Source organism: Micromonospora globosa, from assembly GCF_000717585.1.
Classification (GTDB): Bacteria; Actinomycetota; Actinomycetes; order Mycobacteriales; family Micromonosporaceae; genus Micromonospora; species Micromonospora aurantiaca.
This window is the reverse complement of the sequence record NZ_JNZR01000002.1, coordinates 288357-342070: the sequence shown is the minus strand read 5'-3', so window position 1 is coordinate 342070 and position 53714 is coordinate 288357. Positions and strand designations below refer to the sequence as shown.

Sequence of the window (53714 nt, the reverse complement as noted above, 5' to 3'; positions counted from 1 at the left end):
CTACCGGGAGATCGTCGACGTGCTGACCGAGCGGCACGTCACGGCGGCGCCGGTGGTGGACGAGACCCGCCGGGTGCTGGGCGTGGTGTCCGAGGCGGACCTGATGTACAAGGTGGAGTTCCTGGGCCAGCCCCAGGAGCGGCGGATCCTGCCGGACCGGCACCGCCGCGAGGCGCGGGCGAAGGCCGGCGCGACGCTCGCCGCCGACCTGATGACCGCTCCCCCGGTCACCATCACGCCGGACGCGACGATCGTGGAGGCGGCCCGGCTGATGGACGCGCGCGGCGTGAAGCGGCTGCCGGTGGTGAACGACCTCGGCCGGCTGGTCGGCATCGTCACCCGCGGCGACCTGCTCAAGGTGCACCTGCGCCCGGACGCCGGCATCCGGCGGGACGTGGTCGAGGAGGTGCTGTGGCGCAGCCTCGGCGTCCGCGACGGGGTGGTGGACGTGACAGTCGACAGGGGCGTGGTGACGCTCACCGGCCAGGTGGAGTGCCGGTCCACCGCGCAGCTCGCGGTCCGGCTGACCCGGCAGGTCAGCGGCGTGGTCGAGGTGGTCGACGCGCTCGGCTACGCGATCGACGACGCGCCGATGTCGGCGCTGCGCATCGGCGGCGCCACCCCGGCCGGCATCGCCTGAGCCCTGGACGGCCCGGTGGGCGCCGGCGTGCCCGGCGCCCGCCGCTGTCACTCCTGGGCGAGCGCGTCCAGCACCAGCGCGGCGGTCCAGCTGAACGCCGGTGAGCCGAGACCGGCGCCGGTGTCCGGGTGGAAGTACTCGTGGCAGCCGGCCCGGTCGACCAGGTCGAGCAGCGACTCGCGCAGCCCGGCGGCCAGGTCGACGCGGCGGTGGGTGCGCAGTCCCTGCCAGAGCAGCCAGCCGGTGTTGATCCAGCTCGGGCCGCGCCAGTAGCGCAGCGGCTCGAAGTCCGGCGCGGTGCGGTCGTACGTGGGCAGCGGCCGGTCCATCCGGGCGGCCAGCCCGAAGCGCGGCGAGCACGCCTCGGCCAGCAGCGCCGACACCTGCGCGGCGGGCAGTTCGGGCAGCGCCAGCGGCATCAGCCCGAGCACGGTCCGGGCCGGCACGAGCCGGTCGGCGCGCACGTCGCGGGGACGGAACGTGCCGGCGACCGGATCCCAGAGGCGGGTGACGAGCGCCTCGGTGATCCGGGCGCCCCGGTCGCGGTGCGGCCCCGGGTCGGCGCCGATCACAGCGGCGATGCGCGCGAGGGCGTACTCGGAGACGCCGAGCGCGGCGTTCACCAGTGGGCACTCCACCAGGAACGGATGCCGTCCGAGCAGGCCCTCGTCCCGGTAGCGGCCGGCCCGGTAGCTCTCCACGAGCGCGACGTACCGCGCGTAGTCCAGGTCGGTGGGGCGCTGCGCCGCGTCGGCGTGCGCGGTGTCGTGCCGGCGGTACGCGCGCATCACCGCCTCGTCGGCGGGCACCCCTGCGAGCGGCACGTCCCAGGCGGGGCTGTTGTCCAGCCCGGACTCCCACGGGTGCACGATCGACGCCAGCCCGCCGCCCCCGGCGTCCCGCCGGCCGGTCAGGTAGCGCTGCTGCGCGACCAGCCTCGGGTAGAGCCGCCGCAGCGCGGCCACCGACGCCTCGCCGGGCGCGCGGCGGTGCACCAGCCAGGCGGCCGGGGCGTGCACCGGCGGCTGGACGATCCCGGAGGTGGCCCGGGCCGGTGAGCCGTCGGCGCGGGCCGAGTCCCAGAACTGCGGCCCGGGGAAGTACGGCCCGGCGCGCGAGGCCGGGTTGAACACGATGTGCGGCACCCGCCCGTCGACCCACTGCGCGGCGAACAACGTGCGCAGCTCCCGCCAGGCCCGGTCGGGGCGGACGTGGGCCAGGCCGATCGCGATGAACGCCGAGTCCCAGCTCCACTGGTGCGGGTAGAGCGTGCGCGAGGGGACCGTGTGGTCGTGTTCCCAGTTGGCGTCCAGGGTGGCCAGCGCGAGGCGGCGCAGCCGGGCGTGGCGGTCGGCGTCGGCGCGTACCCGGGTGGTCAGCGTCATGCGGCGGCCCGCCGGGGACGGGCCTGGGCCAGCGCGGTGGCGGCCTGGCGCAGCGCGGCGACCGGCTCGCCGCGCAGCCGGCACTCCAGCGCCAGCCAGCCGGTGTAGCCGATCGCGTCGAGCGTGGCCAGCAGCGCGCCCCAGTCCAGGTGCCCGGCGCCGGGCTGGTGCCGGTTGGAGTCGCTGACCTGGACGTGCCCGAGGTACGGCGCGGCGGCGCGCAGCGCGGCGTGCGGATCGTCCTCCTCGATGTTCATGTGGTACGTGTCGGCGGCCACCCGCAGCGCCGGTGACCCGACGGCGCGGCACAGCTCGACGGCCTGGTCGAGCCGGTTGACCATGTGGTCCTCGTACCGGTTGAGCGGTTCCAGGAACACGGTGACCCCCTCGGCGCGGGCGTGCCCGGCCAGCTCGCCCAGGGCGTCGACGAGCACCCGCCGGTCGCCGTCGGCCGAGCGTGGTGGTTCGAACGGCGGCAGCCGGTAGGAGAACATGCCCCACGCGGCCGGGGTCATCGCACCGACGCCGCCCAGCTCGGCGATCACCGACAGCTGGGAGCGCAGGTTGTCCACCGCGTCGCGGGAACGGGCCGGGTCGAAGTCGCCGATGAAGTGGTCCATCTCGACGCAGGAGGTCGGCATGACCACGCCGGCGGCGCGGGCACGGCGCAGCTCCGGCAGCCGCCGGGCCAGGGCCAGGTCGCCCCGCCCGCGCAGCTCGATGCCCTGGTAGCCGAGGGAGACGGCGAGGGCGTACTTCTGGATCAGGTCGGTGCCGGGAAGCAACTGCTCCTGGCACGAGAGCGGAATGTCCATCAGAACCTCAGCACCACTTGGAGGACGTCACCGTCACCGCGGTCGAGCAACGCCAGGGCGTCGGCCACCGCGCCCGCGTCGACGACGTGGCTCACCAGCGGCAGCGGGTCGACGCTGCCCTCGGCCACCAGGTCCATGAAGGTGTGTGCGATCCGCGTCCCGGACCACCGGCCGGCCGTGCCGGGTGCCGGGTCCGGCCCGGAGACCTGGGCGGCCACGAGCTGGATCCGGTTGTGGTGGAACTCCTCGCCGAGTTCCAGCCCGTGGGCGTACCCCTGGTAGAAGCCGGCCGCTACGACGCGCCCGGCGTGCGCGGTGGCGCGGATCGCCTCGTGCAGCGCCGGGTACGACCCGGACAGCTCCAGGCACACGTCGGCGCCCCGGCCGTCGGTGGCGGCCCGCAGCGCGACGGCGGGCGAGTCGGCGGCGGCGTCGACCACCCGGCGCGCGCCGAACCGGGTGGCGTGCGCGAGCCGGCCCGGCATCCGGTCGACGGCGACGACGCGGGCGCCGGAGAGCGCGGCCAGGCGCGTGCCGAGCAGCCCGATCACGCCCTGCCCGAACACGCCCACCCAGTCGCCCAGGTGCAGGTCACCGGCGAGCACCGCGGTCAGCGCGATGGCACCGGGCCGGGCGAACACGGCGGCGAGCGGGTCGAGGCCCGGTGGCAGCGGATGCGCGGCCGTCGCGGGGAGCACGGCCTCGGCGCGGTGCCCCCAGATCCCCCAGACGAGCTGGCCGGGCCGTCGCCCGGCCACGTCGGGGGCGACCTCGACGATCTCGCCGACCTCCTCGTAACCGAAACCCACCACCGGGTACGCGGGCGCGGCCTGGCGGGGCACGAACATGCGGGAGCCGGCGTCCCAGTCCTTGCGCAGTCGCGGGTTGCTGCCCCGGTAGAGCGTCAGTTCGGTGCCTGCGGAGATGCCCGAGTAGCGGGTGCGGACGCGGACCTGACCCGGACCGAGCCGGTCGGTGGGGCAGGGCTCCAGGCGTACGTGCCGGGGCCCGGCCAGAGAGACAACCCAGTTGCTCATGGCGTCGCTCCGAGTGAAGTGCCGACCCCGATTCTAACCCAAAAAATGGGCATATGTGATTCGATTGATGAATCGATGGGTATTAGCGGCAGGCCGTGCTCTTTCGAGAGGAGTGCCACCGATGTCATCACCCTCCACGCGGCGGCTCGCAATCAGCCTGATCCTGGCACTGGCCGGGACCGGCGTGGCCGCATGCAGCGACGACGGGCAGAAATCCGACAGTTCGCAGATCACCGTCTGGAGCCTGGAAGACGTGGCGGACCGCGTCGCCGCCACCAAGGCGATCATCGCCGACTACACCGCCAAGACCGGCGTCAAGGTCAACCTGGTCACCGTCAACGAGGACCAGTTCCCGTCCCTGATCGCCTCCAGCGCCGCCGCCGGCGACCTGCCCGACGTGGTCGGCTCGGTCTCACTGGCCGGGGTGCGCACGCTGTCCGCCAACGAACTCCTCGACGCCGACGCCAACGCCGCCGTCGTCGACCGGCTCGGCCGGGACACGTTCACGCCCCGCGCGCTGGAACTCACCAGCGACGGCGGCACGCAGCTCGCCGTACCGAGCGACGGGTGGGGCCAGCTGCTCGTCTACCGCAAGGACCTGTTCGCCGCCGCCGGCCTGCCGGCGCCCGACACGTACGAGAAGATCGCCGCCGCGGCGGCGAAGCTGAACACCGGTGGCGTCGCCGGCATCACCGCGGCCACCTCCCCCGGTGACGTGTTCACCCAGCAGACGTTCGAGCATCTGGCGCTGGCGAACAACTGCCGGCTCACCGACGACTCCGGCACTGTCACTCTGGACTCCCCCGAGTGCGTCGAGGCGTTCCGCTTCTACGGCGACCTGATGCGGAACAACTCCGTCAAGGGCGCCCAGGACGTCGACACCACCCGGGCCACCTACTTCGCCGGCAAGGCGGCCATGCTGATCTGGTCGCCGTTCATCCTCGACGAGCTGGCCGGGCTGCGCGCCGACGCCCGGCCGACCTGCCCGCAGTGCCAGTCCGACCCGGCCTGGCTGGCGAAGAACAGCGGGTTCGTCACCGCGATCAAGGGCCCCAACGGCACCGAGCCGGCCCAGTACGGCGAGGTCAGTTCCTGGGCGGTGCTCGACGGCGCCGCCGACCCGGCGAAGTCGTTCGTGGAGTACATGCTCTCCGACGGCTACCCGCGCTGGTTCGGCATGTCCCCCGAGGGGCGTTTCCCGGTGCGCACCGGCACCCCGGAGGACAAGCAGAAGTTCCGGACCGCCTGGAACACCAGCCCGGCCGGTGTGGACACCAAGAAGCCGCTGTCGGAGGTCTACGGCGAGGACGTGCTCGCCACGCTGCGGCGCAGCCCCGACACGTTCCAGCGCTGGGGCCTGACCGAGAACCAGGGCAAGCTCGTCGGCGCCATCCTCGGTGAGCTGCCCGTACCCAAGGCGCTGGCCGACGTCGTCGGCGGCAGGTCCGACGCCCGCGCCGCCGCCGAACGCGCCCGCAAGGACGTCGAAGCGATAGCCAAGGGCGTCAATTGACCACCACCGCGCCGGAGGCCGGCCGCTCCCCCGCGCCGGAGCGACCCCGCCGACCCGGCCGACGCCCGCTGACGCTGCGCCGCCGCGAGTCCCGCGCCGGGCTCGCGCTGGTCACCCCGACCCTGCTCGTCGTGGTCGCGGTGATCGGCATACCCATCGTCTGGACGGTGGTGCTGGCCTTCCAGCGGGTACGCCTGGCGACGCTGCGCAAGACCGGCCTGTTCGGCGAGCTGACCCTGGACAACATCGACCGGGTGCTGCACACGCCCGGGTTCGCCGACACGCTCTGGACCACTGTGCTCTACAGCGTCGGCGGCACCGCCGGCTCGATCGTGGTGGGCCTGGTGGCGGCGCTGGCCGTACGTGGGCCGTTCCGGGGCCGCACGCTGGTGCGCGCGTCGATGCTGCTGCCGTACGTGGCGCCGGTGGTCGCCATGACGTTCGTCTGGCAGGTGATGCTCGACCCGCAGCTCGGCATCGTCAACGACTGGGGGCGGCGCTTCCTCGGCTGGGACTCCCCGGTGCCGTTCCTGTCCCAGGAGTCCACCGCGCTGTGGACGGTGATCGCGTTCGAGGCGTGGCGCTACTTCCCGTTCGCGTTCCTGTTCCTGCTGGCCCGGCTCCAGGCGGTGCCCGTCGAGCTGGAGGAGGCCGCCCGGGTCGACGGGGCGACACCCACGCAGCGGTTCCGGCACATCCTGCTGCCGCAGCTCATGCCGGTGATCGCGCTGATCGGGGTGCTGCGGTTCATCATGACGTTCAACAAGTTCGACGACGTCTACCTGCTCACCGGCGGCGCCGCCGGCACCGAGGTGGTCAGCGTACGGGTCTACCAGTTCCTCACCGCCCGCACCGACATCGGCGCGGCCGCCGCCCAGGCGGTCGTGCTCGCCGTGGTGCTGCTCGTGTTCGTGGCGATCTACCTGCGCTTCTTCGGCGCGCGACGGGAGGCGTGATGGACCGGGACCGGATCGAGACGGTGAGCCTGCGCTGGCTGCGCCGGCTGGTGATCGCCGGGTTCCTGGTGGTCACGCTGCTGCCGTTCTGGTACATGCTGGTGCTGTCGGTACGCCCGATCGAACGCCTGCTGCTCGAACCCGGCTCGCTCTGGGTGCCGTTCGGCGAGCTGACCGTCGCCACGTACGCCGAGGTGCTGAAGTCCGTCTCCGACGGCGGCCAGGGCTTCCTCACGTTCATCCGCAACAGCGGCCTGGTGGCGCTGGCAGCCACCGCGCTCACCCTGGTGATCGCCATCCCCGGCGCGTACGCGGTGTCCCGTCTGCGGTTCTTCGGCCGCCGGCAGGTCAGCGCGCTGTTCCTGGCGGTCTACCTGTTCCCGTCCATAGTCATCGCGATCCCGCTGTTCGTGGTCTTCACCCGGGCCGGGCTGCGCGGGTCGCTGACCGGGCTGGTGCTGGTCTACATCTCGCAGACGCTGCCGGTGTCGGTCTACATGCTGAAGAACTACTTCGAGACCATCCCGGTCAGCCTGGAGGAGTCCGCGGCGATCGACGGCGCCGGCCGGCTCGGGATCATCCGCCGGGTCAGCCTGCCCCTCGCGGCCCCGTCGGTGATGGCGGTCGCGCTGTACGACTTCATGATCGCCTGGAACGAGTACCTGTTCGCGCTGCTGTTCCTGGTCGACCGGCCGGACCGGTGGACCGTGTCGCTGGGGCTGTCCCTGCTCGCCGACGGCGTGGAGGTGCCCAAGACCGTGCTGATGGCCGGCTCGGTCATCCTCACGCTGCCGATCGTGGTGCTGTTCTTCGCCGGGGAACGCCTGCTCACCGAGGGACTCACCAGCGGAGCCGAGAAGGGCTGAGCATCCGTGCCAGGATGATCGGGTGCGAGCATCACGGGAGCGCCGGGCCGGCGCGCGGGCGGCCCGGCTGCTCACCGAGGCGCTCGCCCCGACCGTCCTGGTCACCGCGCTGCCGCTGATCGCCGCCGCCCGGGTCAGCCGCTCGGCGGGCCAGTTCCTGCTCTGGGGCGGCATCGCGCTCACGTTCTGCGCCGTCATCCCGATCGGTGTGCTCGTGCACGGCGTACGCCGGGGACGCCTCACCGACCGGCACGTCGGCGACCGCACGCAACGGGCCCGGCCGCTGTCGATCGGGCTGGCCTCGGTCGCGGCCGGGTTGCTGCTGCTGGCGGCGGTCCGCGCGCCGGCCGAACTGTTCGCCGTGATCGTCGTGGTCTTCGTGGTCGGCGCGGCCTGCGCGCTGGTGAACCACTGGTGGAAGCTGAGCATCCACGCTGCGGTGGCCGCCGCCACCGTCGCCGTGCTGGTGCCGCTGGCCGGCCCGGCCGCGAGCCTCGGCTGGGTGCTCGTCGCGGCCGTCGGCTGGTCCCGGGTACGGCTGGGCGACCACACCTGGCCGCAGGTGCTGGCCGGCGTCGCGCTGGGCGGGCCGCTCGCCGCCGGCACGTTCCTGGCGCTCGCCTGACCCGTTGCCACAAGATCAGCTACGGTGGCCCCATGGCCAAGCCGACCCGCTGGGTGACCGACACGAAGCCCGGCCACTCGCAGTGGTACGTGGACCGGTTCCGTCAGCTCGCCGCCGAGGGCGCCGACCTGTCCGGTGAGGCGCGGCTGCTCGACGCGCTCGTACCGCCGGGCGCGCGTGTCCTGGACGCCGGCTGCGGCACCGGCCGGGTCGCCGCCGCGCTCGCCGCGCGCGGGCACGACGTCGTGGGCGTGGACGCCGACCCGACGCTGGTCGAGGCGGCCCGCGCCGACCATCCCGGCCCCCGTTTCCTGGTCGCCGACCTGGCCGAGCTGGACCTGGCCGCCCAGGGCGAGGCCGAGCCGTTCGACGCCGCGGTGCTGGCCGGCAACGTGATGGTCTTCGTCGCCCCCGGCACCGAGCGCGACGTGCTGGCCCGCGTCGCCGCGCACGTGCGCCCGGACGGCCTGGTCGTGGTCGGCTTCGGCACCGACCGCGGCTACCCGGTGGCCGACCTGGACGCCGACGCGGTCGCCGCCGGGTTGCGCCCCGAGCACCGCTTCGCCACCTGGGACCTGCGGCCGTGGCGGGACGACGCCGACTTCGCGGTGAGCGTGCTGCGCCGCCCCGCCGGCTGACCGCTGCTCTTTCTCCCCAGCGGATCGCGCGCTCGGCGCTCAGGCGGGCGCGGCGACCGTGCGGGCGGCCTCCGGGTCGAGCGGGCTACCGGCCGGCAGCAGGTCCACCAGGCCCGCCGGCAGCCGCGCCGGGCGCACGCCCGCGTACCCGAGCATGCCCGGCACGTCCGCGCCGGTCAGCGCGTACCGCCGGCCCAGGTCGGTGACCACGCAGATCGCGCCGCCGGTCGCGCCCGGCGCGGGCACCGCCTCCACGAGCGCGCCGCGTCCCGGCTCGACCACCACCGCGTCGGCGAGCCCGGCCCGGCCGCCGGCTGTCCGCGCGGCGGCGTTCGGGTCCGGCGCGGTGACGCCCAGGCGCAGCTCGCGGACGCCTGTGTCGTCGTCGGCCCGCGCGCAGAGCGCGCCCTCGTCGGTGGCCAGCCGGGGCGGTACGGTGGGCGGCGCGCTCGCCCCACCGGGCACCAGACCGGGAAGCTTCGGCAGCGCGGCGAACCGGCCGAGCGTGATCGGTTCCGGCTCGCCCTGGCCGGTGCGGGCCAGCAGCAGCGCCGCCTGCAACTCGGTGATGCCGGCCAGCCCACCGCGCTTGGCGACCGCGTACTGCCGTCCGCCGCCGGAGTTGCGCACCAGGTAGACGTCGCCCACCGTCGCACCGGTGACCCGCTCGGACGGCTCGCCGAGGTCGTCCACCGGCGGCGGGGCCAGGTCGGCGCCGGCCGGTAGCGTGTTCAGCAGCGCCGCCGCCACCGGCACCGCCCGCTCCCGGGTGGCGGCGAGCGCGGCGAGCACCCGGTCCGTGTCGCGCAGCAGGTAGCGCCGGTCGTGCCAGAGCAGGTGCAGGCCGCCGTCCGGGTGCAAGGCGAGCAGGCCCAGGTCGCCGAGCGCCCGGCCGCCGGCGGCCTCCCGCCCGATCAGCAGCACCGAGCGTGCCTCGCCGCGCCCCGCCGCCGGACGTCCGGTCTCCCCGCGCCCGGCCTCGTCGCCCGCCACCGAGCAGAGCGTCCAGGCGTCGCGGACGAGCCGGTTCGGCGCGGGCAGCGAGTCCGGCGCGTCGGCGATGCCGAGCGGCAGGCCGCGCGGCACCCCCTCGATGGCGCGGCGGCCGACCAGCACCGTCTTCGGCCGCTCCGCCCCGATGATCAGCAGCGCGGAGGCGTAGTTCGACACCGGGTGCAGCTTCTCGTCGCGGTAGACGAATCGCGCGCCCGACTCCTTCTCCACGATCACCGCGCCCGTCTCGCGCCACGAGTCACCGCCGCCGGTGAACAGGCCGTAGAGGGCGACGCCGCCGAGCGCGATCGCCGCGACCAGGACGCTGGCCAGACCGGCGCCGGCCAGCCGGCGGAACGGGGACTGCGGCGGGTCCGTCTCCCGCATGACGAGCGCGGCGACCGCCCGCTGGACGGTGAACTGGTACGAGTGCAGCTGGTCCTGCCGCGACGCCATCGTGTCCCTTCCGCCGGGATCGCCGGCGCACAGGATAAGCGCTCCGTCGATGTTCCGGCGACCCTGCGTGTCCCTCACTGACCCTTAGTTGCCGGCCCGCTCCGCCAGTACGCCGAGGTGGCTGGATCCCGCTCACCCGGACCCCGCCACCTCCCCGACCTGGAGTCGATCAAGCCAGCGGCCCGGCACCACCCCCCGGAATGGATACCCCCGGGGGTGTGTTACACATGCCGGAACCCGAAACCGACGGAGGTACCTGATGGCGAGCGTGGCGTTGACCACCACCGACTTCGCGGAGACCGTGAACCGGGACGGCATCGTCCTGGTCGACTTCTGGGCCGGCTGGTGCGGCCCCTGCCGCGCGTTCGCGCCGGTCTACGAGAAGGCCAGCGAGCAGCACCCGGACATCGTCTTCGGCAAGGTCGACACCGAGGCCGAGCAGGCCCTGGCGGCCGCCGCCCAGATCCGGTCGATCCCGACACTGATGGCGTTCCGGGACGGCGTGCTGGTGTTCGCCCAACCGGGCGCCCTGCCGACGGCCGGGCTGGAGGAGCTGATCCGGGCCGTGCGCGACCTCGACATGGACGAGGTCCGGGCCAAGACCGCCTGACGGGTGGCGGCACTGGTACCCCCTGGGGTATCTTCGAGCGCAGGAGGTACGACGTGAATCTTCGACCGGAGATGACAGGCGAGGCGCTGACCCGGCTCAAGCGGGCCCGGGGGCAGCTCAACGCCGTCATCGAGATGATGGAGAACGGCGAGGACTGCCGCGCCGCGCTGACCCAGCTCGCCGCGGTCTCCAAGGCCATCGACCGGGCCGGTTTCAAGATCATCGCCTCCGGCATGCGCTACTGCGACGCCGCCCGCCAGGCGGGCGAGGAGCCGGAGATGACCGAGGAGGAGCTGGAGAAGCTCTTCCTGTCCCTGGCCTGACGGCGCCCGCCTGACCGGCTGAGTCCCGCCCGCGCCGTGTGACAGCGACGCGGGCGGGTAAACACCTGCCTGGAGACCCAGGCCGCAGACTGTCCCACGCATACCCCCCGGGGTATATAGGCAATGAGAGGAAACGGCATGACTCTCGACGTGTCCGTCATCGCGACCTCCTCGCTCGGCGACCGCAGCTACCTCGCCTCCGACGGCCGGGTGGCGATCGTGGTCGACCCGCAGCGCGACATCGACCGCGTCCTGTACCTGGCCGGCGCCAAGGGCGTACGGATCACCCACGTGGTCGAGACGCACATCCACAACGACTACGTCTCCGGCGGCCTGGAACTGGCCCGGATCACCGGCGCGCAGTACCTGGTGGCCGCCGCCGACACGGTCGAGTTCGACCGGACCCCGGCCGCCGACGGCGACACCGTGCCGGTGTCCGACACGATGCGGCTGCGGGTGATCGGCACCCCTGGTCACACGTTCCACCACCTGTCGTACGCGCTCGACGAGGCCACCGACGGCGGCTGGACGGCGGCCGGCGTGTTCACCGGCGGCTCGCTGCTGTTCGGCACCACCGGCCGCACCGACCTGCTCGGCCAGCAGTACGCGCACGAACTGGCGCACCACCAGTACGCCTCGGCGCGCAAGCTGGCCGACCTGCTGCCCGACGGCGCGCAGGTCTGGCCCACGCACGGCTTCGGCAGCTTCTGCTCGGCCAGCCAGGCCGACGCCCCCGAGTCGACGATCGGCCGGGAGAAGGAGGCCAACCCGGTGCTGCGGCTGGCCGCCGACCGGTTCGTCACCGAGACGCTGGCCGGGCTGGACGCCTACCCGGCGTACTACGCCCACATGGGCGTCGCCAACGCCGCCGGTCCCGCCCCGGTCGACCTCACGCCGGTGGCCCGCGCCGACGCCGACGAGCTGCGCCGTCGTATCGCCGCCGGCGAGTGGGTGGTCGACCTGCGCCACCGCAAGGCGTACGCGGCCTCGCACCTGGCCGGCACCGTCAGCCTCGGCCTGGACGGGCCGATGTCGACGTGGCTCGGCTGGCTGATCGAGTGGGGTGTGCCGATCACGTTCCTGGCGCAGACCCCGGAGCAGGTCGCCGACGCCCAGCGGGAACTGGTCCGCATCGGCATCGACCGTCCGGCCGCCCAGGCCACCGGCGAGCCCGAGCAGTGGACCGGCGACCCGTCGCAGCTGCGGGAGCTGGCGGTGGCCGACTTCGGCGCGCTCGCCGCCGCGCAGGCCGGGAAGACCCCGGCCGGGCTGCCCGAGCCGCAGGTCGTCCTCGACGTGCGGATGACGAACGAGTGGAAGGCCGGGCACGTCGACGGTGCGGTGCACGTGCCGCTGCCGGACGTGCCGAAGCGGCTCGCCGACATCCCCGCCGGGACCGTCTGGGTGCACTGCGGCTCCGGCTACCGGGCCACCGCCGCCGCGTCCCTGCTCGCCAACGCCGGCCGTGACGTGGTGCTGATCGACGACTCGTACGGCCGGGCCGAGGAGGCCGGCGTACGCATGGCGCCCACCGCCTGACCTCTCCCCGAGCGCCCGGCCGGCGTGTCCCTACGCCGGCCGGCGCCCGAGCCTGCCCGAGAACACCCCGTGAAGGAGACAGAGCATGACCACGACCACCCCCACCACCATCGACGCGGCGACCCTGCGCGAGCTGATCGCCGCCGGCCGTACGCCCCGGATGCTCGACGTGCGCACGCCCGGTGAGTTCGAGGCGGCGCACATCCCCGGCGCGTACAACGTGCCGCTGGACCTGCTCCGGGAGCACCGCGCGGAGCTGCGCAGCCACCTGGACGAGGACGTGGTGCTGATCTGCCGCTCCGGCGTCCGGGCCGGCCAGGCCGGTCAGGCGCTCGGCACCGTCGGCCTGCCCAACGTGAAGGTGCTCGACGGCGGCATGCTGGCCTGGCAGGCCACCAACGCGCCGGTCAACCAGGGCCGCCCGCGCTGGGACCTGGAGCGCCAGGTACGCCTCGTCGCCGGCTCGATCGTGCTCGCCGCCGTCGTCGGGTCGGTGTTCGTGCCCGGCCTGAAGTGGGTCGCCGCGTTCATCGGCGGGGGCCTCACGTTCGCCGCGCTCACCAACACCTGCGCCATGGGCATGCTGCTGAGCAAGCTGCCGTACAACCGCGGCGCGAGCTGCGACCTCGACACGATCGTGGGGCAGTTGCGTGACGGGAGCCGCAAGTGACCACCCTCGCGCTGACGCTGGCCGGCGCGGTGCTGATCGGTGTGACGCTGGGCCTGCTCGGCGGCGGCGGGTCGATCCTCGCCGTGCCGCTGCTGGTCTACGTCGCCGATCTGCCCGCCAAGGAGGCGATCGCCACCTCGCTGCTGGTCGTCGGCGTGACCAGCGCCGTCGGCGTACTGCCGCACGCCTGGGCGAACCGGGTCCGCTGGCGCACCGGGCTCATCTTCGGCGTGGCCGGCATGACCGGCGCGTACGCGGGCGGCCGGCTGGCCGAGTTCGTCCCGGCCGGCGTCCTGCTCACCGGGTTCGCTCTGATGATGCTCGCCACCGCGGTCGCGATGCTGCGCGGCCGCCGGTCCGCCGAGGGCCGCCCGGTGCCGCACGAGCTGCCGATGCTGCGGGTGGTCGGGGACGGCGTGGTCGTCGGCCTGGTCACCGGCCTGGTCGGCGCGGGCGGCGGCTTCCTGGTCGTGCCGGCCCTGGCCCTGCTGGGCGGGCTGCCGATGCCGATCGCGGTCGGCACCTCGCTGGTCGTCATCGCGATGAAGTCGTTCGCCGGCCTGGCCGGCTACCTGTCCAGCGTGCAGATCCACTGGGGTCTGGCCGCCGGGGTCACCGCCGCCGCCGTCGTCGGCAGCCTGCTCGGTGGCCGGCTCGCCGGCCGGATCCCGGCCGACCTGCTGCGCCGGGGGTTCGGCTGGTTCGTCGTGGTGATGGGCGTGTTCGTGCTCGCGCAGCAGTTGCCGCCGCTGTGGGGACTCGCCGTGGGAGCGCTTGCCGTGGCCGGTACGGTCACCATGGCGGTGTGGGGCCGCCGGAGGAGGGAACACAGTGGACAGCAGCGCCTGGGACAGCCGGTACGCCGACACGCCCGGACTGGTGTGGAGCGCTGAGCCCAACCGTTTCGTGGTCGAGTCGGTCACCGGGCTGACCCCCGGGTCAGCGCTGGACATCGCCGCCGGCGAGGGCCGCAACGCGGTCTGGCTGGCCGGTCAGGGCTGGCGGGTCAACGCGGTGGACTTCTCCACGGTGGCCGTCGACCGGGGGCGGGAGCTGGCCGCCGCGCGGGGCGTGACTGTCGACTGGCGGGTCGCGGACGTGACCGCGTACCGGCCGGTGCCGAACAGCTACGACCTGGTGCTGATCAGCTACCTGCACCTGCCCGCGCCGGAGTTCGCCGGGGTGCTGGCCGCGGCGAAGTCCGCGCTGCGCCCCGGCGGCACGCTCGTCGTGGTGGGCCACGACCTGGCCAACCTCTCCGGCGGCATCGGCGGCCCGCAGGACCCGGACGTGCTGATCACGCCGGAGTCGGTGGTCGACGGGCTGGCCGGGCTGCGTGTGCAGCGGGCCGAGACGACCCGCCGGCCGGTCCCGGCCACCGACGGCGGCACAGTCGACGCGCTGGACACCGTCGTGGTGGCCACCCGCCCCGCCGACTGACCGCCGTCCGCCCCCGTTTCGCCGGGCCGGGCCGAGCCCCGGCCGGTAGCATCCGGGGACGGATCGGCGGAAAGGACACCGGGTGGGCGCGCGTTTCGAGGAACTGGCCTGGCGGGAGACGCCGATCGGCGAGATCAGCCTGCGGCGGCGCCGTGACCCGGCACTGGACTCCGACGTGTACGAGGTGAAGCTCGACGACGAGTACCTCATGTCCAGCGCCTTCCCGGTCGCGGAGATCGAACTGGCCCGGCTCGGGCTGGCTCCGCTGACCGGTGACGCGCTGGACGTGGTGGTCGGCGGGCTCGGTCTCGGCTACACAGCGCGTACCGCGCTGGAGGATCCCCGGGTGCGCTCGCTGCTGGTGGTGGAGGCGATCGAGGACGTGATCGACTGGCACCGGCGGGATCTGCTGCCGTTCGCCGCCGGGCTGGCCACCGATCCGCGTACCCGGTTCGTGCGGGCGGACTTCTTCGCCGCGGTCGCCGGCGACGGTTTCGACAGCGACGAGCCCGGGCGCCGCTTCCACGCGGTCCTGCTGGACGTGGACCACTCCCCCCGCCAGGTGCTGCACCCCAGCCACGCCGCGTTCTACACGGTCGACGGGCTGCGGCGGCTGGCCGCGCTGCTGCATCCGGAGGGCGTCTTCGCGCTGTGGTCGAACGACCCGCCGGATCCGGCGTTCCAGCGCACGCTGACCGAGGTGTTCCCGACCTCGGTGGCGCACGTCGTCCGGTTCCCGAACCCGTTGCAGGGCCGGGAGGCGGCGAACACCGTGTACGTGGCCCGGCACTGATCCACCCGGCGGCGCATGGCCGCACGAGCAGCGGGAAAGCGCATGGCCCACCGTACGACGGGAGGCTGGGACATGCGCGCGTTGCTCTGGGTGGTCGGCGTGGTCGCCGGTGTGCTCATCCTGCTCGGGCTGCTGCTGGAGGCGGTCCGCTGGCTCGTCATCATCGGCGTGATCGCGCTCGCCGCGGTCATCATCTTCGGGATCGTGAAGGGCCGGCAGGTGGTGCACCAGCATTCGACCCGCCGACGCTGACCTGCGGAGAGTGTGACCGACCCGGCAACCTACGTAAGCGTAGGTTACCGGGCGGTTAAGTTAGGCTGGGGGCGTCATCCGCGCGACGAGGAGTAACGGCGATGGACGCGACCGCCCAGCGACCCTGGACCCGTAGCTACGCACCCGGGGTGCCGGCTGACATCGCCGAGCCGGACGGCTCGCTCGTCGACCTGCTCACCGAGGCGGCCGGACGGTTCGGCCCCCGGGTCGCGCTCGACTTCTACGGCGCCACCACCACGTTCACCGAGCTGGCCGACCAGGTCGCCGGCGCCGCCGAGGCGCTGCGCCGGCTCGGCGTCGGCCCGGGCGACCGGGTGGCCCTGGTGCTGCCGAACTGCCCCCAGCACGTGGTCGCGTTCTACGCCGTGCTGCGCCTCGGCGCGGTGGTCGTCGAGCACAACCCGCTCTACACCGCCGACGAGCTGGACCGGCAGCTCACCGACCACGGCGCAGGCGTCGCGATCGTGTGGGACAAGGTCGCGCCGCTGGTGGCGGGACGCGGCGCCGTGCGTACCGTGGTGTCGGTCGACCTGACCGCGGCGCTGCCGCGGCTCAAGCGGTGGGCGCTGCGGGTGCCGCTGCCGAAGGTCCGCGCCGCGCGGGCCGCGATGACCGCCCCCGCGCCCGGCGCGCTGCCCTGGTCGGAGCTGGTCGCCGCCGCCGGGCCGCTTCCCGCCGGGCATCCCGCGCCGGAGGCCGGGGACGTGGCGCTGCTCCAGTACACCGGCGGCACCACCGGCGAGCCCAAGGGCGCGGTGCTGACCCACCGCAACCTGCGCGCCAACGCCGCGCAGGGCCGGGCCTGGGTGCCGGGCCTGCGCGACGGCGCGGAGACGGTGTACGCGGTGCTGCCGCTGTTCCACGCCTACGGGCTGACGCTCTGCCTCACCTTCGCCGTCAGCATCGGGGCGACACTGGTGCTGTTCCCCCGCTTCGACGCCGACCAGGTGCTCGACGCGGTCCGCCGCCGCCCGCCGACGTTCCTGCCCGCGGTGCCGCCGGTCTACGCGAAACTGGCCAGCGTCGCCCGCGAGCGCGGCGTCGACCTCACCTCCATCCGGTACGCGCTGTCCGGCGCGATGTCGCTGCCACCGGCCACCGTGGAGCTGTGGGAGCAGGTGACCGGCGGCCTGCTGGTCGAGGGGTACGGGATGACCGAGACGTCCCCGATCACAGTGGGCAACCCGGTCGCGCCGACCCGAAGGCCCGGCACCGTGGGCGTGCCGTTCCCCTCCACCGACGTGCGCATCGTCGACCCGGAGGACCCGTCCCGCGACCGCGCGCCGGGCGAGGCCGGCGAGCTGCTGGTCCACGGCCCGCAGGTGTTCACCGGCTACTGGCACCGGCCCGAGGAGACCGCCAAGGTGCTGCTGCCTGGTGGCTGGATGCGGACCGGCGACATCGTCACCATGGACGCCGACGGCTTCGTGACGGTGGTGGACCGGATCAAGGAGCTGATCATCACGGGCGGCTTCAACGTCTACCCGTCCGAGGTGGAGGAGGCGCTGCGCCGCGTCCCCGGCGTACGGGAGGCCGCCGCCGTGGGAATGCCCACCGACGACGGCGAGGAGGTCGTCGCCGCGGTGGTGGTCGACCCGGCGGTGGCCGGCAGCCCGGAGGCGATCCGGACCTCGTGCCGCACCCACCTGGCCGGGTACAAGGTGCCGCGCCGGGTCGTGATCGTCGACGAGCTGCCGTACTCCCAGATCGGCAAGATCCTGCGCCGCGAGGTCCGCGAACGTCTGCTCGCCGGCCGCTGACCCGCAGGCCCCCTCGCCGGCCGGCGACGAGTGGAACGCCATGGGTGTCATACGCGGCCCCAGACACCCACAGCGTTCCACCGGCGGGTGGTCTCACCGCGGTTGACGCGCCGCTCTGCGCCGGCCGTGTCGGTGCCGCCGCCTACGCTGTGTCGATGGTCGACAGGCGTCAGGTGCTGAACTTCCGCGTCCGGGCTCAACAACTCGACCGAGTGCAGGGCTCGCTCGCCGACACCGCCGTGCTCGACATCGGCGTGCAGGACACCGGTCCCGACGGCGGCCGGTGGGCACTCGCCACGCGCGGCGTCGACGTGGCCCCGCTGACCGGCGACGACCTGGTCCTGCTCTGGACCGTACGCGGCGCCCCGCACCTCTACCGCCGTGCCGACGTGGGCGCGGTGGCCGCCGCGGTCGAGCCGTTCTCCGACGCCGACGCGGGCAAGCGCATCTACGACGCGGCAAAGCCGTTGAAGGCCGCGGGCATCGGCATTGTCGCCGCGCTCGACGAGGTGGCCGCGCGGATGCGGAGGATCGTCCGTGAGCCGACGGTCAAGGGCGAGGTCTCCGGGCGGCTCGCCGACGTGATGCCCGAGCCCTACCTGCGGTTCTGCCGGCCGTGCGACGCGACCCACCTCTACGAGATGCCGTTCCGGCTGGCCGCCGTGCGGGCCGGGTTGGAGCTGCGGCTCGACACGTCACCGCCGATCCTGGAACGCATCTCCGGGTTCCGTCCGGCCGACGCGCCCGGCGACCGGTTCGAGCTCATCCGCGCCTACCTGCGGCTGCTCGGCCCGGCCACCCCGAAGCACGTGGCCGACTACCTCGACGCCCCGGTCAAGGAGGTCAAGGCCCGCTGGCCGCAGGACGCGGTCGAGGTGAGCGTCGACGGCGAGACGCGCTGGCTGCTCGCGGCCGACGAGGCGGCGCTGGCGTCGGCGGACGCCACGACGACCCGCCTGCTCGGCCCGTTCGACCTGTTCCTCCAGGCGAAGGACCGGGCGACGCTGGTGCCGGACGCGGCCCGCGCGAAGGAGCTGTGGCCGGTGCTGGGCCGCCCCGGCGCCGTCCTCGTCGACGGCGACCTGGCCGGCACCTGGCGCCCGCGAAAGTCCGGCCGCTCCTTCACGGTCGCGGTTCAGCCGTGGCGCAAGCTCCCGGGCAGCGCACGCGACGCGGTCGTCGTGGAGGCCGAGCGGCTCGCCGCGTACCGGGATGTGCCGCTGGCCGGCGTCGACTTCGCCGGCTGACCACGCCGCCCGGGCGCTCGCCACGTTCGCGTCGGTGACCGACGCCCGCCTGATCGACGCCTCCGCCCCGCCCGCGCAGGTGGCCGAGCCTCCGCCCCGCCCGCGCAGGTGGCCGACGCCGTCGCCGCGCATGTGCTCGCCGAAACTCGCTGTCGGGCCGCCGCGCACACTGGTAGACAGCCTGAGTGACCGAGCCCCTGACGTTTACCGATCGGCTGCGGCTGATCGACGACCGGTCGGCCGCGTTCCGGGATGCGGTCGCCGCCGCGCCGGACCTCGACGCGCCGGTGCCGACCTGTCCCGAGTGGACGCTGTTCGACCTGGCCCGGCACATCGGCGAGGGACGCCGCTCGTGGGCGGCCACGGTCGCCGCCGGTCCCGGGGCGTCCGGGCGGGCTGCGCCCGGCGGTCCGGGCGCGCCCCGGGAGCGTACGGCGCTGCGGGACTGGCTGGCTGAGTCGACCGAGCAGTTGCTGGTCGCGCTGCGCGACGCCGGACCCGATCGTGGCTGCTGGACGTGGTGGGACACGTCGCAGTCGCCGCAGACCTGCGGCGCCGTCGCCCGGCACCAGCTCCAGGAGATCGCTGTGCACACCTACGACGCCCAGCTCACGGTGGGCGCGCCGCAGCCGTTGCCGGTCGAGGTGGCCCTCGACGGCGTGGAGGACTTCCTGTTCACCTGCTGCGCGACCACTGTGCCGTGGCCGTACGAGCCAGCCGTCCTCGACTACCACGTCACCGAGGGCGGATCGTGGCGCACGCGGCTCTCTCCCGAGGGCGCACGGGTCACCCGTCTGCCCGCCGGAGCCGGGGCGGAGCCGGCCGACACCGCCGCCCGTTCCACCGCCGGTGACCTGGTCCTGGCCTTCTACGGCCGGATACCGCTGGACGCGCTCGCCGTCGAGGGCGACCGGCGCGTGCTCGACCGGATCGCGGCGTGGGATCCGGACGCGTAGGACGGCGGCCTGATCGTGGGAGGATGCCCGGTATGCCGGATCGTGCGTTGAGCTTCGGAGCGGCAGCGCAGGCGTACGAGCGGTTCCGGCCCGGCTATCCGGAGGAACTGGCCGACCTGGTGCTGGCGTACGCGGGCCGGCCCGTCCGGACCGCTCTGGAGATCGGCGCCGGCACCGGCAAGGCGACCCGGCTGTTCGCCCGGCGCGGCGTCGCGGTCACCGCCACCGACCCGGACGCCGCGATGCTCGCCGAACTGCGGCGACACGTCCCGGCCGAGGTGCGGGTCCGGCAGGCCGCGTTCGAGCAGTTGCGCGCCGGCGAGCGCCACGACCTGGTGTACGCGGCGGCGGCGCTGCACTGGACCGACCCGGACCGGCGGTGGGAGCGGATCGCCGGGCTGCTCGCGTCCGGTGGCGTGTTCGCGTCGTTCGGCGGCCCGTTGCGGCTGGCCGACCCGGCGCTGCGCGACGCGGTGGCCGCGGCCCGGTCCGAGTTCCTCGCCGACGACGAGATCCCGTCGCCGGACGGGACGCCACCGGAGGCCGGCATGCAGTGGCCCGGCACCGAGCTGCGCGCGTCCGAGTGGTTCACCTACGTGCGCCAGTCGGAGATCGCGCGGCGGATCACGATGAGCGCCGACGACTACGTCGGTCTCCTGTCGACCGTCTCGGCCTATCTCGAACTGCCGCCGCCGGTACGTGATCAGGTGTTCCGCCGCGTCCGGCACGTGCTGCCCGGCACGGTCGAGGTCACCTCGGATGTCACGGTCCACCTGGCGCGGCGGACGTCGCAGCCCTGATCACCCGGGCCAGGCGGGCCGCCAGACCGGTCCGGGCAGCGGCGGCAGGCCCGCGAAGTGACGGATCACCGGCCGCAGCCCCGGATGCGGGCCGGTCCGGGGGAGCATGAGGTTGATCGGGTACGCGAGCACCGGACCCGTGATCGGGATGCGGCGCAGGTCGTGGCCGGCGGGCCAGAGGTAGCGGTCCCGGGCGCCGACGAGCGTCGCCACGTCCGCGGAATCCGCGAGCTCGTCGAGGAGCACCTCGGTGCCGAAGTTCGGCCCGGTCGCGTCCACCCACAGGTCGAAGGCGTCGGCGAGCTGCTCGTAGAACTCGCCCCACTCGCTGCCGGGCACGATGCCCGGCACCCGCAGCCGGTGTCCGCGCAGCTCGGACGGTGTGAGCGTGGGCGCGGACGCGAGCGGGTGCCGGGGCCCGGCGAGCAGTTGCAGCGGCGAGTCGAAGGCGCGGACCATCCGTACCTCGGGCGGCAGCGCGGCCGGGTCGGTGACGGTGCGGAACGCGGCGTCGATCTCGCCGGCCCGGACCGCGGCGGCGACCTGCCGGGGGTCGTCGACCCGCAGCGTCACCACGTCGAGGTCGACGCCCGGGTGGGCGCGCCAGTAGTCGTGCAGCAGGACGGCTTGCGCGCTGCGCAGGCCGAGCACGTCGATGCGCGGCGCCCGCGCGCCGGGCCGGACCGCGGCGACCGCGCGGTCCGCGCCGGCGACGACGCCCCGGGCGTGCGGGAGGAACTCCCGGCCGTCGTGTGTCAGCTCGACCCCCCGGGGTGTACGGGTGAACAGGCGCACCCCCAGCTCCCGCTCCAGCGCGGCGATCCGCTTCGACACGGCCTGCTGGGTGACGCCCAGCTCGTCGGCGGCGTGCCGGAACTGGCCGAGTTCGGCCGCCCGCACGAACGACCGCACCGCCTCGCTGTCCACCGGCCCACAGTAGGCGGGTCCAGCCGATGGTTGTGGCGCGCCGGGCGGCGGTTGTTTGCTCCGGCGTCCGCGCGGCCGGTCTGATGCGCGGGGCATCGGTGACGGGGGCGGCGTGCGGAAGCTGGGTTCGGATTTCGGCTTGTTGTGGTCGGCGTACGCGGTGAGCACGTACGGCACATGGCTGGCGTTCGGCGCGTTCCCCCTGATCGCGGTGCGGGTGCTGGACTCGTCGGCGTTCGCGGTGTCGCTCCTGGAGGCGGCCGGGCTGGCAGTGGCGGCGGTGCTGGCGGTCCCGCTCGGGCCGTGGGTGGCCTACCGGCGGAAACTGCCGGTGATGATCGCGACGGATCTGGTCCGGTTCGCGGCGCTGGCGAGCGTGCCGGCCGCGTACGCGCTCGGGGTGCTGTCGTACGGCCAGTTGCTCGTCGTCGCGGTGGTCTGCGGGACGGCCGCGATCACGTTCACCGCCGCGTCCGGGGCGTACCTGAAGAGCCTGGTCCGGGGCGATCGGCTGCTGGCGGCGAACGGACGGTTCGAGGCGGCGAACTGGGCCGCGACGGCGGCCGGGCCGCCGCTCGGGGGCGCGCTCGTCGGGCTGCTCGGCCCGGTCGTCACCATCACCGCCGACGCCGTGAGCCACCTGCTGTCGGCGCTGGCGGTACGGCGGATCCGCAGCGGCGACACGGTGGCGCCCCGTGACCCGGCGGGCGCCTCCCGCGTCGCCGACCTGGGCGCAGGCTGGCGGTTCGTGCGCCGCGACCCTGTGCTGTGGCGGTTGTTCCTGAACTCGGTGCTGGTCGGCGGCCTGATCATGGCGACCGCGCCGCTGCTCGCCGTGCTCCTGCTGGGTGGGTACCGGGTGGCGGCGTGGCAGTACGGGCTGGTCTTCGGCGTGTCCGCGCTCGGCGGCGTGCTCGGCGCGCGGCTGAGCCCGCGCCTGGTGCGGCGGTACGGACGGCATCGGGTGATGACGGTGTCCGGCTGGCTGCGGTCGAGCGTCCCGCTCGGTCTCGCGTTCACCCATCCGGGGACCAGCGGACTGCTGACGGTGATCGCCGTCGAGTGGGTGCTCATCACGTGCATGGGCGTGTTCAACCCGATCTACGCGACCGAGCGCCTGCGCCGGACCCCGCAGGCGCACACCGCGCAGGTTCTGACCGCGTGGAGCGTCACCGGCCGGCTCACCCAGGCCGCGCTGATGACCGTGTGGGGCGTCCTCGCCACGGTCGTCGGCCCGCTCGCCGCGATCACCGTGTCCGGGGTGCTGCTGCTCGGCACGCCGCTGCTGCTGCCGACGCGCCGGCACACGCGCGACCCGGAGCCCGCACGCCCGGCCGTTGCGGTCTCGTAGGACCGGCGGCCGGACGGTCAGGACGCCAGGTAGGCGGTCAGCCGGTCGGCGAGCAGACCCGGGTGACTGAGCGCCACCGCATGGCCGCCGTCGATCTCGTCCGGAACCACGCCGAGCCGGTCGGCGGCCACCCGGCGTTGAAAGTCGGCGGGGAAGAACTGGTCGTCGCGGCCGATGAGCACCGCCGTCGGCACGGCCGGCCAGGTGGCCAGCGGCCACGGCTCGTCCCACTCCGCGCTGACCTGCTCCCGGCCGTGCGCCGGCGCCCGGGCGACGATCTCGGCCGGCACGCCGTTGTAGAACTGCTGCTCCTCGCTGAGCCCTTCCGGCTCGCGGTAGCCGGTGTTGCCCCACCACTCCCCCGGCCTCTCACCGGGCCGCGGGATCATCGGGGTGAGCAGGACCAGCAGCCGCACCGGCAACCGGTCGGCGACAAGCGGTGCGGTGAACGCGCCGTACGAGTGCCCGACCACCACGAGGTCGTCGCGGCCGCCGACGGCGTCGACCACCGTCCGGCGGAAGTCGGCGAACCGCGCCGACCGGTCCCCGATCGGCAGCTCCGGCACCACCGCGTCGTGGCCCCGGGCGGCCAGCTCGGGAACCACCAGATGCCAGTCCCACGCGCTGCCCCCGCCGCCGTGTATGAGTACGAACGTCGTCATGCCCGGACCCTCCCACACCGGTACGACATGCAGTGGCCGTCGGTGCGGACACGCCCGGGGCACCCGGGCGGCGGGCAGCTCGTCGCGGAACGCCTCGATGCGGGTGACGACCTGACGCCGCCCGATCGTGTTCTCGATCCGGTCGAGGTAGAGGCAGCGGGCGGCGAGCCGGGGCGGGCCGGTGCCCCGAGACCGCCCGGTCGAGGCGCGGCCCGGGGCCGAGGGCCGCTCGCTCAGACCGGGCGGCCGAAGGTGACCGCCTCCCGGACGAGCCGTGGCGCCTTCTCCGCCAGTTGCGCGTCCGGCCGCGCGCCGAGCGCGTCGTTCACTGTGGAAAAGGCCAGCCGGAACGCGATCAGCGTGGTCGCCTCGAAGATCTCCCGGTCGCTCAGGCCGGCCTCGCGCAGGCGTCGCGTGTCGGCCTCGGTGGTGGCGTTCGGGTCCGTCACGACCTGGCGGGACCAGTCCGCGAGCGCCGTCTCCCGCTCCGACAGGTCCGCCTCGTCGCCGCGCAGCACCGCGGCGGCTGTCTCCTCGTCGCTCATCCCGGCCAGCCGCGCGCCCCAGGCCAGCGAGCAGTACGAGTCGCCCCGCGCGGCGGCCGTGGCGGCGACCAGCACCGCCACCTCACGCGAGGACAGCGTGGACTCGGACAGCAGCTCGGTGCGGGTGTTCTGGAACGACATCAGCACGTCGGGTCGCCAGCACCAGACGCGGGTGAGGTTGTTGACGTAGCCGTCGGAGGCGAGGTCGTCCTCGTAGGCGGCTTTCGCCGCCGGGCTCTGCGGCGGTTCGGGAAGGAAGGCGGCATTCATGCGGGCAGTCTGCGCCACCCGGGCGCCCCCCACAGGCTGATCAACGACAGTACGATCCGCGAATGATCCGGGCGGTCTTCTTCGACGTGGGCGGGACGATCCTCGACGAGACGCGCGAGTTCGCGACCTGGGCGGACTGGCTCGGCGTGCCCCGGCACACGTTCTCCGCGGTCTTCGGCGCGGTGATCGCCCGCGGGCTGGACTACCAGGAGGTGTTCCGGGCGTTCCGGCCGGACTTCGACCTCACCGCCGAACTCGCGCGCCGGGTCGCGGCCGGCGACCCGGAGTCGTTCGGCGCCGACGACCTCTACCCGGACGCGCGGGCGTGCCTGGCCGCCCTGCGGGAGCAGGGATTGCGCGTCGGCCTGGCCGGCAACCAGCCGGAGCACGCCGAGGCGACGCTGCGGGCGCTGGACCTGGCGGTGGACGTGATCGGCACGTCGGCGGCCTGGGGCGTGGCGAAACCGGCGCCGGAGTTCTTCGACCGGGTCGTCCGCGAGGGCGGCGGCGACGCGTCGGCGATCCTGTACGTCGGCGACCGGCCGGACAACGACGCCGCACCGGCGATGGCCGCCGGCATGACCGCGTGCCTGATCCGGCGCGGACCGTGGGGCCACATCCTCGACATGCCGGACGTCGCCGAACGGTGCCTGTTCCGCATCGACTCGCTGGACGAGCTGCCGGCTCTGGTCGCGCGGCACAACGCGGCGGGCGGCTAGGCCGGTCGCGAACGTCGTGACCGCACCGGCCGGCGCCGGGCGTTGTGCCGGGCCGCCCGGTCGCCCTAGCCTCGTCGTCGAAGGCATCGACGGCGATCGGGGGACGCCATCAGCGACCACGACACCGGGCGCGGCGGCCTGCGCAGGTTCGCCGCGAACGTGATGACGAACGTCCTCGCGAACCTCATCGCGGCGGCGATCGTCTACGTGCTCGCCGCGGCCGCCGGGCTGCTCCCGCGCGACCCGGCGCTGATCCTCGCGGCGCTGCTCCTCGTCAGCGTCGCCGCTGCGATGGTTCTGCTCGTCCTCGTCACCACGAACGCCTTCGCCGACAAGGCGGACATCCTCGGCGGGTGGATGGCGATCGCCCTCGGTGCGCCGATCCTGACCTCGGCCGTGACGTACGCGTTCCGTGAGCGCGATCCGGCGGCGGGGATCGTGGGCGGGCTGATCGGCGCGGGGCTCGCCGGCGCAGGCGTGGCGATGCTGGTGGCCGGACGGCGGATTCGGCGGGCGGCCGACCCGTCGCCCGACGGCGGCCGCCGGGCGGCTGAGCCGCGCGCCCGGCCTTAGCGTCGTACCCCTGGCATAGCCTTCCGGCCATGGCGAGCGACGAGCTGGACGAGCTGATCGTGCCCGACGCGGACGCGCTGCGCGCGTGGCTGTCCGCCAACCACGACACGTCGCCCGGTGTCTGGCTCGCGCTGGGCCGTAAGGGCGGCACGATCACCACGCTGACCTGGCAGCAGGCGGTCGACGAGGCGCTGTGCTTCGGCTGGATCGACGGGCAGGGCCGCAAGCGCGACCACGAGAGCTCCTGGATCCGGTACACCCCGCGCCGGGCGCGCAGCTCCTGGTCGCAACGCAACGTCGCGCACGTGGCCCGGCTGGAGTCGGAGGGCCGGATGACGCCGGCGGGCCGGGCCGCGGTGGAGGCCGCGAAGGCGGACGGCCGGTGGGCGGCGGCCTACGCACCGCCGTCGGAGGCCGAGGTGCCCGCCGACCTGCTCGCCGCCGTCGCGGCCGAGCCCGCTGCCCAGGCCATGTTCGACGTTCTCACCAGTGCCAACAGGTTCACGCTCATCCACCGGCTCAACGCGGTCAAGCGCGCGGAGACCCGGGAGCGGAAGATCCGCGAGTTCGTCGCCATGCTGGCCCGCCACGAGACGATCCACCCGCAGAAGGCGAAGCCCTCGACCACGCCGTGACGTCGCGGGCGCCCCCGCCACGTCTCACGAGTTGTCGAGGACGAACGCGCGCATGAGCGCGGCGCACTCGGCCGCGTGCGTCTCCAGCAGCAGGTGGCCGCCGTCGTAGATGTGCGCGTCCATCCGGTCGAGCGCGCGGTGGTACGCGAGCACCTCGTCCACGTCGAAGTACGCGTCGTGCCGGCCCCACAGCACGAGCGCCGGTGGCTGGTGGGCGCTGTGGTACCCGGCGATCTCGCCGAACCGGGCGACGTGGGCGGCGTAGTCGGTGAACAGCGCGAACTGCGCCTCGACGTTGCCGGGCCGGGTCATCCGTTCCCAGTCCAGGTGCCACGCCTCGGGCGCCTGCAACGGGCGTACGTGCTCGGGCAGCCCGGCGAGGTACTGGTCCCGGGTGCCGTCGAAGGTCAGCCAGTCCGGCAGCGCGGCGCGCGTGGCCTCGCCCGGGTCGGCCCAGTACGCCCGCGCGGTGTCCCACTGCGCGCCGAGCCCGTCGGCGTGCGTGTTGCCGCTCTGCACGATCAGGCCACGGATCCGTCCCGGGGCGCGGGTGGCCAGGTGGTATCCGACCGGCGCGCCGAAGTCGTGCAGGTAGACGAAGAAGCGGTCCACGTCGAGCCGGCCGAGGAGGCGCTCGACCGTCCACGACAGGTTCTCGAACGTGTAGTCGTACTCGGCGACTGTGGGCGACGACGACATGCCGAAGCCGGGCAGGTCGGGGGCGAGCACGTACGCGACCTCGGCGAGTGTGGGCATGACCTCGCGGAACGTGTGCGACGAGCTGGGGAAACCGTGCAGCAGCAGCACCGCCGGGTCGCCGGGGCGGCCGGCCTCGCGGAAGAACACCTCCAGACCGTCGACGTCGGCGTGCCGGTGGCGGATCTTCTGACTGGCGTGCATCACCTCATCCTGGCCGCCCGGCCGCGCCCGTACTGCCGAATCGCGGCGGCCCAGGACCATGACCGGCGGCTGAACAGGGGTGAGCCGGGCGTACGCTCGAACGAGCCGACGGTGGGAGGTCGCCCGCGATGCCCGTCCAGTAGGCGGCCGGCTGGCCCGCGAGTTCGGCGTCGGACAGGTTCGGCGTCGTCATGGTGGTCTACCTCCGGCAGTGGTCGGGTGCCCACGACGCCAGGACCTCAACCACACTTCAGATCAAGGCGCGAGGGGCATCGCGTTCCGGCCGGTCCCGGCATGATGAGCCGATGCGGGTAGCGATGGCGACCGACGCGGGGCATCCGGGCCGGGCCAATGAGGACTTCGCCGGCGCCGTACCGTGCGGCATGGTCCTGGTCGACGGCGCGGGCGGCATCGCCGGCGCGGACGAGGTCTGCCACCACGGCATCGCCTGGTACGCGACCCGGCTCGGCGGCGCGCTGCTCGGTGCGCTGTCCCAGGATCGGAGCCTGCGCGACGTGCTGGCCGAGGGCATCGAGCACGTCACCGACGCGCACCGCGGCACGTGCGACGTCGCCCATCCGATCAGCCCGTTCGCGGCGGTGGCGATGCTCCGGTTCTCCGGTGGGACCGTCGAGCACCTGGTCCTCGGCGACGCGGTCGCGCTGATCGGCCGGGCCTCTGGTGAGCCCGTCGCCGCCCATGATCCGCGTGAGGTGGTGATCGCGCGGTCCTTCGAGGAGCGGCTGAAGGACGTGCCCGAGGGCGGCGACGAGTACCGGCGGCTGCTGATGGATCTGCGGGCCCGGCGGAACAGTCCGGGCGGGTTCTGGGTCGCCAAGGACGACCCGCGGGTGGCCGGCGAGGCCGTCACCGGCGAGTGCCCGGCCGACGACGTCCGCGCGACGGCTCTGCTCAGCAACGGCGCGAGCCGCCTCGTGGACACCTTCGGCCTGACCGGCTGGCCGGGGCTGCTGCGCCTGCTGGAGACCGACGGCCCCGCCGAGGTCGTCCGCCGGGTGCGCGAAGCCGAGGCGCGCGAGGGCGTCGCCACCGACGACGCCACGATCGTCTGCCGGTACTGACCGGCGCGGCAACCCGCGTGCGCGGGTCCGCAGTCCTCGTGTTGACTGCGGCGATGGACCGTCAACGCCTGAGCAGCATCGCGCACTCGCACCACCCGATCGCGGCCCCGATCTCCGGTCTCAACCTCAACCGGCTGCTGCGCCGGGCGGGCCGGCGGCCGGCGGCCCGGATCCTCGATCTCGGCTGCGGCGAGGGCGCCTGGGCGTTGCAGGCCCTCGCGCACTACCCGGACGGGCACGCCGACGGCGTGGACCTCAGCCCGTACGCGCTCGAACGCGCCGCCGAGGCCGCCGCCGAGCGCGGCCTCGCCGACCGGCTCACGCTGCACGAGCGCGACGCCCGGTCGTACGTGCCGGACGGCGACTACGACCTGGTGCTCTGCGTCGGGTCGACGCACGCGTTCGGCGGCTTCGGTGGAGCGCTGGAGCTGGCCGGCCGGCACGTGAACCCCGACGGCATCCTGATGGTGGGTGAGGGATTCTGGCAGGTGCCGCCGACGCCGGACGCGCTGGCGGCGCTGGGCGCGAAACCGGACGACCACGCCGACCTCGCCGGTCTGGTCGACGCCGCCGGGCAGGCGGGCTGGGCCCCGGTGTACGCGCACGTCAGCGACACCGCCGAGTGGGACGACTACGAGTGGTCGTGGACCGGTTCGCTCACCGAGTGGGCGCTGGACAACCCCGGTCACCCGGACGCCGCCGGGGCGCTGACGGCCGCCCGCGAGCACCGTGACCAGTGGCTGCGCGGGTACCGGAACATGCTGGGCTTCGTGACGTTCGTGCTGCGGCGGATCTGAGAGCCGGAAGCCCCGGTACCGTGGACCCGCACGTCGTCGCGGGGCAGCGCTCCCGCCGTCCAGAACACGAGTCCGGTGGGTGGTCCTCGGTGCCGATGCAGATCCGTTTCGCCGTACCGGCCGACCCCGCCTATCCGGCCCGCGTGGCCGCCGCGCTGGCCGCCGCCCGGCTGCGCCGGTTCGGCTACATCGGCGCGGCCCTGGCCGCGATCGGGGTGATCGGGTGGGTCGCCTCGCAGGCGTCGGAGCGGGGTGGCCGCTTCGCGTCGCTGTGGACCGCGTTGATCGTGGCCGGCGTGCTGTCGATGCTGTACGCACCGTGGGTGCGGTGGCGGGCCCGGCGCCGCTCCGGCGGTTACGCGGTCGAGGGCGGCTACGACATCGACGACCGCAACATCATGATGCGCAGCGGTTCGGAGTCCGGCGGCATCGCCTGGGACGGCGTCACGCGCGTCACCGAGACGCCTGACTTCTGGATCGTGTACGTCGGGCGGATGCCGGCCACGGTGATCCCCCGCTGGCTGATGTCCGCCGAGGACGCCGGGACGTTGCGCGCCTTCATGGCCGAGCGGCAACTACTCGGCGACCGTTGACCATGTATTGATCGGCTGTATATGTTGCCTCGGTGAGTGAGATGCGCGAGGCGACCTTCCTGATCCTGACCGCGCTGGCCGACGAGCCGCGCCACGGCTACGGGATCATCCAGGAGGTCGCCGGCCTGTCCGGCGGTCGCGTCAACCTGCTGCCGGGCACGCTCTACGCCGCCCTGGACCGGCTGGTGGCGCAGGGCCTCGTCGAACTCAGCCATGAAGAGGTGGTCGACGGCCGGCTGCGCCGCTACTACCGGCTGCGCGCCGACGGCCGGGCCGAACTGGCACACCAGACCGAGCGGCTGCGGCAGCTCGCGTCCGCCGCCGAGACCCGGCTGCGCGCTCTGCGCCCTCGCCCCGCCTGACCCCCGCCGTCGCGGCACCGTAGGGAGAAACCCATGCACCGCTGGCTGCTGCTGGCCTACCCCCGTGACTATCGCCGCGCGCGCGGGGCCGAGATCCTGGAGACGGTACGGGACGTCGGTTCGGCCCACCGGCGTGGCCGGGTCGCGGCGAATCTCGTACGTCATGGTCTGCGTGCCCGGCTGGGACGGCCGGCGAGCCGTTCCGTGGTGGCCTGGGCTGCGGTCTTCGCGGTGGTCTGCGGTTTGTTCGCCGCGTCGTTCGGCACCTGGCTCGCGTGGCTCGGCTCCCGCCCGCTCGACCACCGGGACCTCGCCGCCGTGGTCGGGCAGCTCTACCCGGACCGGCAGGTCAGCCATATCGACCAGGACGACCCGCCCGCCGTGTTCCTCATCTACGGCCACCCGCTCGGCGAGGATCTCCTGTCCGAGCTGCTGCTCGGCGACGGCGGCGAGTACGCGCTGGCCGAGCTGACCGCGTCGTTCGACCAGGCACCGGCCGGCGGCCTCACCGACCTGCGGCAACGCCTGGACGCCGCCGGGTGGGAGCGGAGCGCGCCCGTCCACACCGACGCGTACGGCTGCGTCCCCGGCAGTCCGCAGTGCGACCCGGCGTCCATCCCCTCCGACATCACCGTGTACGCCGATCGCGGCGACCACATCCTCGCCGTGCAGATCAACGCCGAGGGCTCGATGAGCCTCGCCCTCAGCCGCGCCACCCCCGCCGCCGCCTACCCCGCCGGTCTGCTCGCCTTCGCGCTGGGCACGCTGGGCGGCTGGGTGCTGTTCGGCTGGGCCAGCCGCCGCACCGAGGGACGGCACCCGCTGGTGCAGGGCCCGGCGAAGGTCCTGTACGGCGTCGCGATGGTGTTCTGGGCCGCACCGATCCTGCTGAGCGCGCCGCTGATGCTCACGCACCACCTGAGCGAGCCGCATCCCCGCTGGCACGTGCCGTGGGAGTGGCTCGGCCAGCCCACCCTGTCGCTGCCGTTCCTGCTCGGTGCGGTCCTGCTGTTCCTCGCGCTGGGCCTGGCGGCGCTGCCGCACCGGCGCCCGGCGGGCCGTACGCTCGCCGGGGCACCGGACCCGGGGCCGGCGGTCTAGCGGCGTGCCGGATCAGCTCGCCGGGCATCGCGTGCCGGGGGCGGGCACCGTCAGGTCGACGAGGTACCGGTCCACCACGGCGGTCGTGCAGTCGTTGCGCTGATAGGTGCCGTGGCCCCAGCCCTCGTAGGTGACCAGGCGTCCGTGCCGGCCGAGTTGCCGGGCGACGTTCACCGCCCAGGCGTAGCCGGTACGGGGATCGTGCCGGGCGTTGAGCAGCAACAGCGGCGTGCGGGTGTGCACGTTCAGCTCGTGCGGCGGATTACGGACCGGGGACGGCCGGCCCAGGCAGGTCTGCACGGCCAGCAGACCGGCGCCGTACCGGACGTCCGGGGCGGCGGCCCTGGCTTCCCGGACCAGGCCGGCGTACTCGGCGTAGTCGCGTACCTCGGCGGGCCAGTCCGCGCAGAACGCCGCGACCGAGATCGAGAGATTCACCTCCGGTGGCGGCGTACCGGCGTCCAGGTCCCGCACGATCGCGGCGAGTTGCGGCCAGCGCGGGCCGGCGAGCATGCCGAGCGCCACGGCGGTGACGTCGAAGGCGGTACGGGGGGCATATTCCCCACGGTCCGCGCGGGCCAGCACCCGCGCCCACACCGATCGCACGTCCCGTTCGTGGAGCACACAGTCCGCCGACCTGTCGCACCAGGACACGAACTCGTCGAACGCGTCCTGCAACGCGGCGGCCTGCGTCCGCACGAAGGACCGCACGTCGAGGCTGTGGTCGAACACGCCCTCCAGCACGACGGCCCGCACGTGGCCGGGGTACCGCTCGGCGTACTGCTGGCCCAGCAGGGTGCCGTACGAGCTGCCGTGGAAGGACAGCCGCCGCTCCCCCAGCGCACGCCGCAACGCGTCGAGGTCACGGACGGTGCTGAGCGTGTCGGCGTGGTCGAACACCGGGCTGGTCGGGCGGCACCGGCTCCACAGCGCCCGGTTGTAGGCCACGGCGGCGTCGAAGTTGGCCTGGCCGGCCAGCGGGACGGGCGGCCTGCGCAACGCCGGATCCGGCGTGCAGACGGGCGCGGCGGTGCGGGCCACGGTGCGCGGGTCGAAGCTGACCAGGTCGAACCGGTCCAGCAACTCGCCGCTGAACCGGTCGCCCCTGCGGATGCGTTCCACCCCCGAGTCGCCGGGACCGCCCGGCCCGAACACCAGCGTGCCCACCCGCTGCTCCGGCAGGCGCGCGGACCGGCGTGCCACGGCGAGGTCGAACGCCGGGCCGTTCGGCCGGGCCCAGTCCACCGGCAGCCGGAGCCGGGCGCACCGCACGCGCGGATCCGGCGGGACGTCCGGCAGGTCGTCGGCGCACTCGGTCCAGACGAGCCGCTGCGACGGAAGACCGGCGCGCGCCGCGCCGGGCAGTCCCGCCAGGACGGTGAGCGCGGCCAGAGCGACGGCCATGGTACGTCGGAACACGGCACCTCCCGGTGTCTGGATGCTCATCGATTCTTCAGCGGCACTCCACCCGAGTCCCATACGGAAACGCCCCGATATACCCGTCGGGCCTTTCCCCGAGGCCGCCCCGAGTGCCGCATCGACGGAGGCGAGTCCGCATCTGCCGGCCGGGCGCTCGCGGGGGGCATCGGGCCGGGTGCCAGCGGTCTAGCATCGGGCGATGACCTCGTCCTTGGACCGCCTGCCGAAGATCAGCGCACCGGCCACGCGGGCGCTGACCGCCGCCGGCTACACCACGTTGCGCCAGCTCGCCGGAGTGCCGCGCGCGGAGCTGGCTCGCTTGCACGGCATGGGACCGAAGGCGCTGGGCGTCATCGAGGCCGCCCTCGACGAGCACGACCTGCGGCTGAGCTGACGCCCGGCAGCACGGCCAGGAACGGGGTGATCCCTGTGCCGCTCGGGCGGCTCCACCATCTGATCGTCGACTGCCCGGATCCGATGGCCGAGGCGCGGTTCTGGAGCGCGGTCCTCGGCGACCCGATCACGTACGCGGACGACGACTTCACCGTGGTGTCGGCGAGTACGGCGGCGTCCGGGCTGGCGTTCCAGCGCGCCCCCGGGCTGACGCCGTCGACGTGGCCGGATCCGGCCGTGCCGCAGCAGATGCACCTCGACGTGATGGTCGACGACCAGGACGCGGCGGGCGAGGCGGTGCTCGCCCTGGGCGCGCGGCGGTTGCCGGGCGACCACGTGTACGCCGACCCGGCGGGCCACCCGTTCTGCCTGATCCGGCGCCCCACCTGGGCGTCGCCGGTGGGCGGGTCCGCGTGACGCACCGAGATCGGGCGTCGAGGCTCCGCGCGCTTCAGGCACCCCGGCGGCCCCTGGCACAGCTGGACCGCGAGCTGGCAGGGCAAGGACCTACGGCTGCTGCGAGGAATCCTGGTAGGAGATGAACTCCAGCAGGCTTCCGTCCGGGTCGCGGAAGTAGACGCTGGTCCCGGCGCCACCGGCGCCGACCCGCCGGACCGGTCCCGTCTCCACCTCGACGTCGTGCCGCCGCAGGTGCGCCACCGCCTCCTCGATCGGCCCGGCCCAGACGAAGCAGATGTCGCTGTTGCCCGGGCGGACCGGGACTCGGGCGACGTTGCCGCCGAGGTCGAGACCCGGCCCGTGCACGCTCAACTGGTGGGGGCCGATCCGGAAGGCGACGCGGTCGCCGCCGACGCCGATCACCTCGGCGCCGACGACGTCGCGATAGAAGTCGGTGGCGGCCCGCCAGTCGGACACGGCGATGACGACGTGGTCCAGTCCGGTCACGGGCGTCATGCGTCCACCCTATGAGCTCGGCGGCGTCCGCAGGTGCCGGCCGAAGAACCGGTTCGCGGACTCCCCCTCGAACCGCGGTACGCCCGTGTGGCCGCCCATGTTGGCGTGCAGCGTCTTCTCCGCCGAGCCGAAGGCGTCGAACAGGTCCAGCGCCATCTGCCGGTCGTTGCCCTCGTCGTCCCACTGCAACAGGACGTGCAGCGGGATGGTGACCCGCCGCGCCTCGGCGAACATCGCTCGCGGCACGAAGCTCCCGGCGAACAGGACCGCGGCCACGATGCGCGGTTCGACCACCGCCAGCCGTACGCCGATCGAGATCACCCCGCCGGAGTAGCCGACCGGACCGCCGATCTCCGGCAGTGCGAGGAGGGCGTCCAGCACGGCCCGCCACTCCGGGACCGCCTTCTCCACCAGCGGCAGGACGAGCCGGTCGACGATGTCGTCGGTGACCGGCTCGCCTGCCGCCAGTGCCCGCCGCAGGTCGGCGCGGGCCTGCTCGGCGGCGGCGGACGCGGGCCGGTCCCCGCCGCCGGGCAGTTCGAGGGTGGCCGCCGCGAAACCCTGCGCCGTGCAGTCGCGGGCCCGGGCCACCAGCCGGGGGTACATCCGGCGCAGTCCGCCCGGGTGGCCGAGCAGGATCAGCGGGGCCGACGTGGGCGCGGATGCGGGCGTCCACAGGATGCCCGGGATCTCGCCGAGGGTGAACTCACGTTCGCGGACGCCGTCGGCGAGGCGCTGGTCGGAGACGAATCGCATGGTCGTGCCTTTCGGGAGTGCGACGGCGCTCCCGGACGACCTGTCGCCCGGCCGTGACCCCCGAGGGGAGCACCCATGTCGATACTGCGGTCACGGGTACCACCTCCCTCGTTCTCCGGCACGGCCATCGGCAAGTTAACAGCGCTCGCCGGGACCGCCAACCGGTTTTCGCCGCACCCGGCCATCCGACGCGCACCGAGGGGAAGCGACTCGCTCCCGAGTTCACGCAAGCGGGCCGGGCGTCTTTCCCGGTGCGGTTCGACGACTGCCGCGACCTGGCTAACGATCACGGAGGGCATGGCTGCCGTCCGGTGCCACGCCCACCCCGTCATCGCGTCGACTTCGGACCTGTCACCGGCCCGCCGTGCGGAGCATCGCCTCCGTCTCGGGGTCGGGCATGATCTCCCGGACCTCCTGGGCGCAGCGGCACGAGACGGCGATCTTGGCAGCCCACTTCAGCGCCTCGTCGCGTGAGGCCACGTCGAGGACCACGAAACCGCCGATGACCTCCTTGGTCTCCGGGAACGGCCCGTCGGTGACCGCCCCGTCCGTACCGACGATGCTCGCCTGCTGGCGTTCGAGCCCGGTGCCGTACACGAACACGCCCGCGTTCACGGCCTCCTGGATGACCGCGTGCGCGTCCTTGCCCACCTCGGGGATCTCCTCGACGGGGATGTGGTCCATCGCGCCGTCGTTGAACGAGATCAGGTACCGCGGCATGCCATGACTCCCTTGTCCGGGCGGCCCGGTCAGGCCGCCTCTCACCCGTACTACGAACGAGCCGCCCGGTATCCGACGTCATGGACCCAGTGGGTCCAGTCGCTCTGCGACCGGCGCGGGGTGTCGGGTGAGGAGGGCGGTTCGCTGATCACCGAGAGGCGGAAACCCGCGCCGGTGAACGCCTTCGTCATCGCGTGCAACGGCCGGTGCCAGTAGGTGAGCGTGGCCCGCTGCCCGTCGAAGTGACGAAACCGCCGTAGTGGTCCGGCCTCATCGCACGTCCTCCTCAGGGATGGGCACGGCGGTGCCGGTCACCGCGATCCCGGCACCTTGTCCGGCGGGGATGCCGACGGTGAGCAGGCTCGGACGCCCCATGTCCTCGCCCTGCCGCACGGTCACGGTCGCGGGCGGCTGCACCAGGCCAAGCTCGCGCAGGTAGCCGCCGAACGCGGCGGCCGCCGCCCCGGTCGCGGCGTCCTCGACCACACCGCCGGGCGGGAACGGGTTGCGCGCGTGGAACACCAGCGGGGACTCCCGGTGCACCAGGTCGATCGTCGTCCAGTCACGGTCGGCCATCAGCGCGCTCAACGCCGCCATGTCGTAGTCCAGGTCCGCCAGGCGTTGCCGTGTCGCGGCGGCCACGATCGGATGCCAGGCCCCGGCGTACGCGACACGCGGCGGCAGCGTCGCGTCGAGATCGTCCGGCGACCAGCGCAGTGCGGCGAGCAGCACCGCGAGGTCCTCAGCGCTCATGGGCTCGGTGCGCGGCGCGACGCTGGTCAGCGTGGCGGTGGTGGTGCCGTCGGCCTGCACGCTCGTGGCGACCTCGACCAGTCCGGCGCGGGTGTCCAGGTGCAGCACGCCGGGGCCGTGCCGCTCGGCGTACGCGACCGCCGACGCGATCGTCGCGTGGCCGCAGAACGGCACCTCCGCCTTCGGGCTGAAGTAGCGCACAGTGAACCGGCCGTCCCCGCCCGCGGGCACGAGGAACGCCGTCTCGGAATAGCCGACCTGCGCCGCGACCTGCTGCATCTCGGCGTCGCCCGCACCGGTGGCGTCCAGGACGACACCGGCCGGATTGCCACCGGCGGGGTCGGCGGTGAACGCCGCGTATCGGAGAACGTCCATGATCATGAGCCTAGCGCCGGCCGTCCGGCTCGTGTGCCCCGTGACCGGCTCACGGCGACACGGGGCCCCGGAGCGATCGATGCGGAACTAGTCTCCGGTCATGAGCGGCTTCGAGATCACTGCGATCGGCACGGTCCGCAACGACCGGACGGACATCCAGCACAGCGACAACTGGGGTGCCGTCCGCAGCACGATCGTCGTCGACGAGCGCTTCGGCGAGGCATGTCTCCAGGGCCTGGAGGAGTTCTCCCACGTGGAGGTCCTGTTCGTCTTCGACCGGTTCCCGGACGACGGCGACCACCGCGAGCCCCGCCCCTACCGGGGCCGGGCCGACCTGCCGCCGATGGGCGTGTTCGCCGGCCGTGGCCCCCGCCGGCCGAACCGGATCGGCGTGACGTGCTGCCGGATCGAGTCCGTCGACGGCCGCGAACTGACGGTGGTGGGCCTCGACGCCGTGTCAGGCACGCCCGTCATCGACCTGAAGCCGGTGCTCGAGGAGTTCGTCCCCGCGAACGTCCGGCAGCCGGAATGGGTCAGCAGCATGATGTCCGAGTACTTCCGGCCGTAGTGGCCTTTGCCTGCCTCCCGGACCACGCTGCCGGGTCTGGTGAAGCACGCGACCCTCGTCGAGAAGGTCTGGTTCGACGAAGCCCGATCGCCGGCGTCACCCGCCGGCGGCCTCGTCGGGGTCACCGGCGAACGAGTCGGGGGCACGCATCCGCCACGCGTCGGTGACCAGCTCCGTCAGACGCTCGACGCCGACGTGCGCCAGCCGCAGCATGACCAGCGGTGACCCGTCGTACGCAGGCGTGGTGAAGAAGAGGTCGGGCTCGCCGAGGAGCAACGCCTGCTTCTCCGCCTCGTCGCCCACGTACAGCACGGCGATGTCGGTGCGAATGCGCCGCGGTCTGCCGGGCGTCCGCTCGGGATAGGACCAGACGAACCCCTTGCCCGCGACCCGGAAGTCGAAGCCGTCACTGTCGATCTCGACCACGTGGGGCAACGACAACGCCACCCGGCGGACGTCGTCCGCGTCAACCATGACGGTCACCAGGGGACACCGCCTTCCACACCGGCACAGCCTAGCCGCCGCTCCGCCCCGCGGTGGGCAGGCCACCGACGCCCGGTCACGACCCCGGCCGTTCCCGAAGGTCAGATGGTGAATCCGCCGTCGACGTTCACAGTCGCCCCCGTGACGTAGCGCCCGTCCGGGCCGGCGAGGAACGCCACCGCGGCGGCCACGTCGGCCGGCTGCGCGTAGTGGCCGAGCGCGGTGAACCCGTTGATCGTGTCGGCGTTCGGACCGTCGGCCGGATTCAGCTCCGTGTCCGTGGCACCGGGGTTCACCAGGTTCACGGTGATCGCCCTGCCGCCGAGTTCGCGCCCGAGCGCCTTGGTCAGGCCGATCAGGGCGGTCTTGCTCATCGCGTACAGCGAGAAGCCCGGGAAGACCGTCCGCTCGGCCGTGTTGCTGCCGATGTTGACGATCCGTCCACCGGCCGACATGTGGCGCACCGCGGCCTGCGTCGCGACGAACGGCGCCCGGACGTTGACCGCGACGGTCTGTTCGAACTCGTCGAGACTCAACTGCTCCAGCGGCCCGAGCAGGAACGCGCCCGCGTTGTTGACCAGGATGTCCAGCCTGCCCAGCTCACCGACCGCCCGGTCCACCGCCGCGATCACCGCCGCCGGGTCGGCGCTGTCGGCCCGCACGGCGATCGCCCGCCGACCCGCGGCCCTGATCCGGTCCACCACGTCGTCGGCGCGTCGCTGATTCTGCTGGAACGTCAGCGCCACGTCGGCGCCGTCCTCGGCCAGGCGCAGGGCCACCGCCGCGCCGATGCCACGGCCACCGCCGGTGACGAGAGCTACCTTGCCGTCGAGTGCGTTGTTCATGCGGGAAAGCCTGGTCGACGACGGGCCGGCTGTCCGGCGGGGATCGGACGCCGCGTTCGCGACCCCTCACGGACGTCACGAGCGGCCTGGCTGAAATCCACCTTCTCTTCCCGAACCTCTGTCTCCCGCTGCTTCCCGGAAGGGCGCGGATGGCAAGCTGCCATGATGCTGGTGGAGCCGAGCGGTGACTACTCCTGGCTTTTCGACCTGGTCGCGAGCGACCGGGGCACGCGTCACCAGGCGCTGGCCCGTCACCAGGCAGCCCTCGCCGCGGCGAGCGACGCGCTGGACGAGTGGAACGGCCTGTGGTCGGCGCACTACCGGTCGAGGTCCAGTCAGGCTCGGCTCCAGGCGGCGATGGACGAGGCGCACGCCCGCCTTTGCCGGCATCAGGGGCAGACGATCGATGCTCCTCTCGGCGCCTTCCGGGACTCCCCTGACGACGACCTCGACAGACGCGCCCGGTGGGCGCCGTACGCCGTCCTGTACCTGCAGTGGGAGACGGACCATCCCGACGAGTGGGGAGCGCGGGAGTCGTCGATGTGGTCCCGCTGGGGGACGAAGGAGGTGCTCCTGCACCGATTCCGTCGGGCCGGCGTCCCGGAGGGCGTCGAGCCACAGCTCGCCGCGTTGACCCTCGCGGCGCTGAGGCGCCCGTACCGGTGCAAGGACTGGATGTACGCGGGCCTGGTCCGTCATTTCTCCGACCCGCTGTTCTTCCACGAGGTGGAGACGCTGACGTACGCCGACGATCCCCTGGTTCGGCTGCGGGCGCAGTTCGTCCTCCATGTGGCCGAGCATCCGGAGCGGAATGTCACCCGGGTGAGCTGGCGACGTTGGCTCGACGCGAACCAGCTGACCGCCTGATCCCCCCTCACGCCGGCGCGCGAGGGGGGGGTGACTCACCCGGCCCGGGTTCCTCCGTCCTCAGTTCATGGCGATGTAGAGCCGCTGACCGGCGGGCCGGTAGCCCACGCGCTCGTAGACCCGCCACGACTCCGCACCGCCGGCCTCCAGCCAGGCGACCTCCGTACCGGCGCTGAACAGCCGCCGGGTCACCTCGGCGGTGATCGCAGACGCCAGTCCCCGGCGGCGGTACGGCGCGCGAACGGCGATGCCTGCCACCTCGCTGACCGCGCCGACCGGTGCGGCCGCACCGCCGCCGCCCGCGCAGCCACCGCCCTCGGTGACTGCCGTGACGACCACGCCCCCGGCGTCCTGCTGGCGCCGCAGGCGAGCCACGTCGGCATCGGAGGCGACCGGATCGCCGCCGAAGGCCTCGTTCTGCACGCTGACCAGCGCGGCGCGCCGGGAGTCGGTACCCGGTTCGCACAGGCTCAACTGGTCCGGCACGGGTGGCGACGCCAGCGTGCCCGGCACGCAGACCAGGTAGGTGTGCCGGGCTTCCACGGTGAAGCCGGCGGCGGTCAGCAGCGCCTCCAGATCGGGGGCACAACTGGTGACGTACTCCAGACGGGGTCTGCGGTCCGCGGCGCGGAACGCCGCGACCAGGGCGGTGACGTCGGCTGCGGTCACGGCGGCGCCGGGACGCGGCGTCGCGTAGTTGACGTACGGGCTGGTCGTCGTCGGGTCCAGCCCGATCACGAAGGGCCCCACCTCGACGGGCGCGGGCCGGCGGGACAGGTTGACGACGACGGACTGTTGGATGCGGGCATCCATGCTCAACGGGAAACCTCGATGCATGAGAGAAGCTGCGACGGGCGGAGGAAACGTCGGGCCGCCCCGCCGTGTCGCAGGCACGCGACGGTCGTCAGTCGCGTGGTCGACACTCAGGCGGCCGCTCGGCCTACCCGGATCACAGGCGTCATTCCCTCATGCAGAGTGCCCACGCGGTGCGCGTGGCCGACTGCAACCTTGCCCTTCCCGACCTGGACGTGTCAATCGCGTACGGCCGGGCGTCGAGAATCATCTCGCTTGTGGTCCGAGATCGCGGCGAGGTCTTTCGGACGAGACGCCGGCGTCGCAGACCACCGACCTGCGACGGGTCGTTCTGCACGTCATCGAGGAGACCGCTCGGCACGCAGGTCACCTGGACGCCGTACGCGAGCTGATCGACGGGCGCACCGGGCTGGGACCACGCTGAACCGAGCCCGACGAGTGCGGTATGCAGCACGGGCGTCCGCGCAGACGGCCCGACGGGCTCGCCGAAATGGCTCTATGCTGCCGCGATGCAACCCCGCTTGATCAACCAGGTGCGGCTGCCCGGCATGCGGCATGTCACGGAGGCAACCGGCCTCGGCTGGGCGGTCACTGAGCGGGACAGCGTCACCGTCAGCCTGCTCGACCACGACCTGCGTCGCGTGACGCGACTGGCGGCGCCTCTCGACGACCCGCCGATGACGGTCAGTGCCACCCGTCGACTCGTCGCGGCGGGCGACGCGCATCAGATCGTCGTGCTCGACCACGACGGCACGGTTCGGTGGCGCAGCAGCTGGGATCGGCTCGGCGGCAGCGCCGGCGCCGGCGCCGGCTTCCACCTCGACGGCGACCATGTCCTCTGGATCCGTCTGGGCGACACCGCGGAACTTGTCGCCGTCCACGGTGTGAGCGGCACGGAGATCCATCGCACGCCGCTGCCCGGTCCCGAGGCCGCCTGGTTCATGCACTCACCCGAGGGCGTCTGGACCGGCTTGACGCTGCTCGATCCCTCCCGGTCACGCGCCATGCTCATCCGGCTCGACGCCGAGCGCATCGTGTCCCGGCCGCTGGCCGGTGGCGGTCTCGCCGGTTTCAGCCCGGCAGGCGGCCGCTACCTGACCCAGACGCTCGACGGGTTCCTGTCCGTCCGCGACGTCGCCTCCGGTGCCGTCATCACAGAACGACACCTGGAAGACCTGCCGGGCACGCCGCCGAGCCTCCCGAGCTGCCGACACGTGGACCGTGCGGTGTTCCTGAGCGAGAAGCTGATCCTCGCCGCTCTGAACACCGCAGACCTGCCGAACAGCGCCGAGGGTCATCTACTGCTGTCGGCGCTCAGCCTCCGGTGCCGCTCCCAGGTGCGCTACCCGCACCACCACGGATCCGGCGCCGTCCACCCCTCGTACCGGCCAGGCCGATGGCTCACCCGTCATCATGAGGACGATCAGCTCCGGCTGTGGCAGCTCGGCGCTCGCCTCGACGACGAGCCGATGCCGGGCCAACTCGCACTGCTCTGACGGCACCGCCCTGCCGACGTACCCGTTCGGCGTCGGACACGCGTCCGCTGCCGCCGGCCAGCAGCGCGTGGTGGGTGGACGCCGGTGTCGGCAGCCGCGGATCAGAGCGGTCAACGGCGCACCCGATAGCGCAGGTGAAGCACCCGGTTGCCCTGAATCACCACGTCGGGATCCTCCAGCAGGTGCTGCGCGTCGACCGACCCGAAGTAGCGTTTGCCGGACCCGAGCACCACGGGTACGACGTCCATGCGTACCTCGTCGACCAGGCCCGCGGCGAGCACCTGGCCTCCGACGTCGCCGGCGGCGACCTCGACGATGCGGTCACCGGCGAGTTCCTGCGCCTTGGTCACGGCTGCCTCGACGCCGTCGACGAAGTGGAACGGCGCCTCGGCGTCCCAGCCCTCGGGCGCCGGCCGGTGCGTCACGACGACCACGTGGTCGATCCCGCTCGGCGGCTTCCCGTCCCAGCCGTCGGTCAGGTCGAAGACGTGCCGGCCGACGACCGTCACCCCGATCTGGTCCCAGTACGGCCGGATGTAGTCGTGGGACGTCTGCGACACCCTCAACGCACCGCTGGCGTCCAACGGGACGTCACCGCTGGTCAACCAGTCGAACAGCGGTCCGGGCTGGTCGTTCTCGTCCGCGACGAAGCCGTCCACCGACACCGAGCTGTACATGACGACAGTGCCCACGGGGCTCTCCTCTGCCTTGGGTGCCCCCAAGTTAGCGGGCCGGGAGCCTACGAACACGATTCCAGCCGGACGCTCGCGCGTTCTGCTGACCGCGAAGTGGGCTTCATGAGGTCTCGTCCACCGGCCATGCTGGCTGGATGGATCCGGCCGGACGCCTTACTCCCCAGGCCCTGCTGACGAACCTCTACGCGGCCTTCAACAGGCGTGACATCCCCACTCTGCTGGCCGCCATGGCGCCCGACGTCTCGTGGCCCAACGGCTGGGAAGGAGGCGTCGTTCGCGGCCGGGACCAGGTGGGTGCCTACTGGCGCCGGCAGTGGGACCAGATCGAGCCCGTCGTCACGCCGACCGCGTTCCGCACGGAGGCCGACGGCCGCATCGCCGTCACCGTTCATCAGGTGGTCCACGACAAGGCCGGAGCGAAGCTCGCCGACCACACCGTCATGCACGTCTACCGCCTGGGCGACGGCTTGGTGACAGAGATGGAGATCCGCGAGTGACGCCACGTCCTCATCGACGTCCGCTGGTCATGCATCCGAATCGGCGATGAGTTTGGTTTCGGTGTCCGGTCTGTATTCCCGTGCACCCGATCTCCCGGCTCTCGGGGGAGAGCGTCATGACCGCTACGCACAGGAGGCAAGCGTGAAACTTCTCCTCACATCCGCAGGCGTCCAGAACCCGAGCATCCGCGACGCGCTGGTCGACCTGCTGGGCAAGCCGATCGCCGAATCCAGTGCCCTCTGCATCCCCACGGCGGCCTACCCGATGGGCGGACCGGCCTCGGCCTGGCGCTTCATCACCGGTCAGACACCGCTCCCGATGAGCGGCCTGGGCTGGAAGTCGCTGGGCGTCCTCGAACTGACAGCGCTGCCCAGCATCGGCCAGGAGCACTGGATCCCCTGGGTCCGGGAGGCCGACGTCCTGCTCGTGCACGGCGGCGACGCGACGTACCTGTGCCACTGGATGCGGCAGTCCGGGCTGGCGGACCTCCTGCCGTCACTGCGGGACACCGTCTGGGTGGGGCTGAGTGCGGGGAGCATGGTGCTGACCCCACGGATCGGTGCGGAATTCGTCGAGTGGCAGTCCGCACCCGACGACCGGACACTGGGGCTCGTCGACTTCTCGATCTTCCCGCACCTGGGCCTCGAACCGGACAACACCATGGCCGCTGCCGAGAAATGGGCGGCCGAGATCGCCGGTCCGGCGTACGCGATCGACGACCAGACGGCCATCAAGGTGACCGACGGCACCGTCGAGGTCGTCTCCGAGGGGCACTGGAGGCGGTTCCCCGCGTAGCGGTGGCTACCCGAGCAGCGTCGCCGCCACGGCCAGTGTGGCCAGCGACAGCGTCGTGGTCACCACCACCGCCCGGTTGGCCACCGCCTCGCCGACGCCGTACTCCTGGGCGAAGATGAACGTGTTCTGCGCCGTCGGCAGGCCCGCGCACACCACCACGGCGAGCAACTGTGGCGCGGACAGGTGCAGGGCCAGCCCGGCCGCGTACGCGATGACCGGCTGCGCGACCAGCTTCAGCGCGCTGACCGCGGCCAGCTCGGCCGCCCCGGCCGGCTCGGCCGGTTCTGCCCGCGACGGCGCCGTGCGGTGCAGCGACGCGCCGAGCGCGACCAGGGCGGCCGGAACCGCGGCACCGGACAGCAGCGTCAGCGGCGCGGCGGCCGCCGACGGCAGGCGCAGGCCGGCAGCCGAGCACGCGACACCGAGCAGCGACGCCAGGATCACCGGGTTGCGTACGGGCAGGGAGGCGATCCGGCGCACCCTGATCCGCCCGGCCGGGTCGCTGTGCCGGTCCAGGGCGACCAGGATCACGGGCGCCGCCACCAGCACCTGCAGCAGCACCACCACCGCCAGGAACGACACGTCGCCGAGAACCTGCGTCGCGATCGGGATGCCGAGGTTCGCCGAGTTCACGTACCCGGCGGCCATGCCCCAGATCGGCCGTTCGCCGGGCTCGCGACCGAACAGCCGGCTCGCGCCGGCCCACCCGAACCCGACGACCGCGACGGTGCTCACCGCGAAGGCGAGCAGCGAGCGGCCGGCGAACCCGGACAGCGGCATCCGGGACAGGGCCAGGAACAGGGCGGCCGGCATCGCAAGGTGGAACACGAACCGGCCGAGCACCGACGCCGCCGCCTCGCCCAGCAGGCCCCAACGGCAGGCCGCGTAGCCGACCGCGGTGAGGATCCAGATGGGTACGAACGCCGACACCAAGCTCATACGGGAGTCACCGGCGAGCGTCGCGCCAGGTCAGGGACCGGCGGACGTCCGGAGCGTACGAGCCGAGAAGCCCGGCGACGATCTCCACCTGGGCGCGGGTGTGCTGGACCTGCCGCCGGGTGAGCCCGGTTCCGTGACACTCCACCGCACTCTCGCCGGTCTTCAGGTACACCGCGCGTCCACGGTGCCTACCAAGCCGACGGGCAGCCCAGGGCTGGCCACGCGTACATCGATCGGGAAGCCACGCGTTCAGCCTCGCATCGCCCTCGGGACAGGGCCAGCGCTCACGGCTCTGCGGATGAGCGGATGGCACTGGGCGCTGCTGCAAAACCTTGTCCCGCCGGGTAGCGGCCGAATGCATGATCCACAACGCGCGAGAGATCCACTACCCTGCACCGCTGTGCGGCTCTTCAAGAAAAAGCAGAAGCTCTCGGGCGGCGAGTTCGCGTTCGGCGGCTTCCTCGACGACGAGTCAGAACTCTTGAACGAGGCGCTGCTGGATCGCGAGTGGGACGCGGCCCGCAGGATCCTCGCTGCGGCCGACAAAGAGCACTTCATGTACTACGTCGCGGTGGCTGCCGCTACCCCCGGTGTCGAGGAGTGGATCGACGGACCAATACGGGCCCAGCCGGATGATCCGCTGCCGCTACTCATCGGCGGCGCCCGCGCGATCTCCTGGGCCGGCGAAGCCCGCGGCGACGGCTGGGCCAACACCGTACCCAAGGAGGCCTGGCCCGTCTGGTTCCAGCGCCTCGAACTCGCCGAAAACCTGCTCGATCAGGCCCTGGACCGCCATCCAGCAATGGCCGACGCGTGGCGCTACAAGATCGCCCTGAGCCGCTACCGCCAGCTACCGGCCGTGGAGCGTTGGCGGCGATTCAATCGACTTATCGAGATCGATCCGTCACATCTGTTCGGGCACGAGGAAATGCTCGACTGCCTGTTGCCCAAGTGGGGCGGCAGCTGGGACGCAGCGTTCCGCTTCGCCCGGGAGCGAACCGCGGCCCGCCCCGCTACCAACGTCCCCTTAGTGATCATGAAGGTGCATCGCAACTTCCGCTGGGAGGGCGAGAACGGGGAAAACCGGTACTACCAACGGCCGGACGTTGCCTCGGAGATCTACGACGCGGCCGAGCAGTCGTTCTGGCATGACGACTACGAGACCACAACCCTGACACCGATCCTCTGGAACTATTTCGCCTTCGCGCTGACCTACGGCCGGTACTTCAAGCAGGCCTGCACCCTCTACGACGCCATCGGCAGCGACTTCGTCCGCAAGGAACCGTGGCATACCGCCGAGCACTACCGCGATATGCGCGACTGGGCCCGCAAGGAAGCCGCCGACCCCCACTACCACGACGAGTGAGCCCAACCCAGTTCGTGAACGTCGCCTGCTGATTGCCCTACCGGCATCCAGGAGTCTTGCGGGAAGGATCCCCACCCGATCTCGACCCGCCCAGCGCCTAGGATGGTCCCGGTGACCATCCCCGAACGGCGATCCGCCGACGTCCCGACCGACGAAGCCCGGGTCGACGAGGCCCTGCGGTTGCTCTCCGGCGTGCCGGTCGCGCTCGAAGTCGCCGTCAAGCGGCTCAGCCGTGGCAGCGGCGTCTACGCCTGGTGGGCTGCTCCCTCGGTCCTCCCGGACCTCCCCGGGCCGCCGAACGACAGCGACCCGTCGCGGCGGATGCTCTATCTCGGCCGGGCGACCAGCCTGCGGGGCCGGATCCTGCGCAACCATCTGCGGCGTTCGGGCAGCTCGACCCTGCGCCGTACGCTGGCCGGCCTCCTCGTGTCCGAGGGCTACCGCACCACCTGGACCGACCGCGTCGTCCTGGTGCCCGAGGACGAGACGCGGCTGACCGCGTGGATGCACGAGCACCTGCGCCTGACCTGGGCGGAGGACCCCGAGCCGACGATCATCGAGGCCGAACTCGTCAGGCGTCTGCACCCGCCGCTCAACGTCCACGGCGTCGACCCCGAGCACATCCAGGCCGCAGTGGTCGCCGCCAAGAACTCGTACAACGGCAGCAGCGGCCCGGCCCAGCCCTAGCACACGCCGTAGCCCACGGTGCTACTCGGCGCATCCGCAGGCCTGAATTGGAGTAGCCGCGTTCGGTCCCAGGTCCGATATCGTCGCGCCGTGGCACAGACGAGGCAGTACGCCTATGTCGGGCCGGCGGAGTTCCGTGACCGGGCGGTCGCGGTGGACGCTGTCACCGTGGACTCGATCGCCTCGCTCGACGAGTGGCTGGCCGGGCGTGACCCTGGGGACCTCGTCGAACCGGTCACGTTCGTCGTTGATCTCGATGGCGTGCTCAGACTGGCGCCGCGTCGAAGCGAACACATCGCCCTTGCTGGTGGGCGGGACGTGCTCGCCGCAGGTGAGATGGCGTTTGCTCTGGCCGGTGGCGGCTGGCGCGCCAGCGAGGTCACGAACCAGTCGACCGGCTACTGCCCCGATCCGGACTGCTGGCCCGCTGTGGCGGAGGCACTTGACCGAGTCGGCGTACCGCACCCTGGTCGCTTCACCGACCAGGTGATCTTCCGTCGTTGCCCCAGCTGCGGCGAGCGCAACATCGTGCGGGATGACGACTTCACGTGCGCCCTGTGCGGTGACACCCTGCCCGCACGATGGAACCTGACGTCCGACTGATCGCGTCCGGCACCAAGCCGACAATCCGCCGCCCGATCAGCCGGAATCACATGATCCGCCGAATGCGTACCCTCGGGTGCTCGTTGCGGAGGTGACCCAGCTTGTGCTGGCGGACCTGCTCCTCCCACACCTCCTGGTCGTACTCCGGATCCGGCGCCATCCACCGATGCGACCCGTCGCTGTAGTGGAACTTCTCGTCCCCTGCCCGCAACACGCTCACCGCAGCCACCCCAGGAACCGCCTGTGCAACGTCCCGGCCGGCGCCCAGCTCAGATCCGCCGTCGCCCGCACCAACTGCGCCCCCAGGTACACCGCCAGCGACACCGGCGCACCCTCGTACTCCGCAAGAAGCTCCCGCCGCCGCGTCGCGCACGGCCACGGCGCACCGCACCCGCCGCACGTCCAGATCGGCAGCACCGGCCCGTGGGTGCTCACCCGCGCACCCCCAGGAAGCGGGCGACGCTCGCGCGCGCCTGCCGGCTGGTCGCCCACGCGACCTGCCAGCAGGGGTACGGAGTCAGCCGCGCCCACCACAGCCGGCAACCCACGCACATCCCGTCCAGACCCCGTACGTGCACCGCCAGGATCGCCTGTTCCGCATTCCTCACTCCGCCAGCTCCGCGTGCCTCGGCGAGCGCCCTTCACGCAGCCGCTGCGCCTGGTCGAGCAATCGCTGCTGCGCGGCCCGTTGCTCACGCTCCTGATATCGCAGCCCGACAGCCGACTGTGGTACCGGACGTCTACGCAGCAGGCGCACCAACTTGTACAGGCCGTACCACCTCAACACCGATTCCGCCTCCTCGACCAGGGTCAGGACGCGGCGCGGAACGCTCACCCGGGCACATTCGGGTGGCGAAAGATCCGCCGCCGCCAGTGACCTGGACACTACGAAGTGTCACGCGCGGCGACGGGGAAGGTTTGTACCCGAGGGAGGACTACCCCTGGATGCCGATCGCCAGCGCCAGTTCACGAGCGTCCTCCCCGACCGTGCCAGGACGATTCGACAGTTCCAGCGCTGCCGTACGGGCATAGGGGTTGTGCCGCACTGTATCGACGCTTTCTCGCAGCGCGCGGCCGAGCAGATGGATAGCCGCCACCTCGCCGCGATCGAGCAGGTGCGCGCGGGCAGCGTCGATCAGCGCTGCCGCGCGACGGGTTCGTGACGGCAGCATCGAGTAGTCCGCCGTGTCGGCACGCCGGATCGCCTCACCCGGGCGGCACAGGTCCGTCTCGATCGTGACGCCGTAGGCCAGGCACGCCGCCGGACCGAACATCAACCACGGATGGGCGTACCTGTCACCGAGCCGGCCGGCCGCTTCCTCGGCGGCATCCCACGCGCGCCATGCCTGCCCCGCACGACCGGCCTTGCTGTGCCCGAGGGCGATGCCGAGCTGCGCCTGTCCCCATCTCGCCAGCTGCTCCGTCCCCGCAGCCGGATCGACCATCGCTGCGGCATCGATGAGCAGGTGTTCCGCGACGTCGATCTGATTCGAGCTGCGGTAAACATGCGCGTAGTACCAGGCGGCCACAGCGATGGCCGCGGGGTCGTCGGCGTCCTGGGCCGCCCGCATGGCCCGGTCGGCGGCGAGCCACACCAGTTCCGGGTAAGGCTGGTGGGCGAGGTACAGCTGCGCGAGGTGGTAGACGCGAGCAAGCTCGACCAGAGCCGACCGGCGTGCCTGCCCGTCCAGCCGTCGAGCGCTGCGCTGGGCGTCGCCAAGGAGCCCTGGCAGGACAGCCGCGACAGCCGAACGCTCGACGCTGGACCGATGCCACAGAGACCACGCCTGGTCGACCAACCCACGCAGCACATCGCTCTGCTTGAGATCGCCCGCCGGAGCAGCCGCCCGCTGCATCGCCGCAGCCACCGTGTCGACATCCGGGTGACCGGCACGAGTCACCGAAGCCACCGGCAGAGACTGGTCACCGGTCAAGTCCGCCAGATCGGAGATGTCGAGCACCTCGGCCAGACGGATGAGCATGGGAAGGCGGGGCGGGAGCAGACGGCCGTTCTCCAGAGCCTTGACCCATTCGGCACTGCGGCCCACCAGGCCGCCGAGGACCGGACGCGTCTTGCCAGCACGCTCGCGGTGCGCCCGAAGTCGGGCTCCGAATGCTGCGGGATTAGTCACGATCCACTCCCCACCTGGGTCACGCGAGCGCATCACGCCGCCAAAATCGACGGTACCCCCGGGGGGACCAGAACGGCACCCCCGAACCAGCAAAAGATCACTCAAATGTAAATTGCTATCGGCACAACTCGGAACGATGTGCCCTCGATTCGCGACGAGAAGGCAGCATCGAAAACGTCGCTTACCGATGGAGTCTCGGCATCCGCGAGCGCGCTCAACTGGGAGCCATCAAGCTTGTTGGCCTGCTCACTGACCGAACGCCGGGCAACATCGAACAACCAATCAACCGCCTCGGGCTTAATCCGGTCAAGCACCTTATTGCGCTTCAGGACCGGCACATCAACTTCACCCGAAGAAGTAACTTTACCCAGCACGGTAAACAGACCGTCCAAGATGCGATCTTCGTCTTCAACAACGAAATGCCGGGTATCACAAATCGTCACCGCAGTTACGGCAGACGACGCCAAGCCAATCTTTCCGTAATACTCCCGAGTCTTCTGACTACGAAAGTCGACCCTGACCGCCTCCGCGATGGCGCGCGCCAACTCCGCGTGAGCCTTCGACCGCTCCATCAACTCGTACGAGAACCGCTGCAGCGAGTCGAAGTCCCCATATTGCGGAAAGACCTTGAAACCGCTACTCTTCACCTGATGATCAGTGATTGCCGCAACCAAGTCAGGCGTCAAGATATCCAGGATCGCATTCAGCTCATTCGCCTTGAATGTCGCTTGATACTCAACAAATTGGCCGGGCAATAGGGCCAGCGCATCCTTTACGCTTTCTACGCGCTTAAGTTTACCCTCGTCCCGTAGCCAGTTGCGGATTACATATAGATAATAAGCTTGCGAGTAAACGAAGTTTTGCTGCGACTTTTGGCTAGCACTGGACGAATCGGAGTTCGAGCCGGTTCGATCACCTCCCAGGTTGGCCCCCACAGCGCCAACTATCGGCACAGTTGCCTTGGCGCTCAACGACGCCTGCCCCTTGCGAACACTCCCCGAATTTTGAGCCTGACCAGTCGCGACTTCCCGACTCTCACTGGAAATAAGGGGCTCACCGAATATCTGCTGAAGGATTCCGCCTACGTGTTCGGCATTTTGATAGATCGACACGGTCGGCTGGTGGGATTTGCTCTCTGTGGCAATAGAGGGATCGTTCACGCTCGCATTCTTACACACGAATCCGCTCCAGTGTGACCTGACACGTCGGCGTCGTGTACCTGCCTCAGAACCAACTCTCGCGCATGTCCAGCGTCGTCCGGTCCAGCCCTTCCAGCAGGTCGAACTGCGCCCCCACCTTCGGCAACTCCCACCGGTAGAAGTACCGCGCCGCCTGCCTCTTCCCCGCCAGGAACTCCCCCTCGGCTCCATCCGGCGACCCCAGCGCCTCCACCGCGAGCACCTGCTCCAGCCACATCCACGCGATCACCACGTGCCCGACCGCCTCCAGGTACACCGAGGCGTTCGCCAGCGCCAGTTCCGGATCACCAGGGGCCCACAACCGCCGTGTCACCACGGCGATCCGGTCCACCGCCGCGCCGAGCTGACCAGCCAGCTCCGAGGCGAACCCCTCGGCCTTCCACGCCCGGGTGACGGTGCCGCGGATCGTCTCCAGCAGCAGTTCCAGCGCTGCCCCGTCGCGCATGGTGACCTTGCGGCCGAGCAGGTCCAGCGCCTGGATGCCGTGGGTGCCCTCGTGGATGGCGTTGAGCCGGTTGTCCCGCCAGTGCTGCTCGACGTCGTAGTCGCGGGTGTAGCCGTACCCGCCGTGCACCTGGATGGCCAGGTCGTTGGCGACAAGGCACCACTGCGCCGGCCAGCTCTTGGTGATCGGGGTGAGCAGGTCCAGCAACAGCTGTGCCCGTTCGCGGTCGGCCTCGGCGGGTGCGGTCTTCTGCTCGTCGAGCAGCCGTCCGCAGTAGAGCACCAGCGCGAGCGCGCCCTCCACGTAGCTCTTCTGCGCCAGCAGCATCCGGCGTACGTCGCTGTGGGCCACGATCGGCACCTGCGGCGTGGTGGGGTCCTTGTCGGCGACCGGCCGTCCCTGCGGGCGCTGGCGGGCGTACGCGACGGACTTCAGGTACGCGGTGTAGCCGAGCGCTGTGGCGCCGGCCCCGATGCCGATGCGCGCCTCGTTCATCATGTGGAACATCACCGCGAGCCCCTGGTGCGGCTGCCCCACCAGGTAGCCGACCGCCCCGGCCCGTCCGTACGGCCGGTGCACGCCCTCGCCGAAGTTCAGCAGCGTGTTGGTGGTGCCCCGGTAGCCGAGCTTGTGGTTGAGCCCGACCAGCACCACGTCGTTGCGCGGCCCGAGGTTGCCGTCGTCGTCGAGCAGCACCTTCGGCACGATGAACAGCGACAGGCCCTTCACGCCGGGCGGTGCGCCAGGGATGCGGGCCAGCACCAGGTGGACGATGTTCTCGGCCAGCTCGTGGTCGCCGCCGGAGATCCACATCTTGGTGCCGACGATCCGGTACGTGCCGTCGTCCTGCGGCTCGGCCCGCGTGGTGAGGTCGGCCAGGGAGCTGCCGGCCTGCGGCTCGGACAGGCACATGGTGCCGAAGAAGCGCCCCTCGACCATCGGGCGTACCCAGGTGTCGATCTGCTCGGCGCTGCCGTGGGCCAGCAGCAGGTTGGCGTTGCCGAGGGTGAGCATCGGGTACGCCGACGTGCCCACGTTGGCGGCCTGGAACCAGGCGAAGGCGGCGGCGGCCACGGTGTGCGGCAGTTGCAGGCCGCCGACTGACTCGTCCATGGTGGCGGCGAGCAGCCCGGTCTCGGCGAACGCCTCCAGGGCGGCCTTGACCTGCGGGATGGTCCGCACGCGCTGCCCGTCGAACGTGGGTTCGCCGGTGTCGGCGGCCCGGTTGTGCGGGGCGAACCGTTCGGCGGCGACCCGGGCGGCGAGGTCCAGCACCTCGTCGACGGTCTCGCGGGTGTGCTCGGCGTAGCGGGGCCGCTCGGTCAGCCGGGTCACGTCCAGCCAGTCGTGCAGCAGGAACGCGAGGTCGCGGCGGGACAGCAGCAGATCGGACGAGGACAACGTGGACTCCTTCCGGTCAGCCGCGGCGCAACCCGGCGACGGCCTCCCGCAGGTCATCCTGACCGATCGGAGCCGGTGGCGCACCCTCCGCCGCCTCCCGGAGCGCCTTGGCGAGTTGCACCCGGCGCAGCGCCTCGCGGAGGTCCGCGCCGGTCAGCCCCGCTGTGTCGGCGGCGAGCGCGGCCGGGTCGAGGTCGTCGGCGAACATCCGGAATCCCGGCCGCTCGTGCCGGTCGATCAGCTCGCGGACCATCTTGGTGAGGATCTCCGCGCGCCCGGCCTCGTCCGGCGCGGGAATGGCGATCTTCAGGTCGAAGCGGCCGGAGCGGATCAGCGACGCGTCCACGCGCTGCGGGAAGTTGGTGGTGGCGACCACGATGACGTCGGGGTTCTCCTCGAACAGCGTGTTCATCTCCTGCTTGAAGATGCCCGCGACCGCGTTGACGGCCTGGCTGGCCGCGTCGCCGCCGGCACCGGCGTAGCTGATGATCGAGTCGAACTCGTCGAACAGCATCACGGTGGGCCGCCGGTAGCGGCGCGCCTCCCGGAAGATGCGCTTGATGTTGCGTTCCGAGCCGCCGAGGTACTTGTCCAGGATCTCCGGGGTACGGATCTCCACGAAGTCCGCGCCGACCTCGTTCGCCAGCGCGCGGGCCAGCATCGTCTTGCCGGTGCCCGGCGGGCCGTACATCAGGATGCCCTGCGGCCTGCGCGCGCCCCAGCGGGCCATCGCCTGCGGGTGCCGGAACGACACCGCTACCTCGCGGAACCGCGCGACCACGTCGGGCAGGCCGCCGACCTGGTCGAGGGTCACCGCCGCGCTGCGCGGCCCGGCCACCGTGACCGGTCGCCGCCCCACGAGGTACGTCCGTCCGCGCAGCACCGCCGGCTCCTCGCTGTCGCCGGACAACTCGCGTACGGCCTGGAGCAGCAGGCCCAGCATCGCCCGCAGGTGCGCCGGATCCACGTCGGCGCTGGGCACTTCGGCGCGGATGCGTACCGTGCCGTTGTCCTGGTCGACGCGGGGGCGCAGCCCTGCCTCCTCGGCGGCGCGCAGCACCTCCCGGCCGGCCGGGTCGCGCGGCGGCGCGACGAGCGTGGCGACCGGGCGAGGCCAGATCCGCCGCCCGGCCTCCGCCGCGATCCGGCCCACCGCGGCGGCCGGGCCGTCGCCGCCGCGCGCGGCCAGCCGCTCGGCGAGCAGCAGGCCGACCGGCCCGGCCAGCCCGAGGGCGATCAGGCCCGCCGGTGCGGCCTCCACCCGCAGGTACGCCTCGAAGCGGTGCACCGGCGGCTCGGCGGCGGTGTCGGCGCGCACGGTGCAGCGGACCTCCCGCACCGGGGCGGGGAAGTCGCCGCCGGACAGCAGGTCCACCGGCCCGTCGACGGCGGCGGCGAGCAGCCCGGCCGCGTCGGTGATGCGCACCTCGGCGCCGAGCAGCGGCACCGTCTCCTCGTCCAGCCGTACCTCGGTCATCGGCAGCCCTCTCCTCGCGGCGGCGTCCGCTTCCCTCGCGTGGCGTCCGCCTCCGAGTCTGGCACCGGCCCGGCCGGGCGGCCACCGCTCAGCTCGCCTCGGCGAGCAGGCCGTCGACCAGGTCGCGGGGCAGCCCGTGGGTGTCGTGCAGCCAGTGGTAGTCGCGTTCGGTCAGCGGCCCGCGCGCCCGTACCCGGTCGACGAGCGGCCGTCCGCGTCGCA

66 protein-coding genes (2 of these 66 cut by a window edge) are annotated in these 53714 nt (G+C 72.6%); 38 read left to right on the top strand and 28 right to left on the bottom strand.

The window, feature by feature from the left end:
* Positions 1 to 640, top strand: the 3' portion of a protein-coding gene (locus IF06_RS0104045; protein WP_013285941.1) for a CBS domain-containing protein. Its footprint begins 65 nt before the window's first position; the window shows 640 of its 705 coding nt (coding positions 66-705); the start codon falls outside the window, past its left edge; the stop codon is at positions 638 to 640.
* A 47-nt stretch (positions 641 to 687) separates the two neighbouring features.
* On the opposite strand, the gene IF06_RS0104040 is transcribed toward IF06_RS0104045, so the two are convergent.
* The 3 genes from IF06_RS0104040 to IF06_RS0104030 are packed head-to-tail and all read right to left on the bottom strand — an operon-like array spanning position 688 to position 3877.
* Positions 688 to 2025 carry an MGH1-like glycoside hydrolase domain-containing protein gene (locus IF06_RS0104040; protein WP_030269078.1) on the bottom strand — a complete coding sequence of 446 codons (1338 nt, stop codon included), beginning with the start codon at positions 2023 to 2025 and terminating at the stop codon, positions 688 to 690.
* Complete coding sequence (locus IF06_RS0104035) at positions 2022 to 2840, bottom strand: sugar phosphate isomerase/epimerase family protein (RefSeq protein ID WP_030269076.1); 819 nt, start codon at positions 2838 to 2840, stop codon at positions 2022 to 2024. The genes IF06_RS0104040 and IF06_RS0104035 overlap by 4 nt, the downstream gene beginning before the upstream one ends.
* A complete protein-coding gene (locus IF06_RS0104030) occupies positions 2840 to 3877 on the bottom strand; it encodes a zinc-binding dehydrogenase (RefSeq protein WP_030269075.1) in 1038 nt (345 codons plus the stop codon). The genes IF06_RS0104035 and IF06_RS0104030 overlap by 1 nt, the downstream gene beginning before the upstream one ends.
* A 121-nt stretch (positions 3878 to 3998) precedes the next feature.
* Between IF06_RS0104030 and IF06_RS0104025 the strand changes: the two genes are divergently transcribed.
* The 5 genes from IF06_RS0104025 to IF06_RS0104005 are packed head-to-tail and all read left to right on the top strand — an operon-like array spanning position 3999 to position 8475.
* Positions 3999 to 5390, top strand: a complete 1392-nt coding sequence (locus IF06_RS0104025) for an ABC transporter substrate-binding protein (RefSeq protein WP_030269073.1) — start codon at positions 3999 to 4001, stop codon at positions 5388 to 5390.
* Positions 5387 to 6346 carry a carbohydrate ABC transporter permease gene (locus IF06_RS0104020; protein WP_030269071.1) on the top strand — a complete coding sequence of 320 codons (960 nt, stop codon included), beginning with the start codon at positions 5387 to 5389 and terminating at the stop codon, positions 6344 to 6346. The genes IF06_RS0104025 and IF06_RS0104020 overlap by 4 nt, the downstream gene beginning before the upstream one ends.
* A complete protein-coding gene (locus tag IF06_RS0104015) occupies positions 6346 to 7212 on the top strand; it encodes a carbohydrate ABC transporter permease (protein ID WP_013285935.1) in 867 nt (288 codons plus the stop codon). The genes IF06_RS0104020 and IF06_RS0104015 overlap by 1 nt, the downstream gene beginning before the upstream one ends.
* A gap of 22 nt (positions 7213 to 7234) precedes the next feature.
* Positions 7235 to 7837, top strand: coding sequence for a phosphatase PAP2 family protein (locus IF06_RS0104010; RefSeq protein ID WP_013285934.1), 603 nt, complete (start codon positions 7235 to 7237; stop codon positions 7835 to 7837).
* 32 nt (positions 7838 to 7869) lie between these two features.
* Positions 7870 to 8475 carry a class I SAM-dependent methyltransferase gene (locus IF06_RS0104005; RefSeq protein ID WP_013285933.1) on the top strand — a complete coding sequence of 202 codons (606 nt, stop codon included), beginning with the start codon at positions 7870 to 7872 and terminating at the stop codon, positions 8473 to 8475.
* Positions 8476 to 8514: 39 nt separating this feature from the next.
* Here IF06_RS0104005 and eccB read toward each other — a convergent pair whose 3' ends face one another.
* Positions 8515 to 9924, bottom strand: coding sequence for a type VII secretion protein EccB (eccB, locus tag IF06_RS0104000; RefSeq protein ID WP_030269069.1), 1410 nt, complete (start codon positions 9922 to 9924; stop codon positions 8515 to 8517).
* Positions 9925 to 10183: 259 nt separating this feature from the next.
* Here eccB and trxA point away from each other — a divergent pair, with 259 nt between their 5' ends.
* From trxA to IF06_RS0103940, 12 genes are all read left to right on the top strand, one after another.
* The gene (trxA, locus tag IF06_RS0103995) at positions 10184 to 10534 is read left to right on the top strand and encodes a thioredoxin (protein WP_013285931.1); all 351 of its coding nucleotides are present in this window, start codon (positions 10184 to 10186) and stop codon (positions 10532 to 10534) included.
* A gap of 53 nt (positions 10535 to 10587) precedes the next feature.
* Positions 10588 to 10857: a metal-sensitive transcriptional regulator gene (locus tag IF06_RS0103990; RefSeq protein WP_013285930.1), complete on the top strand. Its 270-nt coding sequence runs from the start codon at positions 10588 to 10590 to the stop codon at positions 10855 to 10857.
* Positions 10858 to 10995: 138 nt separating this feature from the next.
* Positions 10996 to 12396, top strand: coding sequence for an MBL fold metallo-hydrolase (locus IF06_RS0103985; RefSeq protein ID WP_030269066.1), 1401 nt, complete (start codon positions 10996 to 10998; stop codon positions 12394 to 12396).
* A gap of 85 nt (positions 12397 to 12481) precedes the next feature.
* Positions 12482 to 13066 carry a rhodanese-like domain-containing protein gene (locus IF06_RS0103980; protein WP_013477079.1) on the top strand — a complete coding sequence of 195 codons (585 nt, stop codon included), beginning with the start codon at positions 12482 to 12484 and terminating at the stop codon, positions 13064 to 13066.
* Positions 13063 to 13959, top strand: a complete 897-nt coding sequence (locus IF06_RS0103975; protein WP_013477080.1) for a sulfite exporter TauE/SafE family protein — start codon at positions 13063 to 13065, stop codon at positions 13957 to 13959. The genes IF06_RS0103980 and IF06_RS0103975 overlap by 4 nt, the downstream gene beginning before the upstream one ends.
* On the top strand, positions 13898 to 14506 hold the full coding sequence (locus tag IF06_RS0103970) for a class I SAM-dependent methyltransferase (RefSeq protein ID WP_013477081.1): 609 nt from the start codon (positions 13898 to 13900) through the stop codon (positions 14504 to 14506). Before IF06_RS0103975 ends, IF06_RS0103970 begins: the two co-directional genes overlap by 62 nt.
* Positions 14507 to 14588: 82 nt before the next feature.
* Positions 14589 to 15299 carry a hypothetical protein gene (locus IF06_RS0103965; protein ID WP_013285925.1) on the top strand — a complete coding sequence of 237 codons (711 nt, stop codon included), beginning with the start codon at positions 14589 to 14591 and terminating at the stop codon, positions 15297 to 15299.
* A gap of 72 nt (positions 15300 to 15371) precedes the next feature.
* Positions 15372 to 15551: a hypothetical protein gene (locus IF06_RS0103960; RefSeq protein ID WP_013285924.1), complete on the top strand. Its 180-nt coding sequence runs from the start codon at positions 15372 to 15374 to the stop codon at positions 15549 to 15551.
* Between the two features lie 101 nt (positions 15552 to 15652).
* Positions 15653 to 17332 carry a long-chain-fatty-acid--CoA ligase gene (locus tag IF06_RS0103955; RefSeq protein WP_030269063.1) on the top strand — a complete coding sequence of 560 codons (1680 nt, stop codon included), beginning with the start codon at positions 15653 to 15655 and terminating at the stop codon, positions 17330 to 17332.
* A gap of 155 nt (positions 17333 to 17487) precedes the next feature.
* Positions 17488 to 18579, top strand: coding sequence for a winged helix DNA-binding domain-containing protein (locus IF06_RS0103950; protein ID WP_030269058.1), 1092 nt, complete (start codon positions 17488 to 17490; stop codon positions 18577 to 18579).
* A gap of 185 nt (positions 18580 to 18764) precedes the next feature.
* On the top strand, positions 18765 to 19535 hold the full coding sequence (locus IF06_RS0103945; RefSeq protein WP_030269056.1) for a maleylpyruvate isomerase N-terminal domain-containing protein: 771 nt from the start codon (positions 18765 to 18767) through the stop codon (positions 19533 to 19535).
* 32 nt (positions 19536 to 19567) lie between these two features.
* Complete coding sequence (locus IF06_RS0103940; protein ID WP_030269054.1) at positions 19568 to 20335, top strand: class I SAM-dependent methyltransferase; 768 nt, start codon at positions 19568 to 19570, stop codon at positions 20333 to 20335.
* Here IF06_RS0103940 and IF06_RS0103935 read toward each other — a convergent pair whose 3' ends face one another.
* On the bottom strand, positions 20336 to 21262 hold the full coding sequence (locus IF06_RS0103935) for a LysR family transcriptional regulator (RefSeq protein WP_030269052.1): 927 nt from the start codon (positions 21260 to 21262) through the stop codon (positions 20336 to 20338).
* 112 nt (positions 21263 to 21374) lie between these two features.
* On the opposite strand from IF06_RS0103935, the gene IF06_RS0103930 reads away from it, so the two are divergent.
* Positions 21375 to 22613, top strand: coding sequence for an MFS transporter (locus IF06_RS0103930; RefSeq protein WP_030269050.1), 1239 nt, complete (start codon positions 21375 to 21377; stop codon positions 22611 to 22613).
* A 17-nt stretch (positions 22614 to 22630) separates the two neighbouring features.
* Here IF06_RS0103930 and IF06_RS0103925 read toward each other — a convergent pair whose 3' ends face one another.
* Positions 22631 to 23275, bottom strand: a complete 645-nt coding sequence (locus tag IF06_RS0103925; RefSeq protein ID WP_013285915.1) for an alpha/beta fold hydrolase — start codon at positions 23273 to 23275, stop codon at positions 22631 to 22633.
* Positions 23276 to 23508: 233 nt separating this feature from the next.
* Positions 23509 to 24090, bottom strand: coding sequence for a carboxymuconolactone decarboxylase family protein (locus IF06_RS0103920; protein WP_221488087.1), 582 nt, complete (start codon positions 24088 to 24090; stop codon positions 23509 to 23511).
* A gap of 62 nt (positions 24091 to 24152) precedes the next feature.
* On the opposite strand from IF06_RS0103920, the gene IF06_RS0103915 reads away from it, so the two are divergent.
* The 3 genes from IF06_RS0103915 to IF06_RS0103905 all read left to right on the top strand — a co-directional run bounded on the left by IF06_RS0103915 (position 24153) and on the right by IF06_RS0103905 (position 26017).
* Positions 24153 to 24809 (top strand): HAD family hydrolase, encoded by a 657-nt coding sequence (locus IF06_RS0103915; RefSeq protein ID WP_030269046.1) that lies wholly within the window; start codon positions 24153 to 24155, stop codon positions 24807 to 24809.
* A 162-nt stretch (positions 24810 to 24971) separates the two neighbouring features.
* Positions 24972 to 25382 (top strand): hypothetical protein, encoded by a 411-nt coding sequence (locus tag IF06_RS0103910; RefSeq protein WP_030269045.1) that lies wholly within the window; start codon positions 24972 to 24974, stop codon positions 25380 to 25382.
* A 29-nt stretch (positions 25383 to 25411) separates the two neighbouring features.
* Positions 25412 to 26017: a YdeI/OmpD-associated family protein gene (locus tag IF06_RS0103905; RefSeq protein ID WP_013477087.1), complete on the top strand. Its 606-nt coding sequence runs from the start codon at positions 25412 to 25414 to the stop codon at positions 26015 to 26017.
* A gap of 24 nt (positions 26018 to 26041) precedes the next feature.
* Here IF06_RS0103905 and IF06_RS0103900 read toward each other — a convergent pair whose 3' ends face one another.
* Positions 26042 to 26917: an alpha/beta fold hydrolase gene (locus IF06_RS0103900; protein ID WP_030269043.1), complete on the bottom strand. Its 876-nt coding sequence runs from the start codon at positions 26915 to 26917 to the stop codon at positions 26042 to 26044.
* A 305-nt stretch (positions 26918 to 27222) separates the two neighbouring features.
* On the opposite strand from IF06_RS0103900, the gene IF06_RS0103895 reads away from it, so the two are divergent.
* The 5 genes from IF06_RS0103895 to IF06_RS0103875 all read left to right on the top strand — a co-directional run bounded on the left by IF06_RS0103895 (position 27223) and on the right by IF06_RS0103875 (position 30852).
* Complete coding sequence (locus tag IF06_RS0103895; RefSeq protein ID WP_030269041.1) at positions 27223 to 27999, top strand: hypothetical protein; 777 nt, start codon at positions 27223 to 27225, stop codon at positions 27997 to 27999.
* Between the two features lie 53 nt (positions 28000 to 28052).
* Positions 28053 to 28796, top strand: coding sequence for an SAM-dependent methyltransferase (locus IF06_RS0103890; protein WP_013285908.1), 744 nt, complete (start codon positions 28053 to 28055; stop codon positions 28794 to 28796).
* Between the two features lie 95 nt (positions 28797 to 28891).
* Entirely contained in the window at positions 28892 to 29389 is a 498-nt protein-coding gene (locus IF06_RS0103885; protein WP_030269040.1) for a YcxB family protein, read from the top strand.
* Between the two features lie 41 nt (positions 29390 to 29430).
* Entirely contained in the window at positions 29431 to 29751 is a 321-nt protein-coding gene (locus IF06_RS0103880) for a PadR family transcriptional regulator (RefSeq protein ID WP_013477092.1), read from the top strand.
* Positions 29752 to 29784: 33 nt separating this feature from the next.
* Complete coding sequence (locus IF06_RS0103875; RefSeq protein ID WP_030269039.1) at positions 29785 to 30852, top strand: hypothetical protein; 1068 nt, start codon at positions 29785 to 29787, stop codon at positions 30850 to 30852.
* Positions 30853 to 30864: 12 nt separating this feature from the next.
* Here IF06_RS0103875 and IF06_RS0103870 read toward each other — a convergent pair whose 3' ends face one another.
* Positions 30865 to 32256: an alpha/beta fold hydrolase gene (locus IF06_RS0103870; RefSeq protein WP_030269038.1), complete on the bottom strand. Its 1392-nt coding sequence runs from the start codon at positions 32254 to 32256 to the stop codon at positions 30865 to 30867.
* 214 nt (positions 32257 to 32470) lie between these two features.
* Here IF06_RS0103870 and IF06_RS0103865 point away from each other — a divergent pair, with 214 nt between their 5' ends.
* The gene (locus IF06_RS0103865) at positions 32471 to 32665 is read left to right on the top strand and encodes a hypothetical protein (RefSeq protein ID WP_013285903.1); all 195 of its coding nucleotides are present in this window, start codon (positions 32471 to 32473) and stop codon (positions 32663 to 32665) included.
* A 26-nt stretch (positions 32666 to 32691) separates the two neighbouring features.
* Positions 32692 to 33081 (top strand): VOC family protein, encoded by a 390-nt coding sequence (locus tag IF06_RS0103860; protein WP_013285902.1) that lies wholly within the window; start codon positions 32692 to 32694, stop codon positions 33079 to 33081.
* Positions 33082 to 33171: 90 nt separating this feature from the next.
* Here the strand turns inward: IF06_RS0103860 and IF06_RS0103855 are convergent, their stop codons facing one another.
* The 4 genes from IF06_RS0103855 to IF06_RS0103835 form a co-directional block, all read right to left on the bottom strand.
* Positions 33172 to 33579 (bottom strand): VOC family protein, encoded by a 408-nt coding sequence (locus IF06_RS0103855; protein ID WP_013285901.1) that lies wholly within the window; start codon positions 33577 to 33579, stop codon positions 33172 to 33174.
* A gap of 9 nt (positions 33580 to 33588) precedes the next feature.
* Entirely contained in the window at positions 33589 to 34335 is a 747-nt protein-coding gene (locus IF06_RS0103850) for a dienelactone hydrolase family protein (protein ID WP_013285900.1), read from the bottom strand.
* A gap of 351 nt (positions 34336 to 34686) precedes the next feature.
* Positions 34687 to 35055 (bottom strand): YciI family protein, encoded by a 369-nt coding sequence (locus IF06_RS0103845; protein WP_013285899.1) that lies wholly within the window; start codon positions 35053 to 35055, stop codon positions 34687 to 34689.
* A gap of 270 nt (positions 35056 to 35325) precedes the next feature.
* Positions 35326 to 36183, bottom strand: a complete 858-nt coding sequence (locus IF06_RS0103835; RefSeq protein WP_030269037.1) for a PhzF family phenazine biosynthesis protein — start codon at positions 36181 to 36183, stop codon at positions 35326 to 35328.
* 100 nt (positions 36184 to 36283) lie between these two features.
* Between IF06_RS0103835 and IF06_RS0103830 the strand changes: the two genes are divergently transcribed.
* Positions 36284 to 36751, top strand: a complete 468-nt coding sequence (locus IF06_RS0103830) for an SAM-dependent methyltransferase (protein WP_013285896.1) — start codon at positions 36284 to 36286, stop codon at positions 36749 to 36751.
* 96 nt (positions 36752 to 36847) lie between these two features.
* Here IF06_RS0103830 and IF06_RS0103825 read toward each other — a convergent pair whose 3' ends face one another.
* Positions 36848 to 37225, bottom strand: coding sequence for an MmcQ/YjbR family DNA-binding protein (locus IF06_RS0103825; RefSeq protein WP_030269034.1), 378 nt, complete (start codon positions 37223 to 37225; stop codon positions 36848 to 36850).
* Positions 37226 to 37335: 110 nt separating this feature from the next.
* Positions 37336 to 38079: an SDR family NAD(P)-dependent oxidoreductase gene (locus IF06_RS0103820; protein WP_013285894.1), complete on the bottom strand. Its 744-nt coding sequence runs from the start codon at positions 38077 to 38079 to the stop codon at positions 37336 to 37338.
* Between the two features lie 165 nt (positions 38080 to 38244).
* On the opposite strand from IF06_RS0103820, the gene IF06_RS0103815 reads away from it, so the two are divergent.
* Entirely contained in the window at positions 38245 to 38946 is a 702-nt protein-coding gene (locus tag IF06_RS0103815) for a hypothetical protein (protein ID WP_232236614.1), read from the top strand.
* Positions 38947 to 39006: 60 nt separating this feature from the next.
* On the opposite strand, the gene IF06_RS0103810 is transcribed toward IF06_RS0103815, so the two are convergent.
* A complete protein-coding gene (locus tag IF06_RS0103810; RefSeq protein WP_013285892.1) occupies positions 39007 to 39759 on the bottom strand; it encodes a GNAT family N-acetyltransferase in 753 nt (250 codons plus the stop codon).
* On the opposite strand from IF06_RS0103810, the gene IF06_RS34930 reads away from it, so the two are divergent.
* Entirely contained in the window at positions 39746 to 40183 is a 438-nt protein-coding gene (locus IF06_RS34930) for a DUF664 domain-containing protein (RefSeq protein WP_198039646.1), read from the top strand. The genes IF06_RS0103810 and IF06_RS34930 overlap by 14 nt on opposite strands.
* 85 nt (positions 40184 to 40268) lie before the next feature.
* Entirely contained in the window at positions 40269 to 41255 is a 987-nt protein-coding gene (locus tag IF06_RS0103805) for a hypothetical protein (RefSeq protein WP_030269031.1), read from the top strand.
* A 110-nt stretch (positions 41256 to 41365) separates the two neighbouring features.
* Here IF06_RS0103805 and IF06_RS0103800 read toward each other — a convergent pair whose 3' ends face one another.
* Positions 41366 to 41947, bottom strand: coding sequence for a dihydrofolate reductase family protein (locus tag IF06_RS0103800; protein WP_030269029.1), 582 nt, complete (start codon positions 41945 to 41947; stop codon positions 41366 to 41368).
* A gap of 137 nt (positions 41948 to 42084) precedes the next feature.
* Here IF06_RS0103800 and IF06_RS0103795 point away from each other — a divergent pair, with 137 nt between their 5' ends.
* Both IF06_RS0103795 and IF06_RS0103790 read left to right on the top strand, forming a co-directional pair.
* Positions 42085 to 42447: a nuclear transport factor 2 family protein gene (locus IF06_RS0103795; RefSeq protein ID WP_030269028.1), complete on the top strand. Its 363-nt coding sequence runs from the start codon at positions 42085 to 42087 to the stop codon at positions 42445 to 42447.
* A 142-nt stretch (positions 42448 to 42589) separates the two neighbouring features.
* A complete protein-coding gene (locus IF06_RS0103790) occupies positions 42590 to 43243 on the top strand; it encodes a Type 1 glutamine amidotransferase-like domain-containing protein (RefSeq protein ID WP_030269027.1) in 654 nt (217 codons plus the stop codon).
* 6 nt (positions 43244 to 43249) lie between these two features.
* On the opposite strand, the gene IF06_RS0103785 is transcribed toward IF06_RS0103790, so the two are convergent.
* Positions 43250 to 44182: an AEC family transporter gene (locus IF06_RS0103785; protein ID WP_030269026.1), complete on the bottom strand. Its 933-nt coding sequence runs from the start codon at positions 44180 to 44182 to the stop codon at positions 43250 to 43252.
* Positions 44183 to 44189: 7 nt separating this feature from the next.
* Complete coding sequence (locus tag IF06_RS33525) at positions 44190 to 44327, bottom strand: hypothetical protein (RefSeq protein ID WP_157551451.1); 138 nt, start codon at positions 44325 to 44327, stop codon at positions 44190 to 44192.
* Positions 44328 to 44582: 255 nt separating this feature from the next.
* Here IF06_RS33525 and IF06_RS0103775 point away from each other — a divergent pair, with 255 nt between their 5' ends.
* From IF06_RS0103775 to IF06_RS0103765, 3 genes are all read left to right on the top strand, one after another.
* A complete protein-coding gene (locus tag IF06_RS0103775) occupies positions 44583 to 45548 on the top strand; it encodes a hypothetical protein (protein WP_030269025.1) in 966 nt (321 codons plus the stop codon).
* Positions 45549 to 45650: 102 nt separating this feature from the next.
* Positions 45651 to 46235, top strand: a complete 585-nt coding sequence (locus IF06_RS0103770; protein WP_030269023.1) for a GIY-YIG nuclease family protein — start codon at positions 45651 to 45653, stop codon at positions 46233 to 46235.
* Positions 46236 to 46325: 90 nt separating this feature from the next.
* Positions 46326 to 46838 (top strand): hypothetical protein, encoded by a 513-nt coding sequence (locus IF06_RS0103765; RefSeq protein ID WP_030269022.1) that lies wholly within the window; start codon positions 46326 to 46328, stop codon positions 46836 to 46838.
* Between the two features lie 46 nt (positions 46839 to 46884).
* Here IF06_RS0103765 and IF06_RS33845 read toward each other — a convergent pair whose 3' ends face one another.
* The 9 genes from IF06_RS33845 to IF06_RS0103720 all read right to left on the bottom strand — a co-directional run.
* A complete protein-coding gene (locus tag IF06_RS33845; RefSeq protein ID WP_186461637.1) occupies positions 46885 to 47058 on the bottom strand; it encodes a hypothetical protein in 174 nt (57 codons plus the stop codon).
* Positions 47055 to 47273, bottom strand: a complete 219-nt coding sequence (locus IF06_RS0103755) for a hypothetical protein (RefSeq protein WP_030269020.1) — start codon at positions 47271 to 47273, stop codon at positions 47055 to 47057. Before IF06_RS0103755 ends, IF06_RS33845 begins: the two co-directional genes overlap by 4 nt.
* The gene (locus IF06_RS33840; protein ID WP_170215103.1) at positions 47270 to 47446 is read right to left on the bottom strand and encodes a hypothetical protein; all 177 of its coding nucleotides are present in this window, start codon (positions 47444 to 47446) and stop codon (positions 47270 to 47272) included. Before IF06_RS33840 ends, IF06_RS0103755 begins: the two co-directional genes overlap by 4 nt.
* Positions 47443 to 47673, bottom strand: a complete 231-nt coding sequence (locus IF06_RS0103745) for a hypothetical protein (RefSeq protein ID WP_030269018.1) — start codon at positions 47671 to 47673, stop codon at positions 47443 to 47445. Before IF06_RS0103745 ends, IF06_RS33840 begins: the two co-directional genes overlap by 4 nt.
* Positions 47674 to 47773: 100 nt before the next feature.
* Positions 47774 to 48970: a helix-turn-helix domain-containing protein gene (locus tag IF06_RS0103740; protein WP_232236613.1), complete on the bottom strand. Its 1197-nt coding sequence runs from the start codon at positions 48968 to 48970 to the stop codon at positions 47774 to 47776.
* Positions 48971 to 49071: 101 nt separating this feature from the next.
* Positions 49072 to 50130 carry a DUF6414 family protein gene (locus IF06_RS33520; protein ID WP_145823429.1) on the bottom strand — a complete coding sequence of 353 codons (1059 nt, stop codon included), beginning with the start codon at positions 50128 to 50130 and terminating at the stop codon, positions 49072 to 49074.
* A 64-nt stretch (positions 50131 to 50194) separates the two neighbouring features.
* A complete protein-coding gene (locus IF06_RS0103730) occupies positions 50195 to 52015 on the bottom strand; it encodes an acyl-CoA dehydrogenase (RefSeq protein WP_030269013.1) in 1821 nt (606 codons plus the stop codon).
* Between the two features lie 16 nt (positions 52016 to 52031).
* A complete protein-coding gene (locus IF06_RS0103725) occupies positions 52032 to 53492 on the bottom strand; it encodes an ATP-binding protein (protein ID WP_030269012.1) in 1461 nt (486 codons plus the stop codon).
* Between the two features lie 88 nt (positions 53493 to 53580).
* A protein-coding gene (locus IF06_RS0103720) for an alanine--tRNA ligase-related protein (RefSeq protein ID WP_030269010.1) crosses the window boundary here: on the bottom strand, positions 53581 to 53714 show its 3' end. 1060 nt of this gene lie beyond the right edge of the window; 134 of the gene's 1194 nt are visible here — the last part of the coding sequence; the start codon falls outside the window, past its right edge — the gene reads right to left on this strand; it ends in the stop codon at positions 53581 to 53583.

What these genes read in the sequence shown, in the direction of transcription:
- IF06_RS0104040 (WP_030269078.1), bottom strand. Translation starts at nt 2,025, where the DNA reads ATGACGCTGACCACCCGGGTACGCGCCGACGCCGACCGCCACGCCCGG.
- IF06_RS0104035 (WP_030269076.1), bottom strand. Translation starts at nt 2,840, where the DNA reads ATGGACATTCCGCTCTCGTGCCAGGAGCAGTTGCTTCCCGGCACCGAC.
- IF06_RS0104030 (WP_030269075.1), bottom strand. Translation starts at nt 3,877, where the DNA reads ATGAGCAACTGGGTTGTCTCTCTGGCCGGGCCCCGGCACGTACGCCTG.
- IF06_RS0104025 (WP_030269073.1), top strand. Translation starts at nt 3,999, where the DNA reads ATGTCATCACCCTCCACGCGGCGGCTCGCAATCAGCCTGATCCTGGCA.
- IF06_RS0104015 (WP_013285935.1), top strand. Translation starts at nt 6,346, where the DNA reads ATGGACCGGGACCGGATCGAGACGGTGAGCCTGCGCTGGCTGCGCCGG.
- IF06_RS0104005 (WP_013285933.1), top strand. Translation starts at nt 7,870, where the DNA reads ATGGCCAAGCCGACCCGCTGGGTGACCGACACGAAGCCCGGCCACTCG.
- eccB (WP_030269069.1), bottom strand. Translation starts at nt 9,924, where the DNA reads ATGGCGTCGCGGCAGGACCAGCTGCACTCGTACCAGTTCACCGTCCAG.
- trxA (WP_013285931.1), top strand. Translation starts at nt 10,184, where the DNA reads ATGGCGAGCGTGGCGTTGACCACCACCGACTTCGCGGAGACCGTGAAC.
- IF06_RS0103985 (WP_030269066.1), top strand. Translation starts at nt 10,996, where the DNA reads ATGACTCTCGACGTGTCCGTCATCGCGACCTCCTCGCTCGGCGACCGC.
- IF06_RS0103980 (WP_013477079.1), top strand. Translation starts at nt 12,482, where the DNA reads ATGACCACGACCACCCCCACCACCATCGACGCGGCGACCCTGCGCGAG.
- IF06_RS0103960 (WP_013285924.1), top strand. Translation starts at nt 15,372, where the DNA reads ATGCGCGCGTTGCTCTGGGTGGTCGGCGTGGTCGCCGGTGTGCTCATC.
- IF06_RS0103955 (WP_030269063.1), top strand. Translation starts at nt 15,653, where the DNA reads ATGGACGCGACCGCCCAGCGACCCTGGACCCGTAGCTACGCACCCGGG.
- IF06_RS0103950 (WP_030269058.1), top strand. Translation starts at nt 17,488, where the DNA reads ATGGTCGACAGGCGTCAGGTGCTGAACTTCCGCGTCCGGGCTCAACAA.
- IF06_RS0103940 (WP_030269054.1), top strand. Translation starts at nt 19,568, where the DNA reads ATGCCGGATCGTGCGTTGAGCTTCGGAGCGGCAGCGCAGGCGTACGAG.
- IF06_RS0103925 (WP_013285915.1), bottom strand. Translation starts at nt 23,275, where the DNA reads ATGACGACGTTCGTACTCATACACGGCGGCGGGGGCAGCGCGTGGGAC.
- IF06_RS0103920 (WP_221488087.1), bottom strand. Translation starts at nt 24,090, where the DNA reads ATGAATGCCGCCTTCCTTCCCGAACCGCCGCAGAGCCCGGCGGCGAAA.
- IF06_RS0103915 (WP_030269046.1), top strand. Translation starts at nt 24,153, where the DNA reads ATGATCCGGGCGGTCTTCTTCGACGTGGGCGGGACGATCCTCGACGAG.
- IF06_RS0103910 (WP_030269045.1), top strand. Translation starts at nt 24,972, where the DNA reads ATGACGAACGTCCTCGCGAACCTCATCGCGGCGGCGATCGTCTACGTG.
- IF06_RS0103905 (WP_013477087.1), top strand. Translation starts at nt 25,412, where the DNA reads ATGGCGAGCGACGAGCTGGACGAGCTGATCGTGCCCGACGCGGACGCG.
- IF06_RS0103900 (WP_030269043.1), bottom strand. Translation starts at nt 26,917, where the DNA reads ATGCACGCCAGTCAGAAGATCCGCCACCGGCACGCCGACGTCGACGGT.
- IF06_RS0103895 (WP_030269041.1), top strand. Translation starts at nt 27,223, where the DNA reads ATGCGGGTAGCGATGGCGACCGACGCGGGGCATCCGGGCCGGGCCAAT.
- IF06_RS0103890 (WP_013285908.1), top strand. Translation starts at nt 28,053, where the DNA reads ATGGACCGTCAACGCCTGAGCAGCATCGCGCACTCGCACCACCCGATC.
- IF06_RS0103885 (WP_030269040.1), top strand. Translation starts at nt 28,892, where the DNA reads ATGCAGATCCGTTTCGCCGTACCGGCCGACCCCGCCTATCCGGCCCGC.
- IF06_RS0103880 (WP_013477092.1), top strand. Translation starts at nt 29,431, where the DNA reads ATGCGCGAGGCGACCTTCCTGATCCTGACCGCGCTGGCCGACGAGCCG.
- IF06_RS0103875 (WP_030269039.1), top strand. Translation starts at nt 29,785, where the DNA reads ATGCACCGCTGGCTGCTGCTGGCCTACCCCCGTGACTATCGCCGCGCG.
- IF06_RS0103870 (WP_030269038.1), bottom strand. Translation starts at nt 32,256, where the DNA reads ATGGCCGTCGCTCTGGCCGCGCTCACCGTCCTGGCGGGACTGCCCGGC.
- IF06_RS0103865 (WP_013285903.1), top strand. Translation starts at nt 32,471, where the DNA reads ATGACCTCGTCCTTGGACCGCCTGCCGAAGATCAGCGCACCGGCCACG.
- IF06_RS0103855 (WP_013285901.1), bottom strand. Translation starts at nt 33,579, where the DNA reads ATGACGCCCGTGACCGGACTGGACCACGTCGTCATCGCCGTGTCCGAC.
- IF06_RS0103850 (WP_013285900.1), bottom strand. Translation starts at nt 34,335, where the DNA reads ATGCGATTCGTCTCCGACCAGCGCCTCGCCGACGGCGTCCGCGAACGT.
- IF06_RS0103845 (WP_013285899.1), bottom strand. Translation starts at nt 35,055, where the DNA reads ATGCCGCGGTACCTGATCTCGTTCAACGACGGCGCGATGGACCACATC.
- IF06_RS0103835 (WP_030269037.1), bottom strand. Translation starts at nt 36,183, where the DNA reads ATGGACGTTCTCCGATACGCGGCGTTCACCGCCGACCCCGCCGGTGGC.
- IF06_RS0103830 (WP_013285896.1), top strand. Translation starts at nt 36,284, where the DNA reads ATGAGCGGCTTCGAGATCACTGCGATCGGCACGGTCCGCAACGACCGG.
- IF06_RS0103825 (WP_030269034.1), bottom strand. Translation starts at nt 37,225, where the DNA reads ATGGTTGACGCGGACGACGTCCGCCGGGTGGCGTTGTCGTTGCCCCAC.
- IF06_RS0103820 (WP_013285894.1), bottom strand. Translation starts at nt 38,079, where the DNA reads ATGAACAACGCACTCGACGGCAAGGTAGCTCTCGTCACCGGCGGTGGC.
- IF06_RS0103815 (WP_232236614.1), top strand. Translation starts at nt 38,245, where the DNA reads ATGCTGGTGGAGCCGAGCGGTGACTACTCCTGGCTTTTCGACCTGGTC.
- IF06_RS34930 (WP_198039646.1), top strand. Translation starts at nt 39,746, where the DNA reads ATGCGGGCATCCATGCTCAACGGGAAACCTCGATGCATGAGAGAAGCT.
- IF06_RS0103810 (WP_013285892.1), bottom strand. Translation starts at nt 39,759, where the DNA reads ATGGATGCCCGCATCCAACAGTCCGTCGTCGTCAACCTGTCCCGCCGG.
- IF06_RS0103805 (WP_030269031.1), top strand. Translation starts at nt 40,269, where the DNA reads ATGCAACCCCGCTTGATCAACCAGGTGCGGCTGCCCGGCATGCGGCAT.
- IF06_RS0103795 (WP_030269028.1), top strand. Translation starts at nt 42,085, where the DNA reads ATGGATCCGGCCGGACGCCTTACTCCCCAGGCCCTGCTGACGAACCTC.
- IF06_RS0103785 (WP_030269026.1), bottom strand. Translation starts at nt 44,182, where the DNA reads ATGAGCTTGGTGTCGGCGTTCGTACCCATCTGGATCCTCACCGCGGTC.
- IF06_RS0103770 (WP_030269023.1), top strand. Translation starts at nt 45,651, where the DNA reads ATGGTCCCGGTGACCATCCCCGAACGGCGATCCGCCGACGTCCCGACC.
- IF06_RS0103725 (WP_030269012.1), bottom strand. Translation starts at nt 53,492, where the DNA reads ATGACCGAGGTACGGCTGGACGAGGAGACGGTGCCGCTGCTCGGCGCC.